We start from the raw sequence: 52220 nt of genomic DNA on the forward strand, positions 1-52220 counted from the left end.
CAGATGTCTGCTCAACTTAAACTGCGCGGATATCATGTTGGACGCCGTAAAGCAAGCAGATATATGCGTGAAATGGACATTACATACATTCCAATGAAGCACGGATTTCTTTACCTGACAGCCATCATCGACTGGTACAGCCGTTGTATCGTTGGCTGGGATGTTGATGATACTCTGGATACCACCATGGTCATCAACGCCTGTAAAAAAGCATTTAAAGTAGCTAAGCCGTTAATCATCAACTCGGATCAGGACAGCCAGTTTACCAGCGACAAATACATCGACTTTATTCGTAATAGCGGAATCCGTCAAAGCATGGATGGCAAAAGCCGATGGGCAGATAATATCATGATTGAACGCTGGTTCCGCAGCTTCAAGTATGAGGAAGCATATCTTACGGAGTATGCTAATCTCAAAGAAGCAAGAGAAGCCATCGGAAGGTATATCTACACCTATAACTTTGAAAGATGCCATCAGTCCATTGGGAACAAACGACCTGCCGAGGTATACTATCCGGCAATGCTTCTGGATGCAGCCAGAGCAGCCGCATAATATAAAAATCCGGGAGATGCTTCACACATTTTCCGTGTAACTCGTCAACATATCAGTTCATTATAAAAATATCAAATTTTTGTCTTGACAACTGAGCCATTATAGCCTACGGACAAACTTCCAAAGGGCAAGAAGCCATGCCTCTCCCTTCGTGAATTGGAAAAACAGGTAAACACAGATTTGGATTTGCTTGTAAATATCGTGGACGGACAGATGATAGTCTGTGAACTTGTAGACCGATATTTGAAAACAAAGACCGGAGTAAGGCAAAGCACGAAGCAGGGATATGTTACAGTACAGAGATTACTTGCAAAGGAAGCATTCGGTAAAAAGACGATACGAAGTGTTAAAACTTCCGATGCAAAGCTGTTCCTTATAAAATTGCAACAGGAAGATGGGAAAAGCTACAGTTCCATTCATACCATCCGGGGAGTGCTACGACCAGCCTTTCAGATGGTGGATGATGATGACATTCTTGTAAAGAATCCATTCGGATTCCAGCTTGCCGGGGTATTGGTAAATGATGCAGTTACAAGAGAGGCAATCACAAAAGACCAGATGAGAAAGTTCCTAAAGTTTGTGCATGACGATGTGGTGTACTGTAAATACTATGAAGTGGTGTACATACTCTTTCATACGGGAATGCGAATATCAGAATTTTGTGGCTTGACGCTGAAGGACATTGATCTTGAGAACAGAACTGTAAATATCGACCACCAATTGCAGAGAACATCGGATATGCGATACATCATAGAAACTACAAAGACGGATGCCGGAACAAGAGTATTGCCGATTACAGAGGATGTGGCACAGATGTTTCAGGCAATCATCGAGGACAGAAATGCACCGAAAGTGGAGAAAGCTATAGACGGCTATAGCGGATTTCTATTTTACGATGATAATGGAATGTCACTTGTTGCAATGCATTGGCAACACCGCTTTAATCATATGGTCGGCAGATACAATGACATCTACCGGGTGCAGTTGCCAAATATCACGCCTCATGTATGCCGACATACCTATTGCTCCAATATGGCAAAATCGGGAATGAATCCAAAGACATTACAGTACCTCATGGGGCATTCGGATATATCAGTCACAATGAATGTGTACACGCATATCAATTTCGATGATGCAGAGGAAGAACTGAAACGAATGGAAGAATTCAGAAAAGCACAGGCAGAGATTGAAAAGAAAAACGATGCAAAAGCGGTATCGCAGAAAATGTTTAAAATAGTGTAGTATTGCTATACGGTAGAAACGCTCCGGGTTTATTGGGGCGTTTTTTCTATGGAAAAATGATGAGGGTGACGATATAATAAAAAGACTGAAAGAGAGAAAGTGGGGAATGACATGAAGATAAAGAAGCGAAATATAGAATTAGCTACAAGTGTAAGTATTATTATGCTTTTGGTATTAGCATATGTTCACTTTGCAGATGAAGAAGAATTGTTTCGTGTAGGAAATAGAATTGAGGAAATACTGCATATTTATACCAACATAAGCGTTGTGAAAATGCAATCTTTTATAGAGGTTGTTACATCCGGCGTATTAGGAAGTGCGCTTGTTGCACTGTTTTTTTATGTGCAAGATTATTATTGTGAACGAGAAAAGGAGTTGCACAATGCAATAGAACATATAAATGAATTTAGTAAGACTTATTCAGAAATTCCATTTTGTAGATACTTTGAAAATACGGATTATGCTAAATTGGCAAGAGATTATTATATAGAATATTATGATAATGAATTTCAGCTGGAAGTGAAAAAAACAGCGGATGATTATTTGAAAACAATTCCAAAGGCTGCTAGAAGAGTTTTGAAGGCTGAAATTAATAATAAAAAGTTTGGTGAGAGCTATGAAGCAAAAAGTAAATTAGAGAAGTATTTAACGGAGAAATTCAACGGAGTAGAAGCTGAAAGTTGTAAAGAATACATAGAAGCTGAATTAAAAACCATTATTAAGGAAATCGATTATAAAATGGAAAAAGCCATAAATGCTTATCAAGGAATTATGGAACTGGATATGTCAGAGTTTGAAAGTTTGGCTGACTCTGTAACAACATTTAAGAAATATGGCATTTTCAAGAAACGTTTTTTGAAAAAACACATGCTTGATATAGCAATATTTCCACATCTGCAAATTTCGATAAAGGATTTGGTAACGGAACAAAAGAGACATGTTAAGGTTCATAAAGGGGTGTATAATAAAGTGTTAGCTGCGTATATGGTTTGGGATGAGTATAAGTGTAACACAGAAAATGTTTTAAAGAGAATTGTGAGAATTTTAAAGCGTACACAAAAATACACATACTCTCAGTTTTCTATGCACAATTATTCTGAACTAAAAAAATATAATAAGAAAGAGTTATTGGTAATGCTTATGATTTTACAGAAAGCATTTTTGGGTACGGATACAGCACAAATTTTGCCAGAGTACGAGCCAATTTTGTTTTCTTATAATAAAGTTGTATATAATATTACAAATTTATCGAGAATATTATTATATGAATTAACGGAACGATATGAATATAGAGATATTCGCACTTTCGCGATGGTGAAAGATGCCTATGAAAAAAATCAACATATATGGAGTAATTCATATTCAGGTGAAGATTTAAATAGTGATTTTTTTCGAATATAGGGGCGGATATGCAAAAATCTTACATAGATGAAGAATGCATCTTGGGATGCTTGGAAAGATTGGTTGAAGAATATATAGAACAGGAAGATTATAAGTATAAATTTGATTTTTAGTTTTCAAATAATCATGAGGTTGAAACTTCTATTTTATCTAAAATGATTTTTATGAGATTACTAGAAATAGATAAAAGTAAAGTAAAATGCATTTTTTATCTACAATTAGGATTGATGAAACAAAAGTATCTTTTGATATAATGAACAATCCTAAAGCTTCAAAACGTGATTTTTATAGACTAGGAAGCATCGCAAAAAGAGTGGGTGCGAGTAATCTTTTTAAATGGGAAGAACTTAAATACACGATTGGGAATTTTGCACCGATACCCAATGCTCATAGGAAAGGTTTACGACATCTTCAATTTGTCCATAATAATAAAAATGAGAAATGGGATTTCTTATTAAGTTATTGTAAGGAATATTGGGATGATTACTCTTGTGATTTATATCCAACTTTTAGAGATTATATAATAAAAACGGCACAGCATTTGTATATTAAAGATGTATTGGAAGATTTTAAGTCAAATCTTAGGGGGCGGCAAATAGAGGATGTTAAAACAAATGAATTTGAAAATTGGGATGGCATATTAAGAGATAAAAGTAAAACGTGTGAACTAATATGCTTGTTGACTAAAACTAGGGGAAGGATGATAATTTCATTGTTAAAGAAGAAAAATCCTTAGTAGTAAGCCTTTTCCTTTTACTACTATTTCTACTACCAACAGGTAGTAACAACTTGCATGGTTCTGCTCTGATTTGCCACAATCACACATTTCAGAGCAAAAATACAAACAACAACAAAATTCCCGGAAACCCTTGCAAAACAGGGCATTCCGGGGCAAAACAAGGAGAAACGAAACTATGATAAAAATACTATTTGTTTGCCACGGCAATATGTAATAATATGGGGGCAAATGCCTATGATTATAATGCCTGCGTAACTGTACTATAAGAAATACACCTTTTTTACACCTTTTGCAATTCAAAATAGTTAAGTCCTAATATGATATAAAGATGCATAAGCACCTCGGTAAAACGAAGTGCTTTTTTTCAACCCTTTTTTAGATGGAGGTGAGTTAGGTGGTAAAAGTAAAATTGCAGGGAAAGAAAAATGAAGTAAGGAGAATGCTAAAGTTACTGCAGAAAAATCCAAGATGCAATATCAGCTACATATCGGATTTTATGAGATGTGACAATGAAAAATATCATCGGATATATCTTGGAGTATACCCAGTGAAAAAGACGAAAAATGTTGTACAAAGAATTAGTTAATGAATCTGAAGAATACGGAGGGTCAGAATTATGTGTAAAGTAATAGCGATTTGTAATCAGAAAGGCGGTGTATCCAAGACCACCACAACAGTAAATCTTGGAGTTGGAATGGTAAGAGAAGGAAAAAGGGTGCTTGTAATTGACGCCGATCCACAAGGAAACCTTTCCCAGAGTCTGGGTATTGAAAATCCGGACGAATTGGAGATAGCACTACCAACCATTATGGAGCAGATTATCATGGACGAGGAGTTTGAGGTGTCAGAGGGAATTATTCATCATGTGGAAGGAATTGACCTCATGCCTTGTAACATTGATTTATCCGGTGTGGATGTTTCTCTGGTTAATGCAATGAGCAGGGAGTTTGTGCTAAAGACCTATGTGGATTGCATGAGAGAATATTACGATTACATTCTCATTGACTGTATGCCAAGTCTGGGAATGATAACGGTAAATGCTCTTACAGCATCCGATAGTGTGTTGATTCCGGTGCAGGCTGCTTATTTACCGGTAAAGGGTTTGGAGCAGTTAATTACGACAATCTTCCGGGTTAGAAAGCATCTAAATCCTGGGATTCAGTTTGAGGGGATTCTTATTTCCATGCTGAATGCAAGAACTAATTATGCAAAGGATATTATTGAACTGATTACTGAATACTATGGTGAATCCATTCCAATCTTTGATAGCCGGATTCCTTTTTCTGTAAAGGCCGCAGAAACATCAGCAGCCGGGGTAAGCATATTTTCGCTGGACAAGAAACATCCGGTGGCCGGTGCTTATGAAGAACTGACAAAGGAGGTGCTTGCTCATGAGTAGAACAAAGGCATTAGAAAAAGTGAAATTAACAAGGTTTGATGATTTGTTTGGTGGTAAGGAGGAGCCTGTGGTAGAAGCCGGAGAAGTTAAGCAAATACCAATCTCGGAACTTCATGAGTTTCACAACCATCCGTTTCAGATTCGCTCAGATGAAGAACTGGAGGAAATGATAGAAAGCGTACGTCAGCATGGTGTGTTGGTGCCGGGAATTGTACGATCACGAAAAGAAGGCGGTTATGAGATTATTGCAGGACATACAAGAAGACATGTTTGTGAACTGCTTGGTATTGATACCATGCCGGTTTTTGTAAAGGATTTGGATGATAATGAAGCCAGTCTGATTATGGTAGATTCCAACATCCAGCGAGAGAACATCTTACCCAGTGAAAAGGCGAGAGCCTACAAAATCAAGTACGATGCCATGAAGAACCAGGGCAAAGAAGGAAACAGTCTTCAAAAAATGTCGGAGGAAAGCGGCGAGAATTATAAGTCGATACAGAGATATATCTGGCTTGCCAGACTAAATGATAATCTTTTAGGAATGGTAGATAACAAGAAACTGGGTTTTATCCAGGGGGTAAGTTTATCGGTTCTTTCCAATAAAGAGCAGGAAATGGTTTATGATGCGATTTGCCGGTATGAAAAAAAGTTGTCGACGGTACAGGCTAATACCATAAAGCAGTTGAGTGCAGATGGAAAATTGGATGAAGAGACATTGGAACGCTATTTGTTTTCTGTTGAAAGGCACAGTAAGAAGAAAGATATTACTCTGAAAAATGAACGATTGGCAGAGTATTTTGAGGAAGAAACCACAGAAGATGAAATGATGGATGTCATTTTTGAATTACTGGAGAAATGGAAACAAAAGAGAGGAAGTGAAGAAAATGAATAAGATTATTTTGCTGGGGAATATGACGAGAGAACCAAAGACAACAAGGAAAAAAAATGAGGATGGCAGCGAGATGGTTATTACAAAGTTTGACCTTGCGGTAAATCGCAGAAATAAGCAAGAGGGAAATGCCGATGCAGATTTCTTCCACTGTACATCCTTTGGCAGACAGGCAGAGTTTGTAGAGAAGTATTTTCATAGCGGTTCCAGGGTGCTTGTGGTTGGTCGTGTACAGAATAATAATTACACGACCAAAGAGGGAAACAAAGTATATGGTTTCAGCATTATTACTGAAGAAGTCGAGTTCGCACAGAAGAAAAGTGCAGGAAACACAGTAGCCGATGCAGATGATTTTTCGTCTGCTGGAGATGAACAGGTACCATTCAAGAGCAGGTAGGTGATAACATGGCAGAAGGTTTCTTCCGAAGTAAAAAAGGTTTTACAGTCGTTCAAAATGAAATAACAAGAGATGTAAAAATTTCTTTGAAGGCGAAGGGATTATATCTTGTGATACAAGCATATATCTCTATGCCGGATAAGAAATGGACAAAAGAGGATTTCAGAAATCTGACCAAAGAAGGAAAAAAGGCATTTGACAGTGCATGGAAAGAATTGAAGGATTTTGGATATTTAAAGGTTCATTTCATGCCGGATAATGGCAAGTGGAAGACCGAGTATGAATTGCTGGATGAACCGGATTTGGGTCCTCATACGTTATACCATAATAGTGAAGGAGAGGTTTCCAGTGATAATCTGACACGTGCAGAAAAGAAACGTCAAACGCAAACGGTTACGGATGAACATTCATCTTTTCAAGCAGATAATGCGGATGAAGATACAGAAATTGGCGATTCTGACCGTTACCCCCTTTTTGGTACTAACGGTAATTCTGACCGTTACCCCCCTTTCGGTAGCAACGGTAACGGTAGTAACGCTTACGGTAGCAACGCAAACGGGGGTAACAATAATAAAGACTATAATATAAAACCTGATTTAAAACCTAATATAATAAATCCTAATCCTAATCAATATCAAGAAGAGGATGCGAGGGGAGAAGAGTATCCCATGGAGTTTATTGAACATCATTACGATCTGGATGAAGAGTTTGTGTCTTTGTATCAGGAAAGGCAGATAAACACGATGAAGGATGTCCTTTATGATGCTTTGAATACCCAAAAGCCTGTCATTCGTGTGATGGGTGAAGACAAACCGGCAGCTGTTGTGAAGTCCAGACTTTTGAAATTGGACAGGCTTGATATTGATTATGCCATAGAACAGTATAATAAGCAGGTGACAAAAGTAAGAAATCATAAGGCATATATGCTTACGGTTCTATATCAGGCAAAAGCACAATGTGATTTGGATATTAGTAATCAGGTCATGTACGATTTTTATGGAGCCGGTCAACTGGAAGATGTAGGAGGTGATGACAATGGGGAAGAAGAGCGAATGTATTCGGGTCCCGATACTGCTTCGTATGGATAATCCAAGACACCAGTTGGTTTACAACATTTTGGAGAATGTAGACAACAAAAGTGCTTACATACGTGAGGCGGTGATTTATTATTATCGACATAATGGAATTTCGATGAAGTCAGATGACATTCTGGATGATATTCGAAATGTGATACAGGAATGCAAGGAGGAACTTTTAATCGAACTGGAAAAACGTTTGGAAAGTCATTGATTAAAAAATGTTTTAGAAAACTACAAAATACGATATAATCGAATTGCTAGGAATGACTAGCGTACAGCGAAAGGCGTGTGATTTTTATGAAAAGAATAATTGTGAAAATAAGTATTGTGTTACTTTTAATGCTGACAATGGCTGGTAGCAAGGAGACAGAGGTTTCTGCCAAGATTAAGACAAAGAAGATTACCATTGATCTTCGTGGTGGAAATACGGCAATTAGAGAACCGGAAATTGTCAGAAAAGCCAAAGTGGTAAAAGTGAAAAGCAGTAAGAAATCTGTAGTGAAAGTAAAATTCAAAAAGAGAAAGAAAGAGATTTGCTTCAAGGCAAAGAAGAAAGGAAGTGCATTGATTACTGTTTCTTGCAAAATGAAAAATGGCAAGACGAAAAAAATGAGGTACAAGGTCAAAGTAATAAAAACGAAAGCACCCACTGATTTGGAACGAAGCAAAAAGGCATTCGCAATTCAGAACCAGTATCGGAAAGCCAAAGGTGTTAAGGAACTTCAATGGTCCGATGAGATTTATGAGTTCTGCCGATACCGCTTGAAAACCAGTGGATATGATAATCATGCCAATCTGGGAAGAGATATGAACTCTTACTTTGGGGCATTTGCAGGATGCAGAGATTTGTTTTTCTCAGAGAATCTGACAACGGGGTGTTCAGCAGGAGATGCAATGGAATCATGGAAAAAGAGTCAGGGGCATTATAGAAACCTACTGGCAGAACGACATGTGTGTGGGGCGATTGCCTGTTATAAAGATATGTGGATTGCAATCTTTTATGATAAAGATAAAACTGATTTCATAAACTGGAAATCCTATCAGATAAAAAGGATGACCATAAAACGATATGATAACGGCTCGGGGGCTTATATTGAGGGTTCCGGATTTGCCTATTATGAAGAATCAAAGAAGGATACAACTTTGAAAATGGATAAGATTTCATTGTCAAGTGGAAAGGTTGTTTATCTGGAAATTGGAAAAAGTTATGTGTTTTATGAGCGCATTGTACCGGATGGATATGAGAAAGCAAAGACTGTTCATATAACGGTTGAAGAAAATGGGAGCAATGAGATTGTCTTGAGCAATTAAATAGTATATAGATATAGGGAAAAGTCCTTTAGTGAGTAAAAAACTAAAGGGCTTTTTTATGTATACGAAATCGGGTAGGAGTCATCCTACTCGATTTACAAGCGTTTGGACAAAATGTCCAAACGTGGTGATGTTGTCAGAGAAAGGAGAACTGTATGAATGAACTCGAACGTGCTCCACCGAAGCGAAGAGGGGCGAAGTAATCTAACAAAAACAGAAAAGAGGTAAAGAAGAGTGAAAAAGAAAGTAAGAAGAATTATATCGGCAGTTTTAGCAGTGGTCATGTTATGCGGAATCATTCCGGCTAATGCTACGGTATCAAAAGCAGCAACAACAGCCAATGTCAGCTTGTCCTCGTTGGGACGAAAAGGAACCGTATCTTTTGGCTCCAAATCAAAATCAGGGACATGGTGGAAGATGCGTTTGGGTTCAAAAGAGGCGTTCTGCTTAAGCCTTGGACACACCTGCCATTCGGGAAATACTTATGCAGCAGAAAACAGTTATAAATGGGATCAGGATACGGGCGGTGAAAAGCATGGGTATTATGCGAAAATTATCCGTTGGTATGTGCTAAACGGGAAACGTACGCAAAAAAGTTTTGTGATGAGTCAGGCGTTGATATGGTCGGTTTCCGAGGGGCGTAATTCCGAAGCACAGTTAAAGGATGTGATTAAACAGGTAAGGGAGAAAACTGGCACATATAGTTCTAAGACGGTCAACGAATTATACAATTCCATCTTTGAACCAAGTGGAAACTGGGAAGCCTCGGCAACCATCTGGCAAAAGACCGGAAACAGTAAAGGGTATCAGAAGTTGATTACGGTTGATGCGGAAAAGCTACCACAAATATATACACCTACTACATTGACCGATACAACTTATTATCGTCAGAGAATTACGGTTAAGAAAAAAGACGAGGATGGAAATGGACTGGGAGGCATTCAGTTTACCTTAGATGCAGATAATCTGGATGATTTGTATTCTTTTTCCGTGTCAGATAGAGATGGTGTGGAAAGCAATAGTGCCGATGATGATAATGAAACATCCTTTAGTCTTACCGGATATACAAGAGATTCCGGAAGATTGGCATATCGCATGACATATCGTTTGCAGACGATGGATTACTATTATTATACGGATAGTGATTTGGCAGATATGGATAGTGATGCGAAAAAAGCTGCTAAGAAGTTTTTGACGGATGATTTGGAACTGGATGAAGGGATTGATTTTCCATCTGATTTGACTAAGGCATCTGCACAGAAAATGGCAGCACAAGAAATCAAGGATTTGATGGATAACATTTCTAACACCTATACTTTGACAGAAAACAACACCGGAGAGAATAAGCATCTGATTGTGGACCCGACATATGCGAAAGGCGTAAAAATTACGTTGGACAAAGATGACAGTTGGCAAAAAGATTCCAGTGGTGCATGGCCGGAGAGCGACGATGAGATTCCATCCGATTATGAGAAGGCTTACATTACCGGGGTGACGAATCACTACAAAAAGGCTTCCATCAATGTGATTAAGGCAGATAAGTACAGTGCGGACAAAAAGGCACATGGAGATGCTTCTTTAGAAGGAGCACAGTTCCAGTTATATGCAGATAGTGCTTGTACAACAAAGGCTACTGTATACAACGCAAATGGAGCAAAAATGACTGCCGGAGTCTATACGATTCAAAATGGAAAAGTGACTACGGATTACCTTCGCAGTGGTGTGACCTACTATCTGAAGGAGATTAAGGCACCTGTTGGGTACAATTTGTCTACGGAAGTGATACCGATTATGGCAGATGCTTCCGGTAAGACAGTGGAATATACCAGCGAGATTTCTAATGCGGAATATGGAAATAATCCAATACTTGGAAAGGTAGCTATTCAGAAATACTATTCGGATGGGGAAACCGGATTGTTAGACCCGGAGGCGAATACCACATTTCAGGTTTATTTAAAGAGTAAAGGCAGCTACGAGACTTGTACGGATTACGAACGTGCCATTATCAAGACAGATAGTAATGGCTACGCAGTTACCGGCAATCTCTATTATGGTACTTATGTTGTTCATCAGGTAGATTCGGGAGATGTCGATGCTATCCATGTGGATGATTTCGATGTGGAAGTAACCGAGAATGGGAAGGTATATACCTATCCATTGAACAATAAGTTGTTTAAGGCATATCTCAAAATACTGAAAAAGGATAAACAGACGGAAAAGCAGGTGTTGAAGCCGGGAACTGCTTACAAGATTTATCGGGTAACGGACGATGGAGAGGAATTGGTGAGCCAGAGTTACAGCAATGGAAACCAGATGAAGACTGTTGATACCTTTATGACTGATGAATCCGGAGAAATCATGACGGTCAAGCCGCTTCGTTCTGCAAAATACCGAATCTATGAAGTGGATTCGGCAAATGGACTTCATATAGTGAAAAAGTTCATTGAAGTGGAAATTAACAGTAAAGCAGATAATTATGAGTCCTATGTGGACGAGGATGGATATACTCATGCCATTATTACAGTGACGTATACCAACGAGGAAACTTATGGCAAACTGGCAATCTCAAAAACCGGACAGATGCTGATGGGATGGGATTCCGAGAAAAGGGAATTTATCTATGCGGATCGTTCTCTGAAAGGAGCAGAATTTGAAATCTATGCCGACGGAGATATTGTGACGCAGGATAACCAGGGGGATACATGGTTTAAGGGTGGAGAAAAGGTGGCAACAATAACCACAGGTGAAAAGGCGGAGTTTACATCTGATTGTAAAGGTATTTGCAATTACTCTGTGGATGAAAATGATGTGGTTCATATTACATTACCGTTAGGAAAATACAAGGTAAAAGAAGTAAAAACACTTTATGGATATGTATTTTCGAAAGATAACGAATGGAATCTTGAGTTTACGTGGGAAAATGGACAAGACGAATTTGTACTGAACTCCACAGAGGATACCGATAAATCGGGAAGTTTGAATCTTCGCAATGAACTGGCAAGACCACAGATTTCTCTCTTAAAAGAAGATGCGGATACGAAGGAAACAGTAAGCGGAGCTGCTTTCTCCTTGTGTACAGCGCAGGATATTTACAATGTGGATGGAGAAAAGATTGTAGAAGCAGGAACGGAACTCACTACTTTGACAACCGGTGAGGATGGAACTGCCATCTGTGATATGATGTTACCGTTTCAGGATGAAAATTATGTGGTATCGGGAAGCGCAGTAAGTGGTTCTGCCGTTTCTGTAGAAAGTGCAGCGGTGGAAACAGGCAATTCAGAAGAAAATTCAATTTCTCAGGCATTAAATTCCGGGATGTACTATCTGAAGGAGATTTCCGTTTCAGACAGTTATTATTTGGATGAAGAGCCGATTCCGGTTCAGTTGTCTTATAAGGATGCAGTTACCCCAGTTATTTATGTGAACTGCCGGAAGGAGAATAAGCAGACTACAAATGAGATTGACAAGTTGTCAGTGGCAGATTCCAGTGAGATTGCAGGATGTAATCTGGTGATCACAGATGCAGAAGGAAATGAAATCATTTCTTGGACTTCAGGAGATAAGGATTCGGTCAAAGTATCGGTCACAGAGAAGGATGGATACTGTAATCTGAAATATTCTTTTGATGAGAAGGGAAATCTTCATGTCGGAGGATTGCTTCATGATAAGGACTATACATTGACAGAAACCCGCCCGGCAGATGGATATGTAACAGCGGATGCTATTGTATATCAAATAAGGCAGAAAAAGGCGGAGGATGGCAGCGTAAGTTCTGTGGTAAGTATTAAGCAGGAAGATGGAACTTATGTGGACCAGGCAGATGATAAAACAGTTATGGTGGATGAACAGACTCATATCCAACTTTTGAAACTAGACAAGAAAAGTGGTCAGGCTCTTGGCGGTGCCAAGTTCGTGGTAACGGATTCCGATGGAAAAGAAGTTATGAAGTTTGTGACAAAGGACGAGGCATACGACATTACCAGTAAACTGGTTGTAGGTGAATCTTACACCTTTACTGAAGTTTCTGCTCCATCCGGTTATCAACTGGCAGAACCGGTCAAGATAACGATTAAAGATACCAGTAAGGTGCAGACGGTCACTGTAAAAGATGCACCGATTCCTGACGTGCCGGATACACCACAGACAGGAGGAACACTTCCGGTACTTCCTCTTGCAGCAGGTTTTCTCGGAGTGGCAGCTGCGGCGCTTATGGTGTGGCGGAAAAGAGGATTGGTAAAGAAGAAATAAGAAACGTGTTGCAGAGTAAATGAAGATTTGGTATAATTTTAGTGTGGGGAGCAATGAGAGTTGTTCCCTACAAATCGGTATTTATAAAGGAGAATATTGATGAAACTATTTTTATGTTCGCACTTTTCAAGTGTGGGAAGTCTGATAAAGGAAGAAATTGAAAATAAGAAAGTCGCATTTATTCCAACAGCTTCACTGCGTGAAGGCTACACCGGTTATGTCGGCTCGGCTCGAAAATTATTCAAAAAGTTGGGAGCAATCGTAACTGAAATTGATATTTCAACGGAGGCTTATTCAACGATACAGTCTGTTTTTGAAGAAGCAGATGTGATATATTTTACCGGTGGAAATTCTTTCTTTCTTATGGACCAGCTCCGTAAAACGGGAACTGATGGGCTACTGAAAAAGGAATTGGCAAATGGAAAATTGATGATCGGCGAGTCGGCAGGCGCAATTATATGCGCTCCAAGCATCCAATATATCGAGCAAATGGATGAAAAGCCAGAGGACTACTCACAAGAAGATGATGCAGGGCTTGATTTGATTGATTTCTATGTTCTTCCGCATTATCTTACAGCACCATTTAAGAAAGTTACCGAGAAAATAATGACTGAGTTTTCGGATTTGAATCTATGCCCGATTAACAACCGTCAGGGAATTGTAATTGATGGTGAAGGTTCAAAGGTTATTTGCAAAGACTAATTTGAAAATTCCTGTTTTTGAAACTGGAAAATCGGAAGCTGAGGAGATAGACTATTGAGAACATATGAGAATAAAGACGAGCTTAAAAACGAGATAAATAAAAGCTTTGCAAAATATATTTCAGAATTTAATGATATTCCGGAGCATTTAAAAGATAAGAGAATTGATGAGATCGATCGAACTCCGGCAGAAAATCTTGCTTATCAGGTTGGCTGGACAACTCTTGTTATTAAATGGGAATCAGACGAAAGAAAGGGTATTCCTGTTAAAACTCCTTCGGATAATTTTAAGTGGAATCAGCTTGGCGAATTATATCAATGGTTCACAGATACATATGCTCAGTTGTCACTGCAAGAATTGAAAGACAGATTGAATGAGAATATCAACTCTATTTATGCAATGATTGATTCTCTGAGTGAGGAAGAATTATTTAAACCACATATGAGAAAATGGGTTGACGAAGCAACTAAAACAGCTGTCTGGGAAGTATACAAATTCATACATGTTAATACAGTTGCTCCATTCGGAACCTTTAGAACCAAGATTAGAAAATGGAAAAAGATTGCACTATAACTTCAAGTTTGGCGATTTGGTAAATCCCAATAAATTAATTTTATAGGGAACAGAAAATTTGAAGTTGGCGGAGGTATATACAATGAGATATTCATGGCTTGATGACTACTTGATGGACAAGCCTGCGGTCACAAAAGATTTTAAGATAGAGTGGAACTGGATTCGTTATTTTATAGGCGGAAAAATGTTTGCAGCCGTGCTATTGGACAAGGAAAGTAAACCATACTACATAAATTTGAAGTTGGAACCTTTGGAGGGAGATTTTTGGCGTACACAATATGAAGATATTGTGCCAGGATACTACTCAAACAAACAGCATTGGAATTCAATTAAACCGGATGGCACTGTGCCAGATGAGTTATTAAAGGAGTTGTTGGATAAATCTTATGAATTGGTTTTCCGTGGTTTGAGTAAAAAGAAACAACAGGAAACATTAATTACAACTTATTGTGGACTGGACTGTACAGGCTGTGAATGGAGAGAGCCTTGCAACTGTAATGGGTGTGTATCTTCAAAGGGATTTCCATTTCACTGCAAAGAGAAAGCTTGTCCTATAGCTAGCTGTGCCATAAATAGAGACATTATATTTTGTGGAATGTGCAAAGATTTTCCATGTCAGTTGCTGATAGATTATTCCTGCGACAAAGAACACGGAGATACTCCAAGTGGAGCACGAATTGAAGCGTGTCGACTGATAAAATCCTTGCTGAAAAAGTAGTTTGTAAAATTTCAGTTTTTGAAACTGAGAAATCAGAATTTGATGAGGTGTAATTATGGTAAGAATTGCAACAGTAAATGATGCAGAGCAATTAAATATCTTAAATAACGAATTTAATGGTGAAGGTGAAACAAGCATAGATAATATTGGAAATTCTCTTGTGAGTAATAAACAGGAGGTTGTTATCGTTGCTGATGAAGATGATATATTAGTAGGATTTGTATGTGTTCAACTTAAAAGGTCCTTCTGCTATGATGAATATATGCCTGAAATTACGGAAGTGTATGTTAAACCGACATATAGAAATAGAGGGATTGCGAGTGAAATGATTATTTTTGCAGAAAATTATTGCAGTAAGAATTATCCACTTCATAAGTACGAACTCTTAACAGGACAAGAAAATCTTGTTGCACAATCTGTATATAATAAACTTGGTTATGTAGATGATAATGAACTTCATTTATCAAAACGAGTTAAGAGATAGTCAAATTCTAGTTTGTCGAACACATGAAAATTTGAATTTGTCGATTTGTAAACTTCCAATTTTTCCAATCAACTGCTCACGCGGTGAAGAAATGAATGTATTTGAGAACAAATGAAATGAGGTATAGGTAATATGGTTGAATTAAGGAAGCTATCGCCAGATGATGGAAACGATATATATGAGCTTTTGCAACTAATTCCTAAAGATGAAAATGGCTTGATTAATAAAGCGAATGGTTTGTCTTTTGAGGAATATAAGCAATGGCTTATTAACAAACAGATAGAATCTGAACAAAAAGGCCTTGTGGATGGATGGAAGGTTCCTTCAACTACATACTGGCTTTATGTTGATAATGTGCCTGTTGGTTTTGGTAGTATTCGAGAATTTCTGACAGATGCATTACGAGTAGCCGGTGGAAATATAGGTTATGGAATAGCAAAACCATATCGGGGAAAAGGATATGGAAAAGAATTATTGAAGCTTTTACTTGAAAAAGCGAATGAATCCGGTATTGATAAAGTACTTATTACAATACATAAAGAAAATGTTGCATCAAGAGCAGTTGCAGAAGTAAACGGCGCTATATTAGAAAAAGAGACAGAAGAAAGGGCATATTATTGGATAGAAAGCGAAAGATAAAAGAAGACATAATAGCAAGTGGGGAAGAAAAATGATTGTAAACTTAAAGGATACTTTTAACAATGTCGTAACAATGTATGATGCTGCAAGACCAACATATCCATTAGAGTTATTGAATGATATAAAGGACTTCGCAGAAAAGTCTTTTTTTACTAGAGGATTAGAGATCGGAGCGGGCACAGGTCAAGCAACAGATTTGTTTATCAAGGTCATAAATGACCTTGATATCGTTGAAGTTGGGGATAAGCAAGTAGATTATTTAATGGAAAAATATAAAAGTGAGAATGTAAATACATATAAGGCGTATTTTGAAGATTTCAAGTCAAACAAGAAATATGATTTGATTTTTTCTGCAACAGCATTTCACTGGGTAGATGCTACTGTCGGATATCCTAAAGTATGGGACATGCTAAATGATAGTGGAGTTCTAGCGGTATTTTGGCATATGTCATCAGTTACATTACATGATACTGGCATTTTTGTTGGGTTAAATGAGATTAAAAAGAAATACTTACCAGAAGAATCTTTAGGATTCGATAAAGAAGGTATTGAGGGAGTTAGACAAAAAAGGATATCTCAAATCCAGTCTGGAAATTACTTTGGTATTCCTGTAATCAAAGAATATAGATGGATTGATACTTATGATGCTGACAGATATTCTTTGCTTTTAGAATCATATTCAAGCACACAAACCCTTGATGAAGAGCATAAAAAATTATATTTATCGGAAGTAAGAGATTACATAAACAGTAATGGTGGAGTGGTTGAAATGCCACAGCATGTAATGCTGTATCTGGTGAAAAAAGAATAATGGACAAATTCCAGTCTTGTGGAGAGATTGAAAGCAACAGAAGATTTTCAGTTTGTGAGGGAGAAGGTAAGCAGTACAAGTTGAGAAAATAGAACAATCGATGTTCTATGAATAGAACACCTTCCAACTATTTTCATTGGCATTATAAAAAAGCTGAATCCGTTTCAGCGTGTTGAAGGCGCAAATCTTACATTCAAATTTCCAAAGATGGTTGGCTGGGGCAACAGAAGCTCCGTTGGGCATAGTATATGCTGTGCGATTCGATACATCTTTGTAGGATTTGATGTTATAAACCTGATATTCGCCGTCTTCATCAGTGATGCGAATTTTCAATGGAATAATGGTTCCATCGGTTTTATGTTGGCAAATGACATCTGCTAAGGTGTATTTTTCTTGTATAGCTCCCATCGTTGGAACCTCCTGTCTTCATTGTATATAATATTATAGAACAAATGTTCTTGGTTGAAAAGAGGAAATTTTGCCCATGAAAAGATTATTTGTATCACTGAATTAAGTTACAAGGAAAAGATTCATATGAAACAACTAAATAACAGTTCAACCCCAAAGGGAAGAAAAGTATCTAAAAGAAGAATACTTTTCTTCCTTTTTTTGATTTTAGCAGTCATTGCTTCGATTCTGTTCCTATATCTGAAAAGAACTGTGGATCAGGAGAGAAAGCAGGACAAGATAGAAAAAGAGATTACCACGGAGAGAGAAAAGGATGGTGTCGGGAACCTCCACAAAAAGTACAAAGATATGATTGGGTGGCTAGAAATCAAAGGCACCGGCTTTTCTTATCCGGTTATGCAGACAGGCATCGAAGGTCATCATAAGGATGACTGGCAGTATTATCTTCACCGGGATGTGCATGGAGAGTACAGCTTTTATGGAACGCCTTTTTTGGATGTTCGCTGTACGACTGACAGTGACAACCTGATTATTTATGGTCATAACATCAACGGAAGACGATACTTTGGCTATCTGCAAAATTTCCGGGAGGAAACATTTTTTAGAAAGCATCCCAAGTTTTCCTTTACTGCAGTTGGTGAAAAAGAAAAGGAATACTGCGTTGTGTCTGTGTTAGAGACAGATAAATATGCAGATTATTATTCTTTCACGGACTACGGAAATGAAGAGGATTACTGCAGGATGGTAGAAAAGATTCTAAGTCACAGCAAGTTTCAAAGTGAAGCGGCAAAGAAGATGAAAAATGAAATTGAGGAAAGCGGTGCGGAAGCATTCTTTCGGAACTACCAGTTTGTGACGCTTTCTACTTGCCGGACAATGGATGGAAAGGATAAGCGGCTTATGGTAATCGGTTGCAGGAAACGATAATGCCGGGAGTTACTTTTTCGGTGGAAAACAAGGAGGAAAATCCTCTCCTCGCATAGGAAGCTCGGATTTTTGCTCCGCAAAAACAAAGGAGGAAAATCCTCTCCTCACATAGGAGTTCGGATTTTTGCTTCGCAAAAACAAGGAGGATAAAAAATGCACAAGGAATTAGAAGTTATGAAACCCCGCAGCAAGGGGCTGTGGAAACGGTGTTCTGCTCTCGTGGCAGGCATGTATTTTCGAATCTTGACGGTTTCACCGATGTTGGCAAAAGCAGCAGATAAAAAAAGCGACACAACGGATACCGGAGTGTCGGATGTAACTGATGGAATTGATGTTATCAAAGATTTGGTGCTTGGCTGTGTTGGTGGTGTCGGAGTTATCTTTCTGGCATGGGGCTTGTTGGACTTTGGTACAGCCTATGCGGCTCATGAAACAACGCAACAAAGCCAGGCGATAAAGAAAGTGATTGGTGGTTTGATTATGATTGCAGTTCCGGCAATTCTTAAGTTACTGGGTGTTTCGTAAGAAAAGGAAAGGAATCCTGCAAAGGGGGTGATGACAGTGGGATTATGGGATTCCGTTACAGGATTTTTTGAAGATTTAGGAGATTTTTTCAGTGGAAAAGATTTCTTTGAGTGTGCAGGATATGCATGGAATGACATGATGCAGTTGGCATCCGATGTGCTGACGAAGAATCCGGCAAAAGGTACATACAAAGATGTCTGGGAAAGTATATCTACGATATACACAACCTTAAATGTAGTAGCAGTATCTTTGTTATGTGTCTTTTTTCTTTATGGCTTTTGTCGGGACAGTTGTGATTTACATACGGATTTGACATTCGATAAGACGATTAAGATGTTTATCCGGCTGATTATTACATCCAATGTTCTTAGCATGGCACTAAGCTATATGCCAAAGTTTTTCTCATGGGGGAAGAGCCTGACACAGGCAATTCTTGGAGACAACGGTTTGTATATGGTATATGACTTTGATGGTGTGAAGGTATATGAAAACATATCCAGTGCAGATTTCGGAACGATGACAGCTTTTTTAACCAGTATACTGTTCTTTCTATTTACAGTGGTCTGTGGCTTTATCGTAGTTCTGACCGTCTTAAATCGTATCTTAAAGATTTATATGATTGCACCGTTTGCCGGGGTGGCATTATCTACTTTGGCGGCAGGAGGACAGACGGCACAGGTGGGATATTCCTATATTCGGACTTTCTTTGGATATGTGTTTTCCGCATTATTAATCGCCGTAGTGATTGCGATCAGTGGAAGTTTTATTGATACGGTTTCCATAGATACGGAAAATGCACTGATACGATTACTGGAGTATTGTTTGAAAATGGGGGTCATCGCATCCTCTGTAAAAATGTCAGATAGTGTCATGCAAAAAGCATTTGGTTTGTAGAAGATAAAGAAACAAGGAGGTAGAAGCTGCAAGCCACACCTCGTAAGCAAAGATTACTCGGTCACGGCTGGCAGCTAGCGTGGAGATGACAAAGACAATCAATCCGGATGTTGCAGCCTTTAAGGATGATTTCTTCAAGGGATTATCCTTCAGAGAGTGCATCTTCGGAGGCAGTGCATTACTTGTAGGAGTAGGAGGAATCTTACTTCTGCATTTTTATTTTGGAATGGGAATCAATTCAGCCATTTCAATCTGTATGCCGGTCATTGGAATTATCGGATTGTGTGGTTTTTACCACAAAAATGGTATGACATTGGTTCAGCTTGTAAGAAGCTCCATAAGGCTCATGCTTCAAAAGCCTTATGTATATGAAACGAGAAATTGTTTGAAAGAATGGGAGGAAGAAGATGAAGAAAAAGGAACAAAAAGAAATACAGGCAAACGTAGATTATGAGATTGTGCAAAAGAGAAACAGTAACAAACGACTCATGGCATACGCAAAAGCCAGTGAAGAACTGAAAAAGAAATAGCGTTTGGACAAAATGTCCAAACGTAAAGATTGGGTACAGGAGGAAATCAACCTATGACGAAATATGAAAAAATCTCTGTTCTGGCAAAAGAAACTGCCAGAAGTATCGGAGAGAATAAAGAAAGTTGGATGAATTACCTTGATGTTGCGTCGAGGTTATACAAGTATCCATTTGAGGACCAAATTCTCATATATGCACAGCGTCCGGATGCCACCGCCTGTGCCCCATTGGAAATGTGGAATGAGAAAATGTTTTGCTGGGTGAATCGTGGTGCCAAGGGGATTGCTCTTATTGACCAGGAAAGTGATTATCCAAGGCTACGTTATGTGTTTGATGTATCCGATGTGCATAAGGCAAGACGGATTGGGAAATCTCCCTTTATCTGGAATATTAGAGAAGAACATGAAGAAGGTATTCTTGCCGCACTGGAAAGGATTTATGGAACTACCAATCAGGATTCATCGTTTGAAGACAGGATTTATCAGATTTCCAAAAGAATAGCAGACGATTATTATGAAGAGATTGTGGATGATTTGATTGATGTTTCGGCAGGCAGCTATCTGGAGGATTTGGATGGAGATACCGTGTCACTTCGGTTGCGGGAGACGTTAGAGCAAAGTGTATGTTATACCGTTCTCAAGCGATGTGGCTTTGATATGGCAGAGTATGAGGGCGAGTTTCCCTTTGATTATATCCATGAGTTCAATACACTGCGTACCCTGTCGGTGTTAGGAAGTGCCACATCGGAATTATGTGAACCCATGCTGATTCAGATTGGGCGAAGTATTGCACGGTATGACAGAGAACTTGCGAGGCATCCTTCTCATGCCAGAGCAAGCAGAAAAGAAGCAAGGGTCATTAGAGAAGATGATTTTGTGATTGGATTGGATTCCAACACAAGTGACTGGTTTGTCTATGATAACGTGACAGCAAAGAACATCTGCTACTGTGATTCCGAAGAGGAAGCAAAAGAACATATACTGTGGATGGTAACACACAATCAGTTTTATAAAAACGAAAGGATGGAAAAAGAGAATGAACCTGACATACGAGAAGAACGGAGATTACCGGATTCCGAATCTGATACCAGACGAGGAGAAGCAGACCATGTTGACCAAGTACGGAATCCTGCGGAGGAATTATCTGAAGAACTACAAACGGGGGATTTACAGCGGAATGCTTCTGAACGGAGAATTGATGGGGCATTGTCTGGAGATTCAGGAACAGGCAGAACAGAGGTTAGACAATCTGACGGAGAAACTCATGAAGTCACAGGGAGTGACGGAGCAGTTGAAAGCGACCAATCCCTTGGAGTGGACAAGAAAGATGAACATGATTTATCAGCAGGCGGAGGAAGCGATTCTTCAGGAACTGGTTTATCAGTAGAAGAACTAGAAAGTTATACTCCGCCGGAAAACAGTCCTTACCGGCAGATGGATTTATTCTCTTTGATGTCGGAGCAGTTAGGCAATATTGCTGTGGCACAGGTGGAAAAGCCGATACACTTATCTTTCCCCGGAACTATTTCCGAGGAAAAGGTTGCGAAGATTCTTTGCACAGGAGGAGGGTTGGAAAACAGCAGAAAGAGAATCTTTGCAAAGTATGAACAGAGGAAAACACCGGAAGAGATGACGGATTTTTTACGCCGTGAGTATGGTTCTACCGGAAAGGGATTTAACTTTGGCGAAGAACAGATTTCCGTGTGGTTTGATGAAAACGGAATGTCAGCAGCGCATGGCAATTCGGCACTGGAACATACGGAATTGAAACTTTCCTGGGAAGAAATTGAAAAAATCATCCGAAGTCAAGTGGAGTCCGGTACCTATATGGATTCGACGGAGGCATATATGGTTGATTATTATGAGAGAAAGCGTATCACCAATCAACTGTATTTTTTTTATCGGGATTCCATTGGTGAGTTTCCCAAAGGGTTAGAGATAAGCGGATATAATTATCCGGGTGAAGAAGAATACCTGATGGATTTGCTTACGAAACCGGATAAGATTCAAAACATTGTAGCATGTCTGGATGAAACGCTGCAAAAGATTGAATCCGGGGAGATATCCATACGATTCCGGTTAGCAAAGAATCCTTATGAACTTCGGGAGGATGTTGCTGATTTATTGAAGGAACGGATTTCCTATCCCCTTGCGGAAAAAGTGGATGTTCTTACCGAAGATTTTATTACATCGGATGAAATTGATTATGTGCTTAGCAGTGGCAGCGGATTTGCACAGGGTAGTTTTCGGATTTATGACTTTTATCAAAAGGATCATACCGTGAAAGAAGCAGCTGATTTTCTGAAAAAGGAATATGGAACCGGTGGTTCCAACTCTGCGTTGGCGGGTTCGGATAACAGTTATAAGGATTATGACGCAAAAGGTATCCGTTTGAGAAAAGGGCACATCTTCACACCGGATGCGGAAGTGCTTTTATCCTGGAATGTGGTTGCAAAGCGGATTGAAAAACTGATACAACAAGGACGGTATTTATCGGATAAAAAGAAGACAGAATATGCAGCCTACAAAGAAGAACAGGAAAAAAAGGCACTGGAACAGGCAAAAGAGGAATTAAGTGGCGTAGATACTCCGGATGAAGAAGAGAGTATTCAGCCGGAAGAAATTCATGCAGAAAACTATGTGATTACCTCAGATGAACTGGGAATAGGAACCCCAAAAGAAAAGTTCCGTTGGAATGTGGAAGCAATTCAGACATTGCAAAAAATAGAAGCAGAGGAACGAATGGCTACCGCAGAGGAACAGGAAACTTTGGCACGATATGTTGGATGGGGCGGACTTGCAGATGCCTTTGATGAAACGAAAAGTGCATGGGCAAATGAGTATCAGGAGTTAAAAAGTCTTTTGTCGGATGAAGAATATGTTTCAGCGAGAGAAAGTACCTTAAATGCTTATTATACAAGTCCTACGATTATTCGGGGAATTTATCACACGCTTGAAAAAATGGGATTTGCCAAAGGAAATATCTTGGAGCCGTCTATGGGCATCGGTAACTTCTTTGGTATGTTACCGGAGACGATGAGAGACAGCAAACTTTACGGTGCGGAACTGGATTCTTTGACTGGACGTATGGCAAAGCAGTTATATCCGAAAGCCAATATCACGGTAGATGGATTTGAGAAAACCGGTTATCCCAATGATTTTTTTGATGTGGTGATTGGGAACGTACCATTTGGACAGTATAAGGTGCCGGATAAAAAATATGATAAGCAAAACTTTGGAGGAACAGGGTTCCTTATCCATGATTACTTTTTTGCGAAAGCCATCGATCAGGTGCGGCCGGGCGGTATCATTGCGTTTATCACCAGCAAAGGTACGATGGATAAGGAAAATCCGAAAGTCCGTAAGTATATTGCACAACGGGCAGAATTGTTAGGAGCAGTAAGACTTCCCAATACGGCATTTAAGGAAAATGCCGGAACAGAAGTGACGTCGGATATTATTTTTCTGAAAAAAAGAGACCGTGTCATTGATATTGAGCCGGATTGGGTTCATTTGTCAGAAGATGATAATGGAGTTGTCATGAATCATTATTTTACTGAAAACCCGGACATGATTGTTGGTTCGATGGAAATGGTCAGTGGTCCTTATGGTATGGAAAGTACTTGTGTGGCAGATACCTCTTTGCCATTTGAGGAGCAGTTGGAGGCTGCCTTTAGTCAGATATCCGGTGAGTATGAAGAAATTGAGTTGGAATTATCGGAAGAAAGTACGATGGATGAAGTGATTCCTGCCATTCCGGAAGTAAAGAATTTCAGTTACACCTTGGTAGATGAGAAATTATATTATCGTGAGAACTCCGTTATGAAACCGGTGGAAGCCTCCGAGGGAATGATTCGTCGAATCCATGGGATGGTTGCCATACGGGACTGCACCCAGGAACTGATACGGCTCCAGTTGGAAGAATATCCGGAGGAAGATATTAAGGCAGAGCAGAAACAGTTAAATGATTTGTATGATGATTTTGTAAAAGAGAATGGCAGAATTGTTTCCAAAACGAATAAACGGGCATTTCATCAGGACAGCAGTTATTGTCTTTTGTGTTCGTTGGAGAAACTGGATGAGGAAGGCAACTTCCTCGGAAAAGCCGATATGTTTTCCAAGCGAACCATCAAGAAAACGGAAGTGGTTACCAGTGTTGATACAGCCAGTGAAGCGTTGGCGGTGTCCCTGTCGGAAAAGGCAGCGATTGATTTTGCTTATATGTCAGAACTCACAGATAAGAGCGAGGAGGAACTAATTAAGGAACTTACAGGAGTTATTTTCAAAAATCCGGTTAGTGAAATCTGGGAAACGGCAGATGCGTATCTGAGTGGAAATGTCAGAGATAAGCTGCAGGTGGCCGGGGGTTTTGCCGAAAATGATGCAACGTATGCTATCAATGTGGAGGCACTGAAACGAGTCCAGCCAAGAGATTTGGATGCCAGTGAAATTGAAGTCAGAATCGGTGCAACATGGATTGAACCAAGATATATCGAAGATTTTATGCGGGAAGTGTTTGAAACTCCGTTCCATCTTTTGGAAAGGGATGTTATTAAAATCCAGTATTCTGACGTAACCGGACAGTGGAATGTAAAAGGAAAAAATGCAGACTACGGAAATACTCTTGTCAATATGACGTATGGAACGAACCGTCGAAATGCCTATCAGATTTTAGAAGATTCCTTGAATCTGAAGGACAGCCGGGTATTTGATACGGTCATCGAGGATGGCAAGGAAAAGCGTGTTCTAAACAAAAAGGAAACAACGATTGTGGCGCAGAAACAGGATGCCATGAGAGAAGCCTTTCGGGACTGGGTATTTCGTGACCAGGAACGAAGAGAGGTTTTAGTAAATAAGTATAACGTGCTGTTCAATTCCACCAGACCGAGAGAGTATGATGGTTCTCATTTGGTGTTTCCGGGAATGACACCGGATATTGAACTAAAGGATTATCAAAAAAATGCCGTGGCACATGTCCTTTACGGGCACAATACGCTGCTTGCCCATTGCGTTGGTGCAGGAAAGACCTTTGAGATGGTAGCTGCCGCCATGGAAAGTAAGCGGTTAGGCTTATGTCAAAAGAGCCTGTTTGTTGTTCCCAATCATCTGACGGAACAATGGGCCAGTGATTTCTTGAGACTCTATCCGGGAGCCAATATTTTAGCGGCTACGAAAAAAGATTTTCAGCCGGCGAACCGGAAGAAGTTCTGTTCGAGAATCGCAACGGGGGATTATGATGCCGTTATTATCGGGCATACACAATTTGAAAAAATTCCTCTGTCGGCAGAGCGTCAGGTTGCCATCATTGAGCGCCAAATTGAAGAAATCACACTGGCAATTCAGGATGCAAAGGCAGACAAGGGAGAGCGTTATACCATCAAACAGATGGAAAAGACAAAAAAGACGCTGCAGACAAGATTGGAGAAGTTAAACGATACTTCCCGGAAAGACGATGTTGTCACTTTTGAGCAGTTAGGTGTGGACAGGCTTTTTGTAGATGAAAGTCATTATTACAAAAACCTGTTTTTACATACTAAAATGCGGAACGTAGCAGGCATTGCCCAATCGGAAGCACAGAAGTCTTCGGATATGTTTGCCAAGTGCCAGTATTTAGACGAACTTACGGGAGGAAAGGGAATTACCTTTGCTACGGGAACACCGATTTCCAACAGTATGACGGAGTTATATACCAATATGAGATATTTGCAGTATGATACGCTGCAGCAAATGGGACTGGGACATTTTGATGCCTGGGCATCTTCCTTTGGAGAGACGCAGACAGCCATTGAACTTGCACCGGAGGGAACCGGATACCGGGCAAAGACGAGATTTGCAAAGTTTTATAACTTACCGGAGTTGATTTCTCTCTTTAAGGAATGTGCGGATATCCAAACACCGGATATGCTGGATTTGCCGGTACCGGAAGCAGAGTATGAAAATGTGGTACTGGAACCAAGTGATTATCAAAAGGATATGGTGGCTTCTCTTGCAGAGAGGGCAGAGGCAGTTCGTGACCGCAGGGTACAGCCGCATGAAGATAATATGCTGAAAATCACAAATGATGGAAGGAAGTTAGCACTGGATCAGCGGTTAATCAATCCGATGCTGCCGGATTCCCCAAGTTCCAAAGTAAACAGTTGTGTGGAAAAAGCCTATGAAATCTGGGAAAAGACATCAGAGAATCGGTCAGCACAACTTATCTTTTGTGATTTGTCTACGCCAAAGGAGATAGGGAAAACCACAGCCACGTTTGAAGGCGAAACAGTGGAAGCAGAGGTGTTTGATGATGTCTACCATGATATCAAAAGGAAACTGATACGGAAAGGTGTTCCGGAAGAACAGATAGCCTTTATCCATGAAGCGAATACAGAATTAAGAAAGACGGAGCTGTTTGGCAAAGTAAGAAGCGGACAGGTTCGTTTTTTGTTGGGGTCTACACAGAAAATGGGAGCCGGTACCAACGTGCAGGACCGGTTGATTGCGCTGCACCATTTGGATGTACCATGGCGCCCATCGGATATTGAGCAGCAGGAGGGACGTATTCTCAGACAGGGGAATCAGAATGATACCGTATCTATTTTCCGCTATGTCACAGAAGGAACTTTTGACAGTTATTCGTGGCAGGTGATTGAGAATAAGCAGAAGTTTATCAGTCAGATCATGACCAGCAAATCACCGGTGCGAAGCTGTGAGGATGTGGATGAAGCAGCACTTACTTATGCGGAAGTGAAAGCGTTGGCTACCGGAAATCCTTATATCAAGGAAAAGATGGATTTAGATATCCAGGTTTCCAAGTTGAAACTGATGAAGGCAAACCATACCAGTCAGATTTACCGGCTGGAGGATAACATAGCGAAGCATTATCCAAAGCAGATCGAAACGCTGAAGGAGCGTATTCGTGGATTTGAGGCAGATATCGAAACGGCTCATAAACATATGCCGGAGGATAAGGAAAGTTTCGTGATGAAGGTGGGAAGCCGGACTTACTATGACAAAAAGGAAGCTGGGACAGCCCTTATTGCACTGTGTAAACAGATGAACGCTATGGGGCAGACAGTACCCGTTGGAGAGTACGCCGGATTTGCGATGAAAGTTACCTTCGATTCCTTCAATCGTAAATTTGTTATGAGCCTCAAAGGAGAAATCAGTCACAATCTGGAAATCGGTTCGGACGCACTCGGCAATATTACCCGAATCAACAACGTGCTTGAAAACATGGATAAGGAACTGGCGGAAGCACGAACAAAGTTAGAGAACGTGAGTCATCAGTTGGAAACAGCGAAGATAGAAGTGCAAAAACCTTTTCCTGCCGAGCAGGAATTAAAGGAAAAGATGGAGCGGTTAGCAGCCTTGGATGCTTTGTTAAATATGGATGAGAAAGGAGAGGATGTTGTTTTGGATGAAGAACCAAAGGTGATGCCTTTGGGAGAGTGGATGGTTGAGCATTTGATGCCGGAATTCATGGAAGAGAATGAAATCACGGAAGAACGTGCAAGAGAACTTCTTGCGGATATGGTATCGGAAGAAGAGGACGAAATTGTCTGTTTTTCCACGGAGTTAAATGGTGCCAGTCTGGATGATGAGGAAATGCTAAAGCAGATGGCGGAATATATGGATGGCGATTATTATGCCATTCCCATATCGGAAAGTGATTATCTGATTGCACCAAAGACGGAACAGGATACCGTTGTTTATCTGCAGGCGGTACTTGGCCGTTTGGGTTCTTCCATACTGACATCTGAGGCAGTTACCACACATGCCGCTTATGAATATGATTCTTCTCTTCAGACCATGAAGCCGTTTAATCATGTGGGGATTTTGCAAGGGCTTATGGCAGTCGGGGAAGAAAAAATGACGTACCATACGGAAACCTTTCGTGAGGAAGCAAAAAAGGAAAAGAAACACTAAAAAAGGACAATAAGTCCGGAAAGAATGAGGTAAAAAAGATGAATTACAATGAATTTAAGGATTATGTCAAAGAACATGTATTAGATTATTTGCCGGAACAGTATAAAAATGCCAATATGGATATTCGCCAAGCGGTTAAGAACAATGATGTAGTACTGGACGGATTAACGATTTTTAATCCCAATGGGAATATGTCACCTACCATATATCTGAATGCGGCTTATGAGGAATATCAGCAAGGCATGGATATCGAAGAGGTTGTTGGAAAAATCGCAGATTCCTATATTGAACATATCGAACCAAGGGAGGAGTATCGATTCAACTTTGATTTGCAGGAAGTAAAAAATTATGAGGTGGTCAAAGACTTCATTTATCCCAAAGTATCCAATCTTCAAAGTAATGTAAATCGGTTATCGAATATTCCCTACACGCAAAAAGAAGATTTGGCAATTACCTATCATATCTGGGCGAATGGAAATGAGGAATCCATGGGTTCGATTACAATCAATAATGATTTAATGGAAATGTACGGTATTGACATGGATACCCTCCATGAGCAGGCAATGAATAACATGGATAAAATATCCCCACTTAAGTTTGAGTCAATACAGGAAACAATGGTAAAGATGATGGCATCTGACTTTGCACAGGAAGAAGGAATTCCGTTAGAAGAAGCAAAAGATTTAATCCGAGCGTCAATTCCGAACGATGGTCCGGATTTGTATTGTTTGACGAATGAAGTAAATGTTAATGGAGCAGTTTATATCATGCGTGAGGATGTTCAGCAGATGGTGGCAGAAAAACTCGGTGGGGATTATTATATTCTTCCGTCATCGGTGCACGAGACATTGATTCTGCCTAAGAGCGAAAATATGTCTTTTCAGAGATTGCAGACTATGGTACAGGATGTCAATGCAATGTGTGTTTCAGAGGAAGAAGTATTGTCTGATGGTGTCTATCAATACGATTCCAAAAGCCATACCTTCAGTCGGTGCGACAAGCAACCGGAGCTTACCTACAAGCAGGCACAAGGAATGACAAATAATATGGAAGTTAAGGAACTATTTGCCACGGCAGAGAACAAACAGGAATATGATTCGACTACTCCGAACCATACACATGAACCAATCAAGCACAAGGGACATTAGGAAGCGGGGGAAGATATGGAAGTACAAAAAACAACGGTCACAGAATTAGAAGCACGTTCTGTGACGGAACTGCAGGAGATAGTAAATGCTGCCAAAGAAGACACGATGATATGCGTGAGTTTGGAGGTGCCGGATGATGAGTGATGAATTAAAACAGGTGGATGTGCGTTTGAAATTGGTGGAGGGGAATGGTGTATACAGTGATAAACCCATTACAAATCCAGAAGAAGCCATTTCCGTAATGGCCGATGTGATGGCGGGACTAGACAGAGAAGAGGTCTGTGTCATCAATCTGGACAGTAAAGGACATCCCATCAATTTCAATGTGGTAAGCATTGGAACGCTCAATTCTTCCTTTGTATCCGGCCGGGAACTTTTTAAGTCTGCTATCCTGTCAAACGCTGCCTCCATGATTCTTTTGCATAATCACCCTTCTTCGGAACTCCAGATGAGTCAATCCGACAGAATGGTAACAGAAAAGATGATGTATGCCAGTTTGTTTTTAGATATCGAGATTTTAGACCACATCATTGTAGCAGGAAGAACCGGGGACACACTGAGCATAAGAGAAACTTACCCAGAGATATTTGATAAGAGCACTTATGCCAATGCGATTGTCCGAGTGGCGGATGGTGTGGAAGAAAGAGAAAACTCTTATGATACCGAACGTTTGGCTACCTATGAATTGTTCCAGATTAAGGAAGGAGGAAACGGGCAAGCATATCAGTTCATGGGAATGGACTTTGTGAAGAATAATAAGCTGGTGGTAGACAAAAACGATTATGAATCGGTGTATCGTGGGGAATTGAAAGAAGGAGAAACACTGGATACTCTGTATGAAAAATTCAACCTTTATCATCCGGATGATTTTACCGGGCATTCCATGTCGGTCAGTGATGTGATTGTGATTGAAAAAGAACATGAAAAAACGGCTTACTATGTGGATTCCTTTGGATTTACGAAAGTGGCAGATTTCTTGGAAGAGAAAAAATATCACTCGGCAGAGACAGAACAGGCGGTAAGTCGCTTCCGGGAAAAGACAAAGCAGTATTTTCGACCGTTCGAGGGGATGACCGCAGATCGTATAGAAGAAGAGGTTCGGGGATATATCCAAATGAAAATCAGGGAATATCACTTGCCGATTCAGATTCGGGAAGTGATGGTATATGGAAGCCGAAGCCGGGGAACAGAAAATGCAGACTCGGATTTGGATATTTTATTTGAATATGCCGGAGCAAGGCGGGAGGATGATATTTTCAATCTTCTGCATGAAGATGATTTTTGCATTGGAGAGGTAAAGGTCGATATCAATCCGGTTACAGAAGAACAATCCGGCGACTTATCCGAACGGTTGATAAGAGCAGAGGAATACATGGAGCAGGAGTTGGCTTTTCGTATTGAGGATAGATTTATTACGATTCAGTCTGTGGATGAGGGGTATGATTATACCATTTATGATGTGGATGGGAAGGAATTGGATGGCGGTGTTTACGACAATCCGGACATTTCCATTTATGAAGCCGTAAATGATATCGTAGAGGATTTGAAACAGAAACCGGATACCAATGGAACAAAGGGAGCAATCACGGCAGAATCCAAACTGAATCCTCTGAACTGCGAGGAATTTCTGGATGAACTGGAACGAAAAAGCAAGGTAGAGCCACTGCTTACCTTTACTGTAGCAGAATGTGGAGAATTCCATCAGTTGGGAGAATATTATGATGACATCACTACAGTAGAGGAGGCAATCGAAAAATGGGAGCAGTTAAAGGATAGTCCCCTAAACGGTGTGGCTTCCATTGGAATCTTGGCACACAAGCCGGGAGAAAACTCTTTGGAAGATGAGCAGGTTGATTTGGTGACAAGAAAGGTTCTTGACCTTGACATGCTTTGTTATTATCCCGCGATACGAAATGATAAGCGGGCGTTAGTGATGATTGCGGCGCTGGCAAGTCATTTGCCGGACATTAGCGTGATTGGGGAAATCCCGTATGAACTTTCTCTGCAGATGATGCTATATGAACTAGACCCGGAAAAAGAGATTTTTTCAGAGGATGAGAGGGTGTTAATTGAAGAATATGCCCTCCAGTTTCGTGACATGAATCGCAGCAGGGAACTGGCAGAACATATCTGTTATCAGGAAGAATATGGAAATCAGGATGTTGCCCCGGTAGTTATCAAAGCCAGGAGAGAAATCCAAGAAAAAAAGGAGGAGCATTTACAGCAAAGGAAGAGATAAAGTTCTTTTTTTTGGGGGTGGATGGGTGTATAATAGAAAAGAGATATTGACGATATCATTGAAAAAGTTGGAATTTATAGGAATGGAATGAGCCTAACTGTAAGAAGTGATAATATGCATATTTTGGAGGAAAGATATGAGCATAGGAGATTCGTTGTCTGAGTTATTAAATGAAAAGGCTTTACAATTAGTGGAGTTAGATGGTAAATCAATAACTCAGCTTTTAGGAGTATATTGTAATAATTCCATTGTTTCATTATCAATAATTCCGTATATAGCATTATATTGTCGTTCTGCACAGGATTTTTTAGGTGAAAAAATAATGAACGATGAAGTAGACGAAAAAATATCAGATATAAGAAATGGGTTGAAACTTTATTCGGGCAGGTATAGCAAAGGAGTACGAGAAGTATTGCGGTCCGATAAACATCAAGATGAGATTTTTAGGAACCGATTAAGATTTTCGTTTATGAAAAACTGGAACATTCATTATAATTTAGGGGTATTTTTTGATGAGAGAAATTGCATTATTGGTAATTCACAACAGCTGAATTATTTTTTGAATGTTCCAACTGTGAATTTAACAATTCAACAAGAAATTGCTTTTGAAATGGGAGAAATGTTGGCGGAAAATTTAGCCAATACATTGACAGCCGTTTCCAATATGGATATAATTCAGCTTTGGGAAAAGAAAGGTAATGTTTCAGTCCGTTTGGGATATCAAGACATAAATACAAACAGACGAAATTCTTTTTTTGCAAAGACGAATAAAAAGGAAGTAAATCTGTTGATTCTCCATATTTTATCTACGATTAATTGCGTTGAACATTTATTCTCAAAGGGAGTGTCTTGTGACGACCAATGGTTTATGCGTATAGAATATATTGTTGCTCATTACGCATGGCAAGGGCTTAGAAAAATCAAACAACATTTCGATAGTAGCAATTCAAACTTGTTTTCGGATGATGTATCTATCTTGTTGGAAAATGGAAAGAAACTGTTTCCGTCAAATTTTCGGAATTGTATGATGCATTATGATTTGTGCTATGATGGTGTGCCAGCTATTTCGAAAGAGTATTATAATGAGAAATTGAAATTTTTCGGATTAGTTGAAAGCTGCTTTGATGGGAAATCTTCTAGTTGTTTTTTTGATGAACTGAGATTGTATATACAAGAGTTGGAGACATATTTAATGTCTTGGTTTCATGTTGACCCTCAAAAAATAAAGTGGGATTTATGAAATATAAGCAGATATATGAATAGGAAATGCAGGAGAAGAGGTACTCAGTATGATTAAAAAAATTATAAAGAAAAATTCAATGCGAAACTCTATATTAAAGTATTATAGAAAAGAGCGAAAAAAAAGCTATATGGAATTACCCATTATTAAGTGGTACATTTCATTGCTTCTTTGTGCAATAGGATGTTTCGGGATATCTTATTTTCTGTTCAAATTCCTTCGCCTTGAATGGTGGGCGTCATTATTACAATCATGTGGTGCAGGAGTTCTTACAGGCATGATAGTATTTGTGTTAGGAAATGTTCGAAGTCAAGCAAAGGAGAATATTGCAATAAAAGTTAAGAAGTTATCGAACTTATACAATATTTTGAAAAAAGTATATGATTCATTTCCAGACAGATCCCTTAACGTAATCAATGAAGAGCCTTGTAATTATTCAAATTGTGCACATGTGACAATCAATGCCGGTATTGAATATGTTGAGGAAATAAAAAAACTTGATTACTTTATTTTAAGGAAATTTTTAAAGAAGATTGATTTTGACTTCGACGAAAAGAAAAAAGAACTTATCAAATTAAAGAAAAAAATTACATCTAAAGACTTAAGTTATGGTGAGGCAAAGAGAATTAGAGATGAGGTGATTGTAATTATTCAAGAAGCTTCAATATGGTTTGAGGAGCAGTTGAACAGAGTGGAGACGCAGAAGCAGCAAATCAGGACATATCCTTTTTAGTATGTGCTGAAAAGGATATGTTACTATAGAAGAAAAACATATGTGAGAAAAACATAACATAATACCGATATAAGGAGGGGTTCGATGAAAATAACTTTTTCAACCATTAAAAGTGGCGAAATATTTTGTGATGATTTCCTTTGCCTTACTGATTTAAATGGAACAATTGAGTTTAAACATATGCAAACAGCAGGCGGAATTGCTGTTGTATATGCACCTAATGGAACAGGAAAATCAAGTTTGGCTAGTTTGCTTGATACAGAAGTAACAGATGAGAGTAGGAAATTTGTTGCTGCGGATGAGTATGGAAATGAAATTAAACCTGAGACGGGAACTTTTCATGTTATACACGATCAATTAAATAGAAACGTAATTCGTGGAAAAACTACGGACTATTTGATAGGTGCACAAATTCGTAGAGAATATGAATTAAGAGATAGGCTTAGTGTGGCATATCAAAATGCATTTAGTCAACTCAGTTCTAAATATAAAACAGATTACAAGGTGTCGAAAGTAGGAGATTGTATACTCGTACACATGCAGTCTTTGCAAGATACGGTACACCAAACAGCTTATCCGTTTATCCGTAGTATTGTAAATTCTCGGCAAAGAGGAAAAGACATTGATAAAGATAAGTTTGTTGAATTTATTCGAGATGAAGCCAATATTCCTAATCTTGTAGAACTGGATGCTGATAAAAGAGGTTTTGTAATTAATGATCTTGCCAAGCCGAAAGTAATAGAGAAAATTATTTCAATTCATCCATATGAAATTTTGCCAGATGAAAATACGATCTTAATTGAGCGGCATGATGATGCAATTGGTATATTGAAGAAATATCATCAACTCGATTCATGTGTGGTTTGTGACAGTCACATATCCGACGGGAGTGAACTTCTTGAAAGCAAGAAAGAAAATAGAAATAACATATACAATAATCTTGACTCAAAAACAAAAGAAATTTTGGATAAAGTTGTCTGCGATAGTTCTTTAAATAACGAAGACCCATTCGAAATTAAAAGAATTGTTAGTGCGTTTATTGCAGATGGAGAACCAACTGAACTAATTGAATTGCAAGAAAATCTAAAACGGCATATTATTACAATAGGTGACGAAATGATTAACATTTTGTGCCATTGTTTTGACGATACAAATTTCTTTAGTGACTATGATGAACATGCTCAATTGACAGAGAGCCAACCTGAACTTGATTCCGAGGAACTCATGTTTATTGAGAATATTATAAGTGAGAACATAGGAAAAGATATTACTATTATTCGAGACGAAGAAAATGATAGGAACTATAAGTTAATGATAGGGGATAAAGCTTTGCTCGGAACGGATCCAAAGGACATGGAACTAAGTAGGGGGGAACAAAATTTTATCTCTTTGACTTTTGAGTTTTTACTTGCAAGACACTCGGATAAAGAATATGTCATTTTGGACGATCCCATATCAAGTTTGGATTCTGTTTATAAAAATAAGATTGCATTTTGCATTATCAAATTTTTGGAAAATAAGAAACAACTGGTTCTTACTCATAATACGGATTTGATTCGTTTGTTAGATGTTCAACTTAACAATTGTTTCAATTTGTATATAATGAATAACATTTTGGATGGGACAAATGGATTTATTTCAGTTTCAGAGAAAGAAAAGAAGTTACTAATTAATCTTCACGATTTAGTATCCTTTTTTCAAAACAAAAACAATGAACTGGTAGATAATATACATAATAGAAGACATTTTTTGATGGCGATGGTTCCATTTATGCGTGGGTATGCTCATATTAGTTTGGATTCAGATGATCGTTATGGCCAACTTTCGGGAATCATGCATGGGTATGGAACTAATAATAGCTTGGATGTTCTTTCCGTTTACAATTCGCTTTTTGGAAATATATTTGATGGTGAAGAAATAATTAGTGTTTCTGATATTCTTGAAGTTGATTATAGTGCTTTGGATATTCTTGATAAGACTCAATATCCATTATTGTCAGATACTCTTGAACAGACACTTATTTATTATCATTTACGTATGAAAGTTGAAAAGGAACTGGTTGATGTTTTTCATCTTCGTACAGATGATATGATGATGTTAAATCAAATAATTCAGAAAGCATTTAGATGCAATGAAAATGATCCGAATTTTGAAAGAATGAGAGAGTATCGAGTATTTTTTACAAGTAGAAAGACACTTCTCAATGAGTTTAATCACTTTGAAGGAAACATGAATATATTTCAACCAGCCATAGATATTTCAAAAGAGTCTCTTAAAAAAGAGATGGAAGCAATTAGAAATAAATTGGAAGAGATTAGAGCATTTGTTTCTTCGCAGGAAAATGCCTAGAATATTTGCTATAAAAAGTAGAGTTATTGAATAGACAAGAGTATCGAACCACTTATGATTGGGATTGATATTGCAAATTGATATTTTGCTTAAAAAAGAATTACTTCGGTAGTTCTTTTTTTGATGAAGAAAAAGGAGGATTAAAACAATGTTAAAACTATTAAAAAAGGAAACACATACACCACAGACAGAACGGATTTACAAAGTTCCGCTGTGTATTCAGGACACCATACCCATTTATCGGATTGCGGAAAATGGAATCTTTGAATTAGAAAAACCAACATCCGGTTCAAAAAAGGGAATACACCAGTTTGACCGGATGTATCTGTTTGAGGATATTAACTTCTCAACACAGGATGAAGAGGAAAAGGAAGATACCTGTTCCAAGTTTGAAACGCTTCTGCGTTCCATGAATGTCAGCTATAAGATTATTGTATCGAATCATTATGCCGACAACAATAAACTGCGGGAAGAGATTCTTCAAAAGGCGGTCAGTAAAGAGATGGAACCTCTAGCTAAGGAATATCACAAAATGATAGGGGAGCGTTTGGAAGAAGGGCGGGGCGGCTTGCTGCAATCCAAATATTTTGTTGTGAGCTGCCGAAAGCCGGATTACGAAAGTGCAAAGACCTATTTTAATACCATTGAATTTTCCATTCAGCAATTATTCCACCGGTTGGGAAGTTGCCTGATACCATTGGATGCCACGGAACGCCTGCGAGCACTACATAGTTATTATCGCATGGGGGAAGAGGCATCTTTTTCTTTTGACTGGAATGAGTATCTGCACTTAAAAAGAGACTGGAGAAATGACATTATCAATACTTCGTTAAGGGAAAAACCGGAACATCTGGAGATGGAGGGTGGAACCTGTGCGTGTGTCATGTTTGTGAGAAAGTACCCCAATGGTTTAACCGACCAGTTTCTCAATGAACTTACCAATATGAATTTTCCAATTATCTATACCATGGATGTAGAGCCGTTGGATAACAACGTGGCTTACCAGATGATTATGAAAAAGTATATGGCTAATGAGAGAAGTATTAACCGGGAACAGGAAATGAAAAACGAAAATGGAGATTATTCTACCAATATCAATTATGAGCGGCGAAAACAGCAAAGAGATACGGAAGAGATGTTAGACCGGATTTCCTCCTTTGATGAGCGACTTTTGTATGTGGGAATTACGATTGTGGTAAAAGCAAACTCCATAGAAGAACTGGAGGAGCGTACCGAGAAGATTAAAATCATCGGTCAGACCCACAACATGGACATTGTGCCACATTCCCATAAACAGTTGGATGCATTGAATACTTCTCTGCCCACAGGAGCGAGATTTGTGGATACCATGCGGACGATAACATCCGAAGAACTTTCCATTTTTATTCCGTTTAATGTGCAGGAGATTAACGATAATCAGGGATACTGCTATGGATTTAATAAGGTGTCCAAAAACCTTATCATTGGAAACCGGAAGTTATTGAAGAATGGAAATGGGATGGTGTTTGGTGTCCCCGGTTCGGGAAAATCCTATAATGAAAAATCGGAAATGGGACAAGTCCTGTGCTTTTCTACGGATGACATTATTGTCATTGACCCCATGTCAGAGTATAAGGACATTGCGGCAGCATGGGGAGGACAGTATATCAATCTGTCCCAGTCTGCAGAAAATGTATATTATGTCAATCCGTTCCATGTGCCGGATGTGGTGCCGGATATAGACCGGTTTGTGGCAGAGAAAGCGGAATTTGCCTACGCTATCTGCGAACAGGCTTTGAAACCGACACCCCTTACCAGCCGCCACATAGCAGTCATTGACAAGGCGGTACGAGACATGTATTCGGAATACTTCAAACAGAAAAATGACAGACGGCGAAAGCGGAAGACTCGACTGGAGTCTCCAACGATTCGTACCATGCGTGATGGGATTGCGGAAAGAAGTGAGGGGAATGATTCTGCCATTGAATTGGTTGAGCAGTTGGAAGTGTTTGCGGATGGAACCTTAGATATTTTCGCAAGAGAGCAGTCCATTTCGGAAGAAAACCGATTTACCGTGTATGGCTTCTCGGAACTTGGTAAGCGTATGAGAGCTATGGCGATGCTTGTGATGATTGAGAGTATTACTGCAAAAATCAAGTATAACCAGTCGGATGGTGTTGCGACTTGGGTGTATGTGGATGAAATGCACGAGTTATGGGGAGAGGAGTATAGTCTTCATGCACTGGAAAAGATGTGGCGTGAGGTGCGTAAGAGGGGCGGTATCTGTACCGGTATGAGCCAGAACCTTATTGATGCACAGCGCAATCGTTCCACCAAAACGATGGTATCCAATTCAGAATTTATGCTTTTACTGGATCAGGGGACGATGGACAAAGAAGCTGTGGAAGATTTGTTTGACATATCAGCGGAACAGCTTGCCTGTGTCAATGGTGCAGACCCCGGAATGGGACTCATCCGTTTTGGGGATAAGATTGTTCCCTTTGATAATACCATGAAAAAAGATAGTGAATTGTATCAGTTGTTTAATACGAACTTTCATGAGATTGCAGGTACTACGAGATAGTAGGACTAAAATTTTTAAAAAAGCTGGTTTTCAAAAGTTCATGTCTGATGTATAATTAGAATAGCGAAAGAAGGTGAAGGTTTGAGTACAACAGAACAGACACATCAGCAGGATTTAGAGAGGCTGAAATTATTTCGATATATGGATGATGATTTTATGACTGCTTGTCTGGAAGATAATTATGAGGCTGTAGAACTTATACTTCGAATTGTTTTGGGGCAAGAGGATATTACAATCAAATCGATTCGGGTGCAAGATTCCATGAAAAATTTGCAAGGGCGTTCTGCTATTTTAGATGTTCATGCAGTTGACAATACAGGTAAAGAGTTCGATTGTGAAATCCAGAGGTCAGATAAGGGAGCAGGAGTAAAAAGAGCCAGACATAACAGCAGTTTGCTGGATGCGCATATACTAAAACCAGGGGAAGATACAGAAAATATTCCTGACACTTATGTGATTTTTATTACAGAAAACGATGTAATGAAAGGAAAACAGCCGATATATCCGGTAGAGAGATATATTACGATTGGTGAAGAGAAAGTATTGTTTGGGGACGGTTCGCATATTCTATATGTGAACGGGAAATATCGAGGAGATGATGAAGTTGGGAAATTAATGCACGACTTCTCATGTACCGATCCGGACGATATGAATTATGAAATACTTGCAAAAAAAGCAAGATATTTTAAGCAGGACGAGAAAGGAGTGGCTACTATGTGTAAGTTGATGGAAGATATGAGAAGTGAAGCAGCGCATGATAAGGTAAAAGAGAAAGCAATTCTCATGTTAAAAAATGGGAAGATTTCTTTTGATGAAGTATCGGTATTCTTTTCCGAATTATCCGATGAAGAAATCGAGGAAATCAAATCTAAAATTATGCATTTGGTATGATTTGTGCAGACCGAAATGGAGTGTAGAAGGGCTACTATGTGTAAGATGATGGAAGATATGAGAAATGAAGCAGCACATGAAGCTGCGCATGATAAGGTAAAAGAGAAAGCTATTCTCATGTTAAAAAATGGGAAGATTTCTTTTGATGAAATATCGGTATTCTTTTCCGAATTATCTGATGAAGAAATCGAGGAAATCAAATCTAAAATCATGCAGTTAGCATAATTGGTAAAAGAGATTAATAGGAAGGACGCATGGAACAGTAAAATGTGAACCATGTGTCCTTTTCTTTACAGATGAGGTGGTGAAATAACGTGGAGCAGTTAGATAAAGAGGTGATTGACGAACTTAGCGAACCGGCAAAAAGAGTTTTTCGTTCCTTAGATTATCGTTCCCAACGCCGGATGTTAAAGAAGGCAAAAGAGATGGGAAAACAAAAAAAGAGAAAAACACAGCAAAAAGAACGGATAAAAAAGAAGTCCATCACAAAAAAGCAAATAAAGAAAGAGCAGGCGAAAGAGAGAGGCAGTTCTACTAAGAGAAATCAAAGTAGAACTGCCTCTTTTGTCGGAACAGAAATCAAAGATACTTCTGCAAAGATATTGCAGGCTATGCTGCTTGGAACAACAATGAGTGAAGAAACTTATGAGAGTAATTCCGAAAAGCAAGGGGATACGACGGCAGGAAAAGTTTCTGCGGAAGTTACACAGAAATCCATGCGAGGTGTCAAGTATGGTGTGCGTTCGCTGTATCGCAAAAGACAGCAAAAGAAAATGCAGAAACAGGCAGCAAAGAAAAGTGCACAGAGTACCAAACAGGGGATAAAAAGTGCATCAAAAGCAATTCAGCAGATCGGAAAGATTATGACAAGCATCGTGCAGTCGGTGGCGGCAAATCCGGTGGTATGGATTGTCCTTCTTGTGGTTCTGTTGATGGCAGTAATTGTAGGTGCGATTGGTGCTGTGATTGGTTCCGGGGGTGCGGCTAACAGTGCAGAAGATTATACCTATCAGGCACAGGTGTCGGAACAGACAGAATCTTATCGTGACATGGTGGTGGACTATTGCGAAAAGTATGGCATAGATGATTACGTGGATTTGTGTCTGGCGGTAATTGAACAGGAAAGTGGAGGAAATCCGCCGGATGTGATGCAGACGGAGCAGTCTTACTATAATGTCAATCCACCGATTGATACGGCGGAGGAAAGCATTGACTGTGGTACGCATGAGTTGTCAGACTGTCTGACAAAAGCAAAAAGTAAAAGCCCCAACGACATCAAAGGCATTTCTTTAGCATTGCAAGGTTACAACTTTGGAAACGGGTATATTGATTGGGCACTAAAGAATTATGGTTGTTATAGCAAGGAAAATGCAGAAATATTTTCGCAGAAGATGTGTGTCGAGCTTGGTTACGATTCCTATGGGGACGTGGAGTATGTTCCTCATGTGCTGCGGTATTACATAGCCAATCCGGAGACTACGGTTACAAATGAAAGTGCGAACAGTATTCTGAAAGAATTAAAAGAGAATAATACGGCACCGGCAGAGGCTTGGGAAGTGATTGAGAAAGGAGCGTCTCTGATTGGTTCCGTTAAGTACAGCATGGAGCAACGACAGGTGGATGGCAGGGATAATCCGGAGTTTTTAGATTGTTCTTCTTTTACTGCATGGGCATTTCATAAATCCGGCATTACCAGTGTACCTTATGCATCTACCACAGCAACTTTTATATCTTCCAAGAAATTTGAGGATATCAGTGGGGATAAATTGCAACCCGGTGATATTGGACTGAAGAGTAAGACCGGAGGAACCGGCGGAGCGAATCATGTAGGAATATACTGTGGAAAAATGAAAAACGGCACCGTGGTATGGATTCACTGTACCAGTTCCAGTAGCACATCTCTGACCGGGAACTCGGAAGGAGCTATGTTTGGTGCCTATACAAATTTTACTTATTTCCGGCGGTTGAAAAAGTGGAACAAAGATTAGCATCACGTTTGGACAAAATGTCCAGACGTGAATATCAGACAGAGAGGAGAAGGATTAGCGTTTGGACAAAATGTCCAAACGTAGATAACAGAATGGAGAGAGACTATGTGGAGAAAAATACGAAGATTTTATTGGTATCGTAGGGACAGAGGACTTGGGAAACAGACCATAGCCATGGCAGTCATGCTTCTGCTTTTGGTTATTATTTTGGCAGGGGCGATTGCCAAAAGTATAGTACCCCAAAAGGATTTACGAAATGAAGCAGAGATACCGGCAAACACAGCAACAGGCCCAGCAATAAGTACATCACCTGCAACGGGGGCGGCTGTTTTAGAGGAAGAAACAGGTTCAAAGGAAGTGCCTTCAGATAACAACAAAGCGTTGGATGTAGATACTACTGGGTTAAGTTCTTTTTTAGGATTTATGTCTGAGTCTGCCTTTGAAGATTTGGAAAATCAGTTGACTGTCCTGTGCCAGAATCGGGGATGTAAGTCTGCAAAGAAATTGACCTATCAGCAGACAAAGAATAGGTTTGATGTGACAAGTTTTATTCTTTTGTCGGATGGGAGTGTATATCAGTGCGATTACAATCTGAAGAGTTGTGCGGTCGAATTTTCGCAGACAAGTTATACGGAGGCAGATATTCAGCAGATGAAAGAACAACAATTACGAGCAGAGCAGGAAACGTTGAAAAAGCAGCAACAGGAAGAAAAGAAAAAACTGCAAAAACAAAAGAAAGCATCTAAGAAACGTTCTTCCAAGAAAAAATCGAAAAAGAAGTCAGCCAAAAAGACTTCAAAGAAGAAAAAAAGTAAAAAGTAACCATATTTCAGGGGTATAAGGGGTGTCCCCTTACAAGATATGTGCATGGATGTGGACACATCATGCGTATCTTGCAGGGCTTGAATGAGAAGACAAAATGTATATTTTATGGTCATTAGATGCACATCAAAAACGCCTAAAAATAGCTAAAAATCAAGCAAAAACAGTACGTTTGGACAAAATGTCCAGACGTGATGAGGTAAGACAGGACAAAAGTTAGCGTTTGGACAAAATGTCCAGACGTGATGAGGTTAGACAGGACAAAAAATTTACGTTTGGACATAATGTCCAAACAGAAAGGGATGAAATTGTGAATGACATGAAAACAGAAATGCTTCGGGTACGAATGACGCCGGAAGAAAAGGCGGCATTACACAAGCAGGCAAGTTTGCATCGGAAGAGTATGAGTGAATATATCCGAAGTGTGGCTAAGTGTCCGCCGGATGTGACCAGGGATGAGTTTGATGCTTCTATCGTAAGGATGATTTATGAGATTAACAAGATTGGTGTCAATATCAATCAGATTGCGAAAAAATATAACGAACATCAATATGTCGAACCTAGTGCAGATTTGTTGGATAAGTTAGATGAAGTGTATGCCATGATGAAAAGCACCATACGGATTATGAAAGGTGGAAAAGATGTCACTGATTATTAAAATGGATGCCATTAAGACAGAGGAACATTTACGGAAATCCATTCCTTACATTATGAATGAAAAAAAGACAGGTGGATTGTGTTTTAGCAATTCCGGTATTACTTCGGAGCAGATTCTTGATACATTTTTTTTGACAAAACAAATACATCCAACACTTGGAACGAGACAAGGGTATCATTTCAAGTTTTCATTTTCCAAAGATGAGACGATAGAAGCGGAGCAGGCACTTCTATTTATAAAGGACTGGGTGGATGAATATCTGGCAGAGAATTATGATTATGCCTGTTCTGTCCATAAAGACCGGGAGCATATGCACATGCATCTGGTGTTTAATTCTGTAAGCAGAGATGGCGGAAAGTATCGTTATGAGAGGGGCGATTGGGAGAATGTTATTCGACCGCTAACAAACTGTCTGGCTCAGAAATATCATACCGGACCATTAAAAGAAAAGAATCCGGCGTTGGATTACTCGACAGATTACGACAAGAAAAAGGGAAATATGACAGGCAGAGAACGTGTGGAAAGAGATATGGATGAATGTATTTTGCTAAGTAAGTCTTATGCGGATTTTAAGAACAGAATGGTAAGAGATTTCCATTACCGGCTGCGGGAAGGTGTATCAAGGGAGCATGGTGTATATCTTGCCCTTACACCGCCGGGCAGAGGAAAAGCCATTCGGACGTATCGTTTGAGTGACGGATACATGCCGGTAGATATTGACCGGCGTATTGACGCAAAGGCAGGGAAATCGTTGCTGCAAAAAAGTGGTAAGAGAATACAAAGTGCTTCCAAACTGGACTGGGCAATGAGCCGCAACTATCAGTTTGTTCCGTATAAAGAAATGTCAGATTATCAGAAAGCCATGGTCCGACAGGTGCTAGAAGCAAGACGGTTGTATCGAAGAACCGGAACACCGCTCTATCTGCATGAGCAGAGTGTTCGTGTCGTGCAGCGGATGAAAAAGGATACCAAGCAATGTGGCATTTATATCAAACGAAAAGAAGTAAGAAGTACGCAAAGAGAACTGGAAAAAGTGATGAAGCAAAGCAGGAGGAATAAAACGTTATGACAGAAGAACAGATGAGTATGATGAAGAAACTGATAAAAAAACATGGGATTGGGGCAACCGATGGAGAGTGGTCGTTAGTTTATCTGGGAGTTCGATATGGATTGTCGGAACAACAGGTTGATGAATATTTAACACTGGATACCACAGAGTTATTGCTAAAGCATGAAAAAATGCTGTGTATCATTTTGGGAGTGGATGTGGCACAGGATAGTAAGATTCCTTTGATTGAAAATCCGGTGGGGAGATTGCAGATGATTTTTAAGGAACATTTTTATAAAAAGGAGTCTGAAAGCGGATATGAAAAAGTGATGCAGTATATTATCAAAGATACTGCTCTTTCTGCAGCGCAGATCGAGCAGTTAAGGAAGGCGGTAGAAGCCAAAATGCCGTCGAATGATGTTCTTGAAATGGCACAGAATCGAAAAGATGTGATGGAGATTCGACGCTGTATTGAATTTTATGAAATGATGAGGCAAAAAGAGGAATCGAAGGATAAATCAAAGAAAAGCAGGAGGGATAGCCGATGAGTGAAGAATTACAATCATTAGTACAAATTATAGAATTATATGGAAAAGGACTGGGAGGACTGGGACGGGCGCTGCGTTTTTCTGCAAAAGGAGCAGCAAAAGGCGTGCAGATTGCCCAGGTGAAGCGTTTACAACACCGTATGAAACTTCATTATGCCAGTGAGGGAACACATAACACGATGAAACTGTGTGATTTGGAAAAGATGACAGGTGGCAGATATGTGATTCTCAACATTCCTATCGAGGGTGAAAAAGAACTGATACCGTTTTATGACCGGCTAAAGAAGATGCGGGTTTCTTTTGCGGAGCTGCCGGATTTGAAACTGGGAGATGGTTATACCCAGATTGCCTATAATCCGGATGATGTGGAAAATGTGAGGTTAGTGATTGATTATTACAAAAAGAAATTGCGGGAAACACCAAAGGATATCGACATTGATGAGTATATGGCAATGGCAGGACCGGATGGCAGGGATTATCTGGAAGAACTTGCCGTCAAAGGATATGAAGGCATGATGCATGTAGAGCAGTTGGAGGAGATTCAGAATAGAATCAACGATAAGGACTATCTGCCAATCAGTATCAATATCGAATCCTTACTTTTGCGGGAGGAAAAGGATGCGTACATCTTTCGGGTTCCCCGTGAAAGAACAAGAGAAGCATCCTCCCGTGCAATTCGGGTCAAAAAAGAAGATTGTATTCTTTTGGATGAGGGGCAGACGGTGATTACCTGTCTTGCCAGAAAAGAGGATGTTTTCGGATATGTTCTTGATAACAGAGAAAATCCAGATTTTTCTGAACCGGTAAAACTGGATGTGAAGGAACTGGAAAAGGCATTTGCCCCTGTGGGAGAAGAACGAGTGGAACTGATTGGTAAGTTAAAACCAGAGTATGCGGGGATATTTCCTTCTTTTAATCAGGGGCAGGAGAATGAGGAACCATCTTTTGCCCCTAATTCTGTAGCTGAGAAATCCATGGAAAAAGTGCTGTCCATGGAGGCAATGAAAGAAAATTACCAAAGTACGGAGTACATTCCGGTTACTTTTGATATGGATACCCAGATGGTAGCAGAGTCAAAAAACATTTATGTGACTCATCTTCCGAAGGAACAGCAGGAATCGCCGGATATTTTGCGTTGCATCTGTCTGGACAAGTCAGATACAAAACTATCTGAGGATGGAAAACGACTCCATGCGTATCTGAAACGTTCGGAATCCTCAGAAATCACAGAGTATAGTCTGGATGGGAAGGCACTTCGTACTTATGCTAAGAAAAATGAAGAGATTGCCACAGAGTGTTTGAAACATCAGAGAAGTCGTTGGAGAAGTAATGACCCGTCACTTGAGAAAATATTACTACAAAAAGTTTCTAAACCAACAGGAAAGAAAAGGTAGGGATGAATCAATGAGAAAGAAAAAGGAAAAAAGCCGTGCAACGTATGTTGCCGGGGATGCCAAAAAGAGAAGATTGCGGATGTTAATAAAAGTGTGTGTGGTTTTGTTACTGCCCACACTTTATTTTTTTTATAGCCTGAGCGGATTGTATATCATGGATGTAGAACTGACAAACCTGAAAAAGCAAATCTTATGGTGTGTTCTTCATCCGCTGCGGGTGTATAACGATAAAAGTCTGAGTATGGTTCTGGTAGGAGGATTGTTGTGGATGATATTAAGTTTTTCTGCTTATAACCGCATGGATCATAATCGGATGCCTGGAAATGAGTTTGGTTCGGCAAAATGGGGAGAAGTTCGTGACTTCAATGAAAAATATGCGGCTAAGGATACCGGGAAAACTTCGGAGTTGTCTGCGGAGAATAAGGTACTGTCGCAAAATGTACGGTTTCGTTATGACTCCGATACACTGCGAAACAATAATGTTTTCGTGGTTGGCGGTAGTGGTGCCGGAAAGACTGCATTCTTTTTGACACCGAATTTGATGTCTTTGCATGACTGTAACGTGTATACCGACCCGAAGGGGGGACTGGCGGAAGAACTGGGAGCCTGGCTCTCTAAACAGAAAGACACTAGGGTATATACGCTTAATCTATGCGAAATGGACAAAAGCATGCACTTTAATCCATTTCCCTATATACGGAATAAGAGCGATATTACAAAACTGGTTACGAACCTGATTCAGAATACCAATTCCCCTAATATTAAAAACTCAAGTGCAGACCCCTTTTGGGAAAAAGCCGAAAAAATGTTTTTAGAGAGCCTGTTTCTGTATGTTTGGATGGAGTGCCCGAAGGCTTATTTTAATACAGAAAAAGGGAAAGTAGAGTTGCTGCAGCAAAACTGGAAATCCATTCTTTTTTTATTGGATGAGGCGCAGTTTTTAGATAATGACACATCCCCCAAACTGGATGAGCGTATGAACGAACTTGCCAGAAAGAAACCAGACCATCCGGCAGTGAAAGCATACCAGAGATACCGTGGCGGCCCGGATGATACAATTCGTTCCGTCATTATGACAGTAAATGCCAGGATGCAGCCTTTTGATAATGAGGAACTTCTTGAAATCTTTTCTTCTAACGACATTCCATTGGACGAGTTTGGTACCGGGATAGATGGAGATGGAAAGACAAAGAGCAATCTGTTCATTATTATTCCGGACGATGACGATACCTTTAATTTTGTGCCGGGAATGGTATATACCATGCTCTTTCAGGAATTATACCGGCAGGCAAGATTCTTTGGTGGGAAACTTCCGATGGATGTAGGCTTTTGGTTAGACGAGATGGCGAATATTAAAATGCCCAATAATTTTGACAAAATACTGGCAACCTGTCGAAGCAGGGGCGTGTACTGTGTACCGATTTTGCAGTCACTGGCACAGTTAAAGACCTTGTTTGCCGATGGGGCATGGGAGGGTATCGTTGGTAACTGCGATACTTTTATTTATCTGGGTGGAAATGAAGCCAGCACCTATGAATATGTCTCGAAGTTACTTGGAAAGTGGACGATTGATAAACGAACCAGCGGAGAGAGTAAAGGTTCCAGTGGTTCCTATAGTGCGAACTATGATGTTCTGGGCAGAGAATTGATGTTAGAGTACGAAATCCGTCTGTTGCCGGATGATGAATGCATTATCTTTGTGCGTGGAGAAAATCCAATCCGGGATAAGAAGTGGTTCCCATGGGAACACGAAAAATATCTGGAAGCACGGAAATGTGGAGCATTTGTTCCGGCGGAGCAGAAAAAGATACAGGAAAAACAGATGGAGGAATGCCAGTTTGTAGGTGATGCATCGCTAGCGTACCTGAAGAAACAAAAGGATAAGAGCGAAAATATCCAAATCTATGGGATGGATGCGTTTGCGTTTATGATGATGGATTTGGATGGGATGGGACGAAAGATACATCCGGTTCCGGATGAAAAGAAGTCTGCACCAACCATTACTGCAGATATGATACAAACGGCAATTGAAGTGGAAAAGCGGCAAGATGAAGAAGAACAGAAAACACGGTATCTTGAAAACTTTGGAAAAATGTCCTTGCTAGACATCTACTCTTCGGATATGACAGGTTCTATTCGGAGAGCTGTGATAAAGGAACTACTTCAGGTAGGGGCGAGTGATGAGGTGATAAAAGATATTGTTCATCCAAAGTTTTCAGAGGACCAGGTGATTCAGAAAAAGAAGATGTGGATGGAGATGAGGGGTGGTTTGGAAACCGATTGGCAATTATCTAGAATATAAGAAATCTCCCCAATATTAAGCCGACTAACGCCCCGCAAGTGGCTCTGGGTTTGACATTGACTCGCTTTCTTTTGGATGGTAGTTATGCCAATCAAAGGCGGTTTCCGTGTCCGGAATGTAGGTTTCCACTGCGCCGGAATCATGGTTTCCTGACGCAAGAATATACACCAGGGACATAAAAAGTAAACACACCAAAACAAGGCGAAGTGACTTCTCCACCCGTTTAGTGACTTAATAGTAGCTACCTGATACAGGGAGCATCAGATTTCCTTTTGCTATCTACTATTATTGGCATAAGCGGGTTTAGGGGTGCGGACGAAATCCCCTGCATCACCTAAACTGGAATTTAGTTTGGCAGTTAAAATGAAACAATAAATTTTTTTTCAAATGAACCATTTGATGTTTTAAATCATCTTATATATGTAAGCTAGTTTACAAAGGAGAGTGCTGAGATGATAAGTATTGATTTTCATTATGAGACATTTTTGTTATTATTTTTAGTAAGTGCGTTAGTAATATGTATAGTATTGAAATTAAAAAAGAGAAAATTTTATGATTTTATTTTTAATTTATCTGTGTTATTGTATGTATTGCTATTGATAAAAGTAGTTTTTTTACCAATAAGAATTGTTTCGGACCAAACAAATTTTGCTATTTGGGAGGAAAATACAGGGAATTCATTGCAACTTGTTCCGTTTAAGACAATTATTCGGTCATTCTCAATAGGAGAGTGGAAAATGCAAGTTCTAGGTAATATATTACTATTACTTCCAGTTCCGATTTTTATGAAGTTACAGAATACTAAAAATACGTATTCAAACAAAAAACTGTTTTTGGTTGGATTAGCTTTAAGTTTTGCTATTGAAGTAATTCAATTCTGTATAAATATTTTAACTGGAGTCACAGAAAAAATTAGTGACATAGATGATCTTTTGTTGAATTTATGCGGAGTATTAGTTGGTATCATTCTTGCAAAATATGCTACAAAATTAAAAAAAATATTGATGAAAAAGGAGAGTGTAAAATGAGATTAAAAAGAACAATGTCGGTTTTGTTTTTTTGTACTATTTTCATGTTGACGTCTATCACAGTATTTGCAGCAACAAAAAGTCGAAGTAGTACATATAGTATATATCATGGAGTTTATTCTACGAATATGTCTATGAAAGATAAGGTTATTGTAAAATTGACCCCATCACAATGTAGTAAAAGTGACTTAGGACTCTATTTGGAGAAAAAATATTTCTGGGGATGGAGAAGTCCTGGAGTTGGTACTAATTCAAAAGATGTTTCATCCAAGTATAATTCTACTACAACTTTGGGCGGGGGTGTTCCGTCAGGAACATATCGAGTTTATATTAGAAACTGGGATGGTGTAAATCAAGCAAAGGGTAAAGTTGTATTCACGTGGACTAAGTCTTAACATATATGCTTTTGCGTATTATTGGTGGGAAAAAATGAGAGAGGATTGTGGATATGGAAAGCGAAGAGTTTATTTCTAGAATAAAAGAATATAAAAAAGAAATGTTTCTCTTGGCAGTTAGTATTGTGAAAAATTATCATGATGCAGAAGATGCTGTGGCAGAGACTATGTTGAGAGCATATGAAAAAATCCATACATTAGATGATAAAGAGTATTTTAAATTTTGGATTATGCAAATTCTTGTAAATAACGCTCGTATGATATTGAGGAAGAACAAGAGAGTTGTGTGCACGGAGGAAATGGATAGATATATGCTAGGAAATTCAGAATGTATATCGGATGTATGGGAAACTGTTCTGGCTTTAGAAGATGAACTTCGTACAATTGTTGTTTTGTATTATTATCAAGGGTTCAAAATAAGCGAAATTGCCAATGTATTGGATTTACCAGAGGGAACAATTAAGTCTAGGCTTTCCAGAGCAAGAAAAAATCTAAGAGAATTATTAAATTAGGTATTTGGTTAAAGTAATAGAGAAAGGATGAATAATAATGAAGGATTATTTTGATGTAAAATTTTCAGAGTTGTTACAGAAAAGTGAATTTGAATTGCCGAATTCATACGAAATGCGCTTTCAGAATACACTTGAAAAAATTTCTGCTAAAAAAGCGAAAAGATATTTTCTTTTGTTTCATTCCAAAGTTGCTGCGGTAATTGCACTGTGTGTAGTTTCTTTATCTTTGTCTATTGGTGCCGGAGCTGCTATTAACTTATATATACAGAGAATGAATTCTCTTAATGAAGAAGAAATGTTGACGTATAATTCTGAGGTACAGAATACTGATAAAGAGGCAGATAGCTTTTCGAGACAGTTATCTAAGTTAGAACGTGATAAAATGTTAGAGTTTAGAGAAGAATATGAAACTGAAGGAAGGTTTCCAACGAAGGAAATACTAAAAGTGCAGAAAAAAAGTGAAGTTGTCCACGGTGAACTTTGTTTTTGTGTAGAGAATAGTACATTCTATTTACCAAAACAGGAATTGACAGATGATGAGCTGCTCCAAATAATTGATTTTATGGAGAAACGTGATTATAGTGTCAGAAAGAAAAATTCGGTTTCAGAATTACCATCATCGGAAAATGAAAAAGTAAGTGAAGATGAAGCAGTAGAATTTGCGAAGAAAATATTAGCGGATGTTTATAATCTTGATATTACTTATGCTGATGAAGAAATTGAATTTGAAACTACTCAGAATTCAAAGGGAGAAAAATTGTCAAGTTATTTTGTTTACTTAAAAAATAGAAAATGGGAATTTGATGCCACTGTTGAGATAGATTCTGAAACTGGTGTGCTCAATGGAATTGATATAGACAATAAGTCTAAGGAAGAATGTATTTCTGGTATAAAAGTTGAAAAAAAACGATATCAAGAATATGGTTCTGAAATAAGGCAACTTTATGAACATCTTCAATATGGGAAAAACATTAAGAAAATGTGGGTTACTTATAATTATTTGGAAGATGGAACTTTGAATCGCGGTAATGTGAAATATGTTATTGAAACTGAAGATGGTAGAGGTTATGTATTCATATACAGTATCAATGCTGATATAGTATATGATATATACCAGATTCCTGATATTGAGTTTTTTGAGAAACAAGAAAAGCGAAACACTAAGGTAAATAGGAAAAATGGGATCTTGAGAGAAAAAATAATTTTAATGTAATTTAAAAGTGAACTTTGGGCATATTCCATTGAATGATTGAATATGCCTATAAGTGTTTACAAAATAGAAATAATTTTTGTTCATAAGCAAAATGTATTTGTGAAACTAAACAGAATACAGGAATAAATAGGAGGATAATTTTTATGATTACTAAAGCAAGAAAATGGATTATGGTAGCTTCACTTATGCTTACTATGTGTTTTGCTATTAATAATAGCACTAGCGCAAAGGCGGCAGTAGTTACAGAAGTAGCTACGCAAAATCTTAAACTAAATAATGCTATAAATGAAGCGAAAAATGAATATGAAGGGGACGTGATTGGCGTAGGAACCATAGAATTGGGCTCTGTGACATTATCTAGTAATAGTTATCAAGTTGCATCGACTAAAAGTATTGCAGAAAATGGTAATATTTTTGGAAATGGTGTAAGATTGAGAAAACTACCTAAAAAGACAGCAACGATCCTCGAGTTAATGTATAACAGGGAGCGAGTATGTATAAATTATACTAAAAGCGCAAAAGAGTCTAATGGAAAATGGTATTATGTAAAAAGAGTTAAAACAGGAACATGGGGCTGGGTTAATTATAACTATCTTTGTCATTGGGACTAGTAAAATTAATTGGATTTAGTTTTGATACTACATTTTGCTTTGAAATACATAAATCTTGTATAAGTAATTTGATGCAAGTAATTTAAATAATTGGAAATGGGGCTGTCGCAAAGTGATATGCTCCCTTCTAGGTAGACAAGTGAAATAATTAAACTTGTTACTT

Annotated in this window: 47 protein-coding genes; 45 read left to right on the forward strand and 2 right to left on the reverse strand. The window is 39.1% G+C overall.

Features of this window, described 5'->3' with window-relative positions:
• The 18 genes from DW019_RS12065 to DW019_RS12150 form a co-directional block, all read left to right on the forward strand.
• Positions 1-552, forward strand: a 552-nt coding sequence (locus tag DW019_RS12065) for an IS3 family transposase (protein ID WP_118443619.1), incomplete at its 5' end; no start/stop codon positions are given.
• A 213-nt stretch (positions 553-765) separates the two neighbouring features.
• On the forward strand, positions 766-1794 hold the full coding sequence (locus DW019_RS12070; RefSeq protein WP_118443689.1) for a site-specific integrase: 1029 nt from the start codon (positions 766-768) through the stop codon (positions 1792-1794).
• A 111-nt stretch (positions 1795-1905) separates the two neighbouring features.
• Complete coding sequence (locus tag DW019_RS12075; RefSeq protein ID WP_118443621.1) at positions 1906-3195, forward strand: hypothetical protein; 1290 nt, start codon at positions 1906-1908, stop codon at positions 3193-3195.
• 199 nt (positions 3196-3394) lie between these two features.
• Complete coding sequence (locus DW019_RS12080; protein WP_118443623.1) at positions 3395-3931, forward strand: hypothetical protein; 537 nt, start codon at positions 3395-3397, stop codon at positions 3929-3931.
• A gap of 397 nt (positions 3932-4328) precedes the next feature.
• Positions 4329-4520, forward strand: coding sequence for a DUF3970 family protein (locus DW019_RS12085; RefSeq protein WP_118443624.1), 192 nt, complete (start codon positions 4329-4331; stop codon positions 4518-4520).
• A 30-nt stretch (positions 4521-4550) separates the two neighbouring features.
• Complete coding sequence (locus DW019_RS12090; protein WP_118443626.1) at positions 4551-5333, forward strand: AAA family ATPase; 783 nt, start codon at positions 4551-4553, stop codon at positions 5331-5333.
• Complete coding sequence (locus DW019_RS12095; RefSeq protein WP_118443628.1) at positions 5326-6225, forward strand: ParB/RepB/Spo0J family partition protein; 900 nt, start codon at positions 5326-5328, stop codon at positions 6223-6225. Before DW019_RS12090 ends, DW019_RS12095 begins: the two co-directional genes overlap by 8 nt.
• Positions 6218-6619 (forward strand): single-stranded DNA-binding protein, encoded by a 402-nt coding sequence (locus tag DW019_RS12100; RefSeq protein ID WP_182431127.1) that lies wholly within the window; start codon positions 6218-6220, stop codon positions 6617-6619. The genes DW019_RS12095 and DW019_RS12100 overlap by 8 nt, the downstream gene beginning before the upstream one ends.
• Before the next feature lie 8 nt (positions 6620-6627).
• Positions 6628-7707, forward strand: a complete 1080-nt coding sequence (locus DW019_RS12105) for a DUF6017 domain-containing protein (protein WP_118443632.1) — start codon at positions 6628-6630, stop codon at positions 7705-7707.
• A complete protein-coding gene (locus DW019_RS12110) occupies positions 7655-7909 on the forward strand; it encodes a hypothetical protein (protein ID WP_147353032.1) in 255 nt (84 codons plus the stop codon). The genes DW019_RS12105 and DW019_RS12110 overlap by 53 nt, the downstream gene beginning before the upstream one ends.
• A gap of 86 nt (positions 7910-7995) precedes the next feature.
• A complete protein-coding gene (locus tag DW019_RS12115) occupies positions 7996-9009 on the forward strand; it encodes a CAP domain-containing protein (protein WP_118443635.1) in 1014 nt (337 codons plus the stop codon).
• 234 nt (positions 9010-9243) lie between these two features.
• Entirely contained in the window at positions 9244-13257 is a 4014-nt protein-coding gene (locus tag DW019_RS12120) for a SpaA isopeptide-forming pilin-related protein (RefSeq protein WP_118443637.1), read from the forward strand.
• 99 nt (positions 13258-13356) lie between these two features.
• Positions 13357-13959 (forward strand): Type 1 glutamine amidotransferase-like domain-containing protein, encoded by a 603-nt coding sequence (locus DW019_RS12125; RefSeq protein ID WP_055271744.1) that lies wholly within the window; start codon positions 13357-13359, stop codon positions 13957-13959.
• Between the two features lie 54 nt (positions 13960-14013).
• Positions 14014-14532, forward strand: coding sequence for a ClbS/DfsB family four-helix bundle protein (locus tag DW019_RS12130; protein ID WP_118443639.1), 519 nt, complete (start codon positions 14014-14016; stop codon positions 14530-14532).
• Between the two features lie 82 nt (positions 14533-14614).
• Complete coding sequence (locus tag DW019_RS15765; protein WP_118443641.1) at positions 14615-15250, forward strand: MmcQ/YjbR family DNA-binding protein; 636 nt, start codon at positions 14615-14617, stop codon at positions 15248-15250.
• Between the two features lie 55 nt (positions 15251-15305).
• A complete protein-coding gene (locus DW019_RS12140; RefSeq protein WP_118443642.1) occupies positions 15306-15734 on the forward strand; it encodes a GNAT family N-acetyltransferase in 429 nt (142 codons plus the stop codon).
• 132 nt (positions 15735-15866) lie between these two features.
• Positions 15867-16373, forward strand: coding sequence for a GNAT family N-acetyltransferase (locus tag DW019_RS12145; RefSeq protein WP_118443644.1), 507 nt, complete (start codon positions 15867-15869; stop codon positions 16371-16373).
• Positions 16374-16404: 31 nt separating this feature from the next.
• Complete coding sequence (locus DW019_RS12150; RefSeq protein WP_118443646.1) at positions 16405-17184, forward strand: methyltransferase domain-containing protein; 780 nt, start codon at positions 16405-16407, stop codon at positions 17182-17184.
• 105 nt (positions 17185-17289) lie between these two features.
• Here the strand turns inward: DW019_RS12150 and DW019_RS12155 are convergent, their stop codons facing one another.
• Positions 17290-17592 (reverse strand): hypothetical protein, encoded by a 303-nt coding sequence (locus DW019_RS12155; protein WP_118443647.1) that lies wholly within the window; start codon positions 17590-17592, stop codon positions 17290-17292.
• A 126-nt stretch (positions 17593-17718) separates the two neighbouring features.
• On the opposite strand from DW019_RS12155, the gene DW019_RS12160 reads away from it, so the two are divergent.
• From DW019_RS12160 to DW019_RS12255, 22 genes are all read left to right on the forward strand, one after another.
• Positions 17719-18519 carry a class B sortase gene (locus tag DW019_RS12160; protein ID WP_118443649.1) on the forward strand — a complete coding sequence of 267 codons (801 nt, stop codon included), beginning with the start codon at positions 17719-17721 and terminating at the stop codon, positions 18517-18519.
• A 153-nt stretch (positions 18520-18672) separates the two neighbouring features.
• Entirely contained in the window at positions 18673-19044 is a 372-nt protein-coding gene (locus tag DW019_RS12165) for a hypothetical protein (RefSeq protein ID WP_118443650.1), read from the forward strand.
• A gap of 36 nt (positions 19045-19080) precedes the next feature.
• Positions 19081-19938, forward strand: coding sequence for a hypothetical protein (locus DW019_RS12170; RefSeq protein WP_118443652.1), 858 nt, complete (start codon positions 19081-19083; stop codon positions 19936-19938).
• An 85-nt stretch (positions 19939-20023) separates the two neighbouring features.
• The gene (locus DW019_RS12175) at positions 20024-20392 is read left to right on the forward strand and encodes a PrgI family protein (protein WP_147353033.1); all 369 of its coding nucleotides are present in this window, start codon (positions 20024-20026) and stop codon (positions 20390-20392) included.
• A complete protein-coding gene (locus DW019_RS15690) occupies positions 20346-20468 on the forward strand; it encodes a hypothetical protein (protein ID WP_279217655.1) in 123 nt (40 codons plus the stop codon). The genes DW019_RS12175 and DW019_RS15690 overlap by 47 nt, the downstream gene beginning before the upstream one ends.
• A gap of 53 nt (positions 20469-20521) precedes the next feature.
• Entirely contained in the window at positions 20522-28375 is a 7854-nt protein-coding gene (locus tag DW019_RS12180; protein ID WP_118443655.1) for an SNF2-related protein, read from the forward strand.
• A gap of 38 nt (positions 28376-28413) precedes the next feature.
• The gene (locus DW019_RS12185; RefSeq protein ID WP_118443657.1) at positions 28414-29523 is read left to right on the forward strand and encodes a DUF5688 family protein; all 1110 of its coding nucleotides are present in this window, start codon (positions 28414-28416) and stop codon (positions 29521-29523) included.
• Between the two features lie 15 nt (positions 29524-29538).
• A complete protein-coding gene (locus DW019_RS15695; protein WP_279217656.1) occupies positions 29539-29667 on the forward strand; it encodes a hypothetical protein in 129 nt (42 codons plus the stop codon).
• The gene (locus DW019_RS12190) at positions 29657-31762 is read left to right on the forward strand and encodes a JAB domain-containing protein (RefSeq protein WP_118443659.1); all 2106 of its coding nucleotides are present in this window, start codon (positions 29657-29659) and stop codon (positions 31760-31762) included. The genes DW019_RS15695 and DW019_RS12190 overlap by 11 nt, the downstream gene beginning before the upstream one ends.
• A gap of 136 nt (positions 31763-31898) precedes the next feature.
• Entirely contained in the window at positions 31899-33002 is a 1104-nt protein-coding gene (locus DW019_RS12195) for a hypothetical protein (protein WP_118443660.1), read from the forward strand.
• A 49-nt stretch (positions 33003-33051) separates the two neighbouring features.
• Positions 33052-33735, forward strand: a complete 684-nt coding sequence (locus DW019_RS12200) for a hypothetical protein (RefSeq protein WP_118443662.1) — start codon at positions 33052-33054, stop codon at positions 33733-33735.
• Between the two features lie 84 nt (positions 33736-33819).
• Positions 33820-36084 carry an AAA family ATPase gene (locus DW019_RS12205; RefSeq protein WP_118443664.1) on the forward strand — a complete coding sequence of 755 codons (2265 nt, stop codon included), beginning with the start codon at positions 33820-33822 and terminating at the stop codon, positions 36082-36084.
• 148 nt (positions 36085-36232) lie between these two features.
• The gene (locus DW019_RS12210; RefSeq protein ID WP_118443666.1) at positions 36233-38647 is read left to right on the forward strand and encodes a VirB4-like conjugal transfer ATPase, CD1110 family; all 2415 of its coding nucleotides are present in this window, start codon (positions 36233-36235) and stop codon (positions 38645-38647) included.
• A gap of 81 nt (positions 38648-38728) precedes the next feature.
• Positions 38729-39538 carry a PD-(D/E)XK nuclease family transposase gene (locus tag DW019_RS12215; RefSeq protein WP_243024156.1) on the forward strand — a complete coding sequence of 270 codons (810 nt, stop codon included), beginning with the start codon at positions 38729-38731 and terminating at the stop codon, positions 39536-39538.
• Positions 39539-39574: 36 nt separating this feature from the next.
• The gene (locus DW019_RS12220) at positions 39575-39763 is read left to right on the forward strand and encodes a hypothetical protein (RefSeq protein WP_118443668.1); all 189 of its coding nucleotides are present in this window, start codon (positions 39575-39577) and stop codon (positions 39761-39763) included.
• Between the two features lie 89 nt (positions 39764-39852).
• A complete protein-coding gene (locus tag DW019_RS12225) occupies positions 39853-41526 on the forward strand; it encodes a lysozyme family protein (protein ID WP_118443670.1) in 1674 nt (557 codons plus the stop codon).
• A gap of 105 nt (positions 41527-41631) precedes the next feature.
• A complete protein-coding gene (locus DW019_RS12230; RefSeq protein ID WP_118443672.1) occupies positions 41632-42348 on the forward strand; it encodes a hypothetical protein in 717 nt (238 codons plus the stop codon).
• 319 nt (positions 42349-42667) lie between these two features.
• A complete protein-coding gene (mobC, locus tag DW019_RS12235) occupies positions 42668-43006 on the forward strand; it encodes a plasmid mobilization relaxosome protein MobC (RefSeq protein ID WP_243024157.1) in 339 nt (112 codons plus the stop codon).
• Complete coding sequence (locus DW019_RS12240) at positions 42990-44075, forward strand: relaxase/mobilization nuclease domain-containing protein (RefSeq protein ID WP_118443676.1); 1086 nt, start codon at positions 42990-42992, stop codon at positions 44073-44075. Before mobC ends, DW019_RS12240 begins: the two co-directional genes overlap by 17 nt.
• On the forward strand, positions 44072-44602 hold the full coding sequence (locus tag DW019_RS12245; RefSeq protein ID WP_118443678.1) for a hypothetical protein: 531 nt from the start codon (positions 44072-44074) through the stop codon (positions 44600-44602). Before DW019_RS12240 ends, DW019_RS12245 begins: the two co-directional genes overlap by 4 nt.
• Positions 44599-45996 carry a hypothetical protein gene (locus tag DW019_RS12250; protein WP_118443680.1) on the forward strand — a complete coding sequence of 466 codons (1398 nt, stop codon included), beginning with the start codon at positions 44599-44601 and terminating at the stop codon, positions 45994-45996. The genes DW019_RS12245 and DW019_RS12250 overlap by 4 nt, the downstream gene beginning before the upstream one ends.
• A gap of 10 nt (positions 45997-46006) precedes the next feature.
• Positions 46007-48298, forward strand: coding sequence for a VirD4-like conjugal transfer protein, CD1115 family (locus tag DW019_RS12255; protein ID WP_182431129.1), 2292 nt, complete (start codon positions 46007-46009; stop codon positions 48296-48298).
• Between the two features lie 24 nt (positions 48299-48322).
• Here the strand turns inward: DW019_RS12255 and DW019_RS15165 are convergent, their stop codons facing one another.
• On the reverse strand, positions 48323-48475 hold the full coding sequence (locus DW019_RS15165; RefSeq protein WP_182431130.1) for a hypothetical protein: 153 nt from the start codon (positions 48473-48475) through the stop codon (positions 48323-48325).
• Between the two features lie 275 nt (positions 48476-48750).
• On the opposite strand from DW019_RS15165, the gene DW019_RS12260 reads away from it, so the two are divergent.
• The 5 genes from DW019_RS12260 (at position 48751) to DW019_RS12280 (ending at position 52057) form a co-directional block, all read left to right on the forward strand.
• Entirely contained in the window at positions 48751-49326 is a 576-nt protein-coding gene (locus DW019_RS12260; protein WP_118443684.1) for a VanZ family protein, read from the forward strand.
• Entirely contained in the window at positions 49323-49721 is a 399-nt protein-coding gene (locus tag DW019_RS12265; protein ID WP_118443686.1) for a hypothetical protein, read from the forward strand. The genes DW019_RS12260 and DW019_RS12265 overlap by 4 nt, the downstream gene beginning before the upstream one ends.
• Positions 49722-49774: 53 nt before the next feature.
• Complete coding sequence (locus tag DW019_RS12270) at positions 49775-50233, forward strand: sigma-70 family RNA polymerase sigma factor (protein ID WP_117479814.1); 459 nt, start codon at positions 49775-49777, stop codon at positions 50231-50233.
• 37 nt (positions 50234-50270) lie between these two features.
• The gene (locus DW019_RS12275; RefSeq protein WP_117479812.1) at positions 50271-51446 is read left to right on the forward strand and encodes a hypothetical protein; all 1176 of its coding nucleotides are present in this window, start codon (positions 50271-50273) and stop codon (positions 51444-51446) included.
• A gap of 143 nt (positions 51447-51589) precedes the next feature.
• Entirely contained in the window at positions 51590-52057 is a 468-nt protein-coding gene (locus tag DW019_RS12280; RefSeq protein ID WP_118443688.1) for a hypothetical protein, read from the forward strand.
• Positions 52058-52220: the final 163 nt, after the last annotated feature.

The organism is Clostridium sp. AF37-5 (assembly GCF_003477605.1).
Classification (GTDB): Bacteria; Bacillota; Clostridia; order Lachnospirales; family Lachnospiraceae; genus Eubacterium_F.

What these genes read in the sequence shown, in the direction of transcription:
- DW019_RS12080 (WP_118443623.1), top strand. Translation starts at nt 3,395, where the DNA reads ATGCATTTTTTATCTACAATTAGGATTGATGAAACAAAAGTATCTTTT.
- DW019_RS12140 (WP_118443642.1), top strand. Translation starts at nt 15,306, where the DNA reads ATGGTAAGAATTGCAACAGTAAATGATGCAGAGCAATTAAATATCTTA.
- DW019_RS12230 (WP_118443672.1), top strand. Translation starts at nt 41,632, where the DNA reads ATGTGGAGAAAAATACGAAGATTTTATTGGTATCGTAGGGACAGAGGA.
- DW019_RS12205 (WP_118443664.1), top strand. Translation starts at nt 33,820, where the DNA reads ATGAAAATAACTTTTTCAACCATTAAAAGTGGCGAAATATTTTGTGAT.
- DW019_RS12075 (WP_118443621.1), top strand. Translation starts at nt 1,906, where the DNA reads ATGAAGATAAAGAAGCGAAATATAGAATTAGCTACAAGTGTAAGTATT.
- DW019_RS12190 (WP_118443659.1), top strand. Translation starts at nt 29,657, where the DNA reads ATGATGAGTGATGAATTAAAACAGGTGGATGTGCGTTTGAAATTGGTG.
- DW019_RS12265 (WP_118443686.1), top strand. Translation starts at nt 49,323, where the DNA reads ATGAGATTAAAAAGAACAATGTCGGTTTTGTTTTTTTGTACTATTTTC.
- DW019_RS12260 (WP_118443684.1), top strand. Translation starts at nt 48,751, where the DNA reads ATGATAAGTATTGATTTTCATTATGAGACATTTTTGTTATTATTTTTA.
- DW019_RS12240 (WP_118443676.1), top strand. Translation starts at nt 42,990, where the DNA reads ATGTCACTGATTATTAAAATGGATGCCATTAAGACAGAGGAACATTTA.
- DW019_RS15765 (WP_118443641.1), top strand. Translation starts at nt 14,615, where the DNA reads ATGAGATATTCATGGCTTGATGACTACTTGATGGACAAGCCTGCGGTC.
- DW019_RS12270 (WP_117479814.1), top strand. Translation starts at nt 49,775, where the DNA reads ATGGAAAGCGAAGAGTTTATTTCTAGAATAAAAGAATATAAAAAAGAA.
- DW019_RS15695 (WP_279217656.1), top strand. Translation starts at nt 29,539, where the DNA reads ATGGAAGTACAAAAAACAACGGTCACAGAATTAGAAGCACGTTCTGTG.
- DW019_RS12275 (WP_117479812.1), top strand. Translation starts at nt 50,271, where the DNA reads ATGAAGGATTATTTTGATGTAAAATTTTCAGAGTTGTTACAGAAAAGT.
- DW019_RS12220 (WP_118443668.1), top strand. Translation starts at nt 39,575, where the DNA reads ATGTGTAAGATGATGGAAGATATGAGAAATGAAGCAGCACATGAAGCT.
- DW019_RS12090 (WP_118443626.1), top strand. Translation starts at nt 4,551, where the DNA reads ATGTGTAAAGTAATAGCGATTTGTAATCAGAAAGGCGGTGTATCCAAG.
- DW019_RS12245 (WP_118443678.1), top strand. Translation starts at nt 44,072, where the DNA reads ATGACAGAAGAACAGATGAGTATGATGAAGAAACTGATAAAAAAACAT.
- DW019_RS12250 (WP_118443680.1), top strand. Translation starts at nt 44,599, where the DNA reads ATGAGTGAAGAATTACAATCATTAGTACAAATTATAGAATTATATGGA.
- DW019_RS12180 (WP_118443655.1), top strand. Translation starts at nt 20,522, where the DNA reads ATGACGAAATATGAAAAAATCTCTGTTCTGGCAAAAGAAACTGCCAGA.
- DW019_RS15165 (WP_182431130.1), bottom strand. Translation starts at nt 48,475, where the DNA reads ATGTCCCTGGTGTATATTCTTGCGTCAGGAAACCATGATTCCGGCGCA.
- DW019_RS12165 (WP_118443650.1), top strand. Translation starts at nt 18,673, where the DNA reads ATGCACAAGGAATTAGAAGTTATGAAACCCCGCAGCAAGGGGCTGTGG.
- DW019_RS12125 (WP_055271744.1), top strand. Translation starts at nt 13,357, where the DNA reads ATGAAACTATTTTTATGTTCGCACTTTTCAAGTGTGGGAAGTCTGATA.
- DW019_RS12145 (WP_118443644.1), top strand. Translation starts at nt 15,867, where the DNA reads ATGGTTGAATTAAGGAAGCTATCGCCAGATGATGGAAACGATATATAT.
- DW019_RS12175 (WP_147353033.1), top strand. Translation starts at nt 20,024, where the DNA reads ATGACAAAGACAATCAATCCGGATGTTGCAGCCTTTAAGGATGATTTC.
- DW019_RS12155 (WP_118443647.1), bottom strand. Translation starts at nt 17,592, where the DNA reads ATGGGAGCTATACAAGAAAAATACACCTTAGCAGATGTCATTTGCCAA.
- DW019_RS12095 (WP_118443628.1), top strand. Translation starts at nt 5,326, where the DNA reads ATGAGTAGAACAAAGGCATTAGAAAAAGTGAAATTAACAAGGTTTGAT.
- DW019_RS12100 (WP_182431127.1), top strand. Translation starts at nt 6,218, where the DNA reads ATGAATAAGATTATTTTGCTGGGGAATATGACGAGAGAACCAAAGACA.
- DW019_RS12160 (WP_118443649.1), top strand. Translation starts at nt 17,719, where the DNA reads ATGAAACAACTAAATAACAGTTCAACCCCAAAGGGAAGAAAAGTATCT.
- DW019_RS12195 (WP_118443660.1), top strand. Translation starts at nt 31,899, where the DNA reads ATGAGCATAGGAGATTCGTTGTCTGAGTTATTAAATGAAAAGGCTTTA.
- DW019_RS15690 (WP_279217655.1), top strand. Translation starts at nt 20,346, where the DNA reads ATGAAGAAAAAGGAACAAAAAGAAATACAGGCAAACGTAGATTATGAG.
- DW019_RS12115 (WP_118443635.1), top strand. Translation starts at nt 7,996, where the DNA reads ATGAAAAGAATAATTGTGAAAATAAGTATTGTGTTACTTTTAATGCTG.
- DW019_RS12185 (WP_118443657.1), top strand. Translation starts at nt 28,414, where the DNA reads ATGAATTACAATGAATTTAAGGATTATGTCAAAGAACATGTATTAGAT.
- DW019_RS12255 (WP_182431129.1), top strand. Translation starts at nt 46,007, where the DNA reads ATGAGAAAGAAAAAGGAAAAAAGCCGTGCAACGTATGTTGCCGGGGAT.
- DW019_RS12150 (WP_118443646.1), top strand. Translation starts at nt 16,405, where the DNA reads ATGATTGTAAACTTAAAGGATACTTTTAACAATGTCGTAACAATGTAT.
- DW019_RS12105 (WP_118443632.1), top strand. Translation starts at nt 6,628, where the DNA reads ATGGCAGAAGGTTTCTTCCGAAGTAAAAAAGGTTTTACAGTCGTTCAA.
- DW019_RS12110 (WP_147353032.1), top strand. Translation starts at nt 7,655, where the DNA reads ATGGGGAAGAAGAGCGAATGTATTCGGGTCCCGATACTGCTTCGTATG.
- DW019_RS12210 (WP_118443666.1), top strand. Translation starts at nt 36,233, where the DNA reads ATGTTAAAACTATTAAAAAAGGAAACACATACACCACAGACAGAACGG.
- DW019_RS12200 (WP_118443662.1), top strand. Translation starts at nt 33,052, where the DNA reads ATGATTAAAAAAATTATAAAGAAAAATTCAATGCGAAACTCTATATTA.
- DW019_RS12070 (WP_118443689.1), top strand. Translation starts at nt 766, where the DNA reads ATGATAGTCTGTGAACTTGTAGACCGATATTTGAAAACAAAGACCGGA.
- DW019_RS12280 (WP_118443688.1), top strand. Translation starts at nt 51,590, where the DNA reads ATGATTACTAAAGCAAGAAAATGGATTATGGTAGCTTCACTTATGCTT.
- mobC (WP_243024157.1), top strand. Translation starts at nt 42,668, where the DNA reads ATGAAAACAGAAATGCTTCGGGTACGAATGACGCCGGAAGAAAAGGCG.